This window comes from Galactobacter caseinivorans, from assembly GCF_003640665.1.
Taxonomy (GTDB): domain Bacteria; phylum Actinomycetota; class Actinomycetes; order Actinomycetales; family Micrococcaceae; genus Galactobacter; species Galactobacter caseinivorans.
Map to the genome: position 1 here is coordinate 739,202 of NZ_QQXL01000001.1, position 40,518 is coordinate 779,719.

General features: G+C 65.7%; 28 protein-coding genes and 6 tRNA genes (1 of these 34 running past the window's edge). 26 read left to right on the forward strand and 8 right to left on the reverse strand.

Translation table 11 applies throughout. The annotated features are described in order from the left end of the window. A protein-coding gene (locus tag DWQ67_RS03490) for an ExeM/NucH family extracellular endonuclease (protein WP_121484164.1) crosses the window boundary here: on the forward strand, positions 1–4,416 show its 3' portion. It extends 405 nt beyond the left edge of the window; 4,416 of the gene's 4,821 nt are visible here — the last part of the coding sequence; its start codon lies off the left edge, out of view; its stop codon occupies positions 4,414–4,416. A 138-nt stretch (positions 4,417–4,554) separates the two neighbouring features. On the opposite strand, the gene cls is transcribed toward DWQ67_RS03490, so the two are convergent. Both cls and DWQ67_RS03500 read right to left on the reverse strand, forming a co-directional pair. Continuing rightward, a complete protein-coding gene (gene cls / locus DWQ67_RS03495; protein ID WP_121484165.1) occupies positions 4,555–6,030 on the reverse strand; it encodes a cardiolipin synthase in 1,476 nt (491 codons plus the stop codon). A gap of 58 nt (positions 6,031–6,088) precedes the next feature. After that, positions 6,089–6,739 (reverse strand): response regulator transcription factor, encoded by a 651-nt coding sequence (locus DWQ67_RS03500; protein ID WP_121484166.1) that lies wholly within the window; start codon positions 6,737–6,739, stop codon positions 6,089–6,091. A gap of 189 nt (positions 6,740–6,928) precedes the next feature. On the opposite strand from DWQ67_RS03500, the gene DWQ67_RS03505 reads away from it, so the two are divergent. The 5 genes from DWQ67_RS03505 (at position 6,929) to DWQ67_RS03525 (ending at position 13,396) form a co-directional block, all read left to right on the forward strand. Then, complete coding sequence (locus DWQ67_RS03505; RefSeq protein WP_121484167.1) at positions 6,929–8,260, forward strand: sensor histidine kinase; 1,332 nt, start codon at positions 6,929–6,931, stop codon at positions 8,258–8,260. Between the two features lie 180 nt (positions 8,261–8,440). Continuing rightward, a complete protein-coding gene (locus DWQ67_RS03510; RefSeq protein ID WP_121484168.1) occupies positions 8,441–10,315 on the forward strand; it encodes an acetolactate synthase large subunit in 1,875 nt (624 codons plus the stop codon). Between the two features lie 2 nt (positions 10,316–10,317). Continuing rightward, positions 10,318–10,836: an acetolactate synthase small subunit gene (gene ilvN / locus DWQ67_RS03515; protein ID WP_121484169.1), complete on the forward strand. Its 519-nt coding sequence runs from the start codon at positions 10,318–10,320 to the stop codon at positions 10,834–10,836. A 79-nt stretch (positions 10,837–10,915) separates the two neighbouring features. Further along, positions 10,916–11,941 (forward strand): ketol-acid reductoisomerase, encoded by a 1,026-nt coding sequence (gene ilvC, locus DWQ67_RS03520; RefSeq protein ID WP_121484170.1) that lies wholly within the window; start codon positions 10,916–10,918, stop codon positions 11,939–11,941. A gap of 141 nt (positions 11,942–12,082) precedes the next feature. Then, positions 12,083–13,396: an MFS transporter gene (locus DWQ67_RS03525; RefSeq protein ID WP_121484171.1), complete on the forward strand. Its 1,314-nt coding sequence runs from the start codon at positions 12,083–12,085 to the stop codon at positions 13,394–13,396. Positions 13,397–13,408: 12 nt separating this feature from the next. On the opposite strand, the gene DWQ67_RS03530 is transcribed toward DWQ67_RS03525, so the two are convergent. Next, on the reverse strand, positions 13,409–14,596 hold the full coding sequence (locus DWQ67_RS03530) for an MFS transporter (RefSeq protein WP_158595352.1): 1,188 nt from the start codon (positions 14,594–14,596) through the stop codon (positions 13,409–13,411). 331 nt (positions 14,597–14,927) lie between these two features. Here DWQ67_RS03530 and serA point away from each other — a divergent pair, with 331 nt between their 5' ends. The 7 genes from serA to DWQ67_RS03565 all read left to right on the forward strand — a co-directional run bounded on the left by serA (position 14,928) and on the right by DWQ67_RS03565 (position 25,417). After that, positions 14,928–16,526, forward strand: a complete 1,599-nt coding sequence (gene serA / locus DWQ67_RS03535) for a phosphoglycerate dehydrogenase (RefSeq protein ID WP_121484173.1) — start codon at positions 14,928–14,930, stop codon at positions 16,524–16,526. Positions 16,527–16,645: 119 nt separating this feature from the next. Continuing rightward, the gene (gene metG / locus DWQ67_RS03540) at positions 16,646–18,208 is read left to right on the forward strand and encodes a methionine--tRNA ligase (protein ID WP_121484174.1); all 1,563 of its coding nucleotides are present in this window, start codon (positions 16,646–16,648) and stop codon (positions 18,206–18,208) included. Between the two features lie 214 nt (positions 18,209–18,422). Then, positions 18,423–19,952: a stealth family protein gene (locus DWQ67_RS03545; RefSeq protein WP_158595353.1), complete on the forward strand. Its 1,530-nt coding sequence runs from the start codon at positions 18,423–18,425 to the stop codon at positions 19,950–19,952. 72 nt (positions 19,953–20,024) lie between these two features. After that, positions 20,025–20,630 (forward strand): acyltransferase, encoded by a 606-nt coding sequence (locus DWQ67_RS03550; RefSeq protein WP_121484176.1) that lies wholly within the window; start codon positions 20,025–20,027, stop codon positions 20,628–20,630. Then, a complete protein-coding gene (locus tag DWQ67_RS03555; RefSeq protein ID WP_121484177.1) occupies positions 20,630–21,727 on the forward strand; it encodes a DegT/DnrJ/EryC1/StrS family aminotransferase in 1,098 nt (365 codons plus the stop codon). The genes DWQ67_RS03550 and DWQ67_RS03555 overlap by 1 nt, the downstream gene beginning before the upstream one ends. Beyond that, a complete protein-coding gene (locus DWQ67_RS03560; protein ID WP_121484178.1) occupies positions 21,727–22,701 on the forward strand; it encodes a Gfo/Idh/MocA family protein in 975 nt (324 codons plus the stop codon). Before DWQ67_RS03555 ends, DWQ67_RS03560 begins: the two co-directional genes overlap by 1 nt. A 7-nt stretch (positions 22,702–22,708) precedes the next feature. After that, positions 22,709–25,417, forward strand: a complete 2,709-nt coding sequence (locus DWQ67_RS03565; protein WP_121484179.1) for a bifunctional glycosyltransferase/CDP-glycerol:glycerophosphate glycerophosphotransferase — start codon at positions 22,709–22,711, stop codon at positions 25,415–25,417. Between the two features lie 105 nt (positions 25,418–25,522). Here the strand turns inward: DWQ67_RS03565 and DWQ67_RS03570 are convergent, their stop codons facing one another. The 4 genes from DWQ67_RS03570 to DWQ67_RS03585 form a co-directional block, all read right to left on the reverse strand. Further along, complete coding sequence (locus tag DWQ67_RS03570) at positions 25,523–28,132, reverse strand: ABC transporter permease (protein WP_121484180.1); 2,610 nt, start codon at positions 28,130–28,132, stop codon at positions 25,523–25,525. Further along, entirely contained in the window at positions 28,129–28,896 is a 768-nt protein-coding gene (locus DWQ67_RS03575) for an ABC transporter ATP-binding protein (RefSeq protein ID WP_121484181.1), read from the reverse strand. Before DWQ67_RS03575 ends, DWQ67_RS03570 begins: the two co-directional genes overlap by 4 nt. 96 nt (positions 28,897–28,992) lie before the next feature. After that, the gene (locus DWQ67_RS03580; protein WP_121484182.1) at positions 28,993–29,694 is read right to left on the reverse strand and encodes a response regulator; all 702 of its coding nucleotides are present in this window, start codon (positions 29,692–29,694) and stop codon (positions 28,993–28,995) included. Beyond that, positions 29,694–30,899, reverse strand: coding sequence for a DUF7134 domain-containing protein (locus DWQ67_RS03585; protein ID WP_233555882.1), 1,206 nt, complete (start codon positions 30,897–30,899; stop codon positions 29,694–29,696). Before DWQ67_RS03585 ends, DWQ67_RS03580 begins: the two co-directional genes overlap by 1 nt. Before the next feature lie 129 nt (positions 30,900–31,028). Between DWQ67_RS03585 and DWQ67_RS03590 the strand changes: the two genes are divergently transcribed. The 10 genes from DWQ67_RS03590 to DWQ67_RS03635 all read left to right on the forward strand — a co-directional run bounded on the left by DWQ67_RS03590 (position 31,029) and on the right by DWQ67_RS03635 (position 39,831). After that, complete coding sequence (locus tag DWQ67_RS03590) at positions 31,029–32,096, forward strand: 3-isopropylmalate dehydrogenase (RefSeq protein WP_121484183.1); 1,068 nt, start codon at positions 31,029–31,031, stop codon at positions 32,094–32,096. A gap of 121 nt (positions 32,097–32,217) precedes the next feature. Then, the gene (locus tag DWQ67_RS03595) at positions 32,218–33,306 is read left to right on the forward strand and encodes a branched-chain amino acid aminotransferase (protein WP_233555883.1); all 1,089 of its coding nucleotides are present in this window, start codon (positions 32,218–32,220) and stop codon (positions 33,304–33,306) included. A gap of 114 nt (positions 33,307–33,420) precedes the next feature. Continuing rightward, entirely contained in the window at positions 33,421–34,446 is a 1,026-nt protein-coding gene (gene galE / locus DWQ67_RS03600; RefSeq protein ID WP_121484184.1) for a UDP-glucose 4-epimerase GalE, read from the forward strand. A gap of 36 nt (positions 34,447–34,482) precedes the next feature. Beyond that, the gene (locus DWQ67_RS03605; RefSeq protein ID WP_121484185.1) at positions 34,483–35,247 is read left to right on the forward strand and encodes a fumarylacetoacetate hydrolase family protein; all 765 of its coding nucleotides are present in this window, start codon (positions 34,483–34,485) and stop codon (positions 35,245–35,247) included. A gap of 129 nt (positions 35,248–35,376) precedes the next feature. After that, complete coding sequence (locus tag DWQ67_RS03610) at positions 35,377–37,008, forward strand: stealth family protein (RefSeq protein ID WP_121484186.1); 1,632 nt, start codon at positions 35,377–35,379, stop codon at positions 37,006–37,008. A gap of 11 nt (positions 37,009–37,019) precedes the next feature. Next, complete coding sequence (gltX, locus tag DWQ67_RS03615) at positions 37,020–38,528, forward strand: glutamate--tRNA ligase (RefSeq protein ID WP_121484187.1); 1,509 nt, start codon at positions 37,020–37,022, stop codon at positions 38,526–38,528. Next, the gene (locus tag DWQ67_RS03620) at positions 38,521–39,258 is read left to right on the forward strand and encodes an HAD family hydrolase (RefSeq protein WP_121484188.1); all 738 of its coding nucleotides are present in this window, start codon (positions 38,521–38,523) and stop codon (positions 39,256–39,258) included. Before gltX ends, DWQ67_RS03620 begins: the two co-directional genes overlap by 8 nt. Before the next feature lie 174 nt (positions 39,259–39,432). Then, positions 39,433–39,504: transfer RNA gene (locus tag DWQ67_RS03625), tRNA-Gln, on the forward strand. Between the two features lie 57 nt (positions 39,505–39,561). Beyond that, a tRNA-Glu gene (locus tag DWQ67_RS03630) sits at positions 39,562–39,634 on the forward strand. 121 nt (positions 39,635–39,755) lie between these two features. Next, a tRNA-Glu gene (locus tag DWQ67_RS03635) sits at positions 39,756–39,831 on the forward strand. Here the strand turns inward: DWQ67_RS03635 and DWQ67_RS14200 are convergent. After that, entirely contained in the window at positions 39,810–39,944 is a 135-nt protein-coding gene (locus tag DWQ67_RS14200; protein WP_267899641.1) for a hypothetical protein, read from the reverse strand. The genes DWQ67_RS03635 and DWQ67_RS14200 overlap by 22 nt on opposite strands. Positions 39,945–40,098: 154 nt before the next feature. On the opposite strand from DWQ67_RS14200, the gene DWQ67_RS03640 reads away from it, so the two are divergent. The 3 genes from DWQ67_RS03640 (at position 40,099) to DWQ67_RS03650 (ending at position 40,494) form a co-directional block, all read left to right on the forward strand. Next, a tRNA-Gln gene (locus tag DWQ67_RS03640) sits at positions 40,099–40,170 on the forward strand. A 57-nt stretch (positions 40,171–40,227) separates the two neighbouring features. Continuing rightward, positions 40,228–40,300, forward strand: a tRNA-Glu gene (locus DWQ67_RS03645). A 118-nt stretch (positions 40,301–40,418) separates the two neighbouring features. Continuing rightward, a tRNA-Glu gene (locus DWQ67_RS03650) sits at positions 40,419–40,494 on the forward strand. Positions 40,495–40,518 lie beyond the last annotated feature (24 nt).

The window sequence follows — 40,518 nt, forward strand, 5'->3', positions numbered from 1 at the left end:
GGAGGCCAGGGCACCCTGTACCTGGCCAAGGGCACGGACAAGCGCACGCTTCCCGTCGGCTCCGTCACCGACAACCCGCAGGTCGCGGACCTGCTGGGCTACGGCGCTAGCAACACCTTCGAGACCGCCGGGGTGATGACCGATGGCAACAACGGGACGCCCAATTCCCTGCAGCGCACCGCGTACAAGGACACCGACAGCAATGACGCTGACTTCGCCGAGTCCGCCAAGGTGACCCCCACCAACTCCAAGGGTGAGACGGCAGGGGACGGCGGCGGCGACGGTGACGGCGAGGGCGAGCCCCCTGTCTCTGAGGGCACCAAGAGCATCGCTGAGATCCAGGGTGAGGGCAACGAGTCCCCCTTCCTGGATAAGACGCTGACCACCCGGGGCGTCGTGACGGCGGTCTACGCGGAGGGTGGCTTCAACGGCTACTACCTGCAAACCGAAGGCTCCGGCGCGGACGCGACCGACCGCAAGGCCTCTGATGGCATCTTCGTCTACTCCACTGGCACGGCCAAGGACGTCAAGGTCAATGACTTTGTTGAGGTCACCGGAAAGGTCAGCGAATACTACGGAATGACCCAGCTCACGGTGGCCGCCGGATCCCTGAAGCCGCTGACGGAGCAGGCCAAGCCCGTCACCCCGATCAAGACCGCTTTCCCGGGCACCGATGCGGCACGCGAGCCCTTTGAGGGCATGCTCGTGGAGCCCCAGGGCGACTTTGTCATCACGAATAACTACGACACCAACAGCTACGGCGAGATTGGCCTTGCCGCGGGCACCAAACCCCTGCTCAACCCCACGGTGGTGGGACTCCCGGATACCGAAGCCAATCTGAAGGAAACCGCACACAACAACGCGGCACGTGTGGGGCTGGATGACGGCGCCAGCGTGAACTTCAATAACACGGCCAACAAGAACCAGCCGGTGCCGTACCTGAGCACCAAGGACCCCGTGCGGATCGGCGCCAAGGTCACCTTCACGCGTCCAGTGGTGATGGACTACCGCAACAACGCCTGGAAGTTCCAGCCCACGCAGCGCCTCACCCCGGCCAACGCCGCACAGGTGCAGCCGGCCACGTTTGAGAACACCCGCACTGCGGCTCCGGTCGACGTGGGTGGGGATCTGCGCCTGGCCAGCTTCAATGTCCTGAACTACTTCACCACGCTGGGCAAGGATCTGCCCGGCTGCAAGGCGTACACGGATCGCGAGGGCAACAAGCTCACGGTGAACTCGGGCTGTAACGCCCGCGGTGCCTGGGACGAGACCTCCTTCAAGCGCCAGGAGTCAAAGATCGTTGACGCGATCAATGCCCTGGACGCCAACCTGGTGTCCCTCGAGGAAATCGAGAACACCCGCTCCGTCAATGGTGGCGATCGCGATACCGCGGTCAAGGCCCTCGTGACGGCACTCAACGCGGACGATTCGCTCAAGGGCGGTCAGTGGCAGTACGTGCCCTCGCCGAAGGGTGACGGCGCCCTCCCGGAGAAGGAGGACGTGATTCGCACGGCCTTCATCTACAAGAAGGACACCGTTGAGCCGCAGGGCGAGTCCACGATTCTCACGGACTCCGCAGACTTCGGCAATGCCCGCCAGCCGCTGGCACAGAGCTTCAAGGCCACGTCCAGCGGAACCACGTTCTTGGCGATCGTGAATCACTTCAAGTCCAAGGGCGACTCCGGCAACTCCGCCTCCGGTGACAATGTGGACAAGAAAGACGGCGTGGGCGCCTTCAACGGCGACCGCACCCGCCAGGCCAAGGCACTGGTGGCCTTCGCCGAGAAGACCTCCGAGCAGGCCAAGACGAAGAACGTCTTCATGCTGGGAGACTTCAACTCCTACGCCGCAGAGACACCCATCAGCACCATCGTGGACGCCGGCTACAAGGACCTTGGCTCCACCACGGGCAAGCAGACCTACGCCTTTGACGGCGCCACGGGTTCGTTGGATTACGTCTTTGCCTCCGCCGCGGCCCAGCAGCTGGTCACGAAGGTAGACAAGTGGAACATCAACTCCGTGGAGTCTGTGGCGCTGGAGTACAGCCGCTACAACAACAACGTGGTGGACCTCTTCGCGGCGGGCCCCTACCGTTCCTCGGATCACGATCCCATCGTGGTGGGCCTGAACACCAAGGCAACGCCTAGCACGGTCAAGGAACTCAACTTCCTGAACATCAACGATTTTCACGGTCGCATCGATACGAACACCGTGAACTTCGCCGGAACGGTGGAGCAGCTCAAGGCGCAGTACCCGGGCTCCACCGCCTTCCTGTCCGCCGGTGACAACATCGGCGCCTCCCTCTTCGCCTCCTCGGTGCAGAAGGATCAGCCCACGCTTGAGGTGCTCAACGCCCTTGGCCTGACCGCCTCAGCGACCGGCAACCACGAGTACGACCAAGGCGCCGCTGACCTCACCGGCCGCGTCAAGGATGCGGCCAAGTTCAGCTACCTGGCCGCGAACGTGACCAAGGACGGCAAGCCGCTTCTGGACGCGTACAAGATCGTGGACGTGGACGGCGTCAAGGTCGGCGTCATTGGTGCCATTACTCAGGAGACCCCCACGCTGGTGTCTCCGGGCGGGATCAAGGGCCTGAAGTTCGGTGACCCGGTGGATGCCGTGAACAAGGTCGCCGAGCAGCTCAGCGACGGCGACAAGGCCAACGGCGAGGCGGACGTGCTGGTGGCCGAGTACCACGAGGGCACCCCGGATGGCGTCTCCACCAAGTCCACGCTGGAGCAGGCGCTGGCCAAGGGCGGCGTCTTCAAGAAGATCACCGAGGGCACCAGTGCCAAGGTGGACCTGATCTTCAACGGTCACACCCACTCCGAGTACGCCTGGAACGCTCCCGTGCCCGGGAAGGCAGGGGCCACGCGTCCCGTGCTGCAGACCGGCTCTTACGGTGAGCGCATTGGGCAGGTCGTGTTGAACTTTGACGCGAAGACGGGCGAGACCACCACCAAGCTCAACCACAACGTGGCTCGCACCACGGACAAGCCTGAGGACCTGGTGGCCAAGTACCCGGCCGTGGCAGAGGTCAAGCGGATTGTGGATGCGGCCTTGGCCAATGCCGCTGAGGTGGGCAACAAGAAGGTGGCAGAGGCCACCGCGGACATCACCACGGCGTACCGCGAGGGCAAGCGAGATGACCGCTCCGCGGAGTCGACCCTGGGCAACCTGGTGGCGGACTCCCTGGTGGATAAGCTCTCCGCCCCGGAGAATGGCGGCGCCGAGATTGGTGTGGTCAACCCGGGCGGCCTGCGAGCTGACCTCATGAAGGGTGACATCACGGTGGCGCAGGCCAACGCGGTGCTCCCGTTCCTGAACAACCTGTGGACCACCACGCTCACGGGTGAGCAGTTCAAGACGGTGCTGGAGCAGCAGTGGCAGCGCGATGCTGCGGGGAACGTGCCCTCACGCTCCTACCTGCAGTTGGGCGTCTCCAAGAATGTTTCCTACACCTATGATCCCGAGCGTGCCGAGGGTGATCGCATCACCTCCATCACGGTCAACGGTGCCCCGATCGATCCCCAACGCGAGTACCGGATTGGTTCCTTCAGCTTCCTGCTGCAGGGCGGGGACAATTTCCGCGAGTTTGCCAAGGGAAAGAACACCAAGGACACGGGTCTGGTTGATTCGGATGCCTGGATCAATTACCTGAAGACGAACAGCCCGGTGTCCCCGGACTTCGCCAAGCGTTCGGTGCAGGTCAAGGGTCTGCCCACGGGCGAGGTCAAGGCCGGCGAGAGCTTCACGCTCTCCGTCAAGGGTCTTGACCTGACCTCCCTCGGCTCGCCAAAGAACACGGAGCTCTCCGCTGTGTTTGGGAAGGCCAAGGCCGCTGCTGCGGCCCGGTCCCTCAAGGCGGCTGCGGCCGGCCCCGAGGCCGGGAAGGCCCCAGTGGTCGACGGCGCGGCGGAGTTGGTCATCAAGGTCCCCGAGGCGGCTGCTGGCTCTACGTCGCTGACGCTCACCGCCCAGCCCAGCGGCACCACGGTGCTGTTGCCGGTGAAGGTGGCTGCGGCAGTGGTGGAACCGACCAAGCCGACGGAACCGACCAAGCCGACGGAACCGACCAAGCCGACGGAACCGACCAAGCCGACGGAACCGACGGAACCGACGGGCTCAACCGAGACGACGGCCCCGACGGATTCGACAGAGTCCTCGGGCACCGGGTCTGCGACTGACTCCGATAGCCCGGTGGATTCCACCGAGGCCGGCGGGGGCCAGCATGGCGAGAACAACGGTGATGCGGACGGCAACAACCCCGGAGCCGGCGGCTCCGGCAGTGACGACGGGCTGGCCAATACGGGAGCCTCCGTGGCGGGTTGGTCCCTGGTTGGACTGGCCGCACTGCTGGCCGGCGCGCTGGGAATGATCCTGACGCGTCGTCGGGCAGGAACGCACCGCGGCTAAGCGGTGAGGCCCGCCCCTGAGGCGGTGCCACGGCAGTAAAGATCAGGACCGAACGCCACCGGCGTTCGGTCCTGATCTCGTGTGGGGGTGTCTCCTCGGCACGGGCGCCCGTCCCGGGGCCGTGACCGAGGGCGGCCGTCAGAGAATTGGAGCCAGCATGGCCACGGCGTTCTGCACCAGCCGGGACCAGAGGGACCAACCCCGGACGGTCACGAGGGAGACGGGGGAGGAGGCGTCCAGGTAGCTCTGCTGCCGCTCGCGAATCGCGGCCGTGGCCGCCGGGTGCGCCAGCAGCAGGTTGTTCTCGTAGTTGAGCTCCAAGCTGCGCCGGTCCATGTTGGCGGAGCCCACCATGGCCAGGTGCCCGTCCACCGTCATGGTCTTTGAGTGCAACAGGCCAAGGGGGTACTCGTAGAGTTCCACGCCTGCCTCCAGCAGGCGGCGGTAGCTGCTGCGGGCGGCCTGGGCCACAAACCAGGAGTCGTTGTTTTGGGGGAGGACCAGGGTGGTGCGCACGCCGCGGCGTGGGGCGGCGCAGAGGGCGGCCAGGAGTGGTTCGTCCGGAACAAAGTAGGGCGTGCTGACGGTGAGCTCGCTGTGCGCTGCCGCGATGACAGTGGTGAAGGCCTCTGACATGGCGCCGGGCCTCGCGGTGGGCCCAGTGCCAAACATGGCGCCCACCACCGAATCGTGGGCGGGCATGCTCGCTGCACCCTCGGAAGGACCCCAGGCCCGCGGGGTGCCCACAGACACGGTGTCCTGGGGGAGCTCGGTGCGCCAGGTGGTCAGGAACAGCCACTGCTCCTGGGCCACGATGGGACCCTGGCAGCGGAAGAAGACATCCACCCACGGGGCAAATTTTGGCTTGACCCGGAAGGCGGGGTCGGCGCAGTTCTGGCTGCCGCAGTAGGCAATCGTGTCGTCAATCACCGTGATCTTGCGGTGGTTACGCAGATCAACCCTGCCCACGGCGAGCTTGCCCCAGCGCGGCAGGTCCTGCAGCGCCGCCACACAGGTGGCGCCGGCCTGCTTCATCTGCGCCCACAGGTGGCTGCGCAGAAAGGCCCTGGAGCCCACCGCGTCCACCAGGATGCGGCAGGTCACCCCGCGCCGGGCGGCCCGCGAGACGGCGTCCGCCACCTTGGTTCCGTTGGTATCAGCCAGCCAGATGTAGAAGCCGATGTGGACGGTGGACTGGGCCGCGTCGATGTCCGCCACCAGCTCATCGATGGCCGCATCTGAGTCCGCGGCCAGGCGCACCGAGTTGCCCTGCGTGGCGGCAAAACCGTTGATGGACTCCACCAGCGAGAAGGCGGATTCAGTGTCCGGGTCCAAGCCACTTGGCCGCTGAGTCTTCGGCAGGGAGATGCTCTTCTCCGCCGAGCCCATCCGCGCCCTGCGCACCCGGCCAATGCTGGTCTCGCCCAGCATGAGGTAGGCAAAGACACCCACAAAGGGGAGGAACAACAAGACCGCCACCCAGGCCACCCGCGCCGCCGCCTCGCGTCCAGGCCGCGTCAGTGCCCTGACGATGACCGCAAGGTGAAGGGCCACCAACAGGGCGCTCATCAGCATGCCCCACGGGCTGCTCACGCTCCACCACAGCAATTGCATGTCTATTCCTACCTTCTCCACGCGGAGTGCCCGGTGGGCGCCCATCCTCCCATGTGCTTCAGGACCCGGAACGCAGATACTCCAGCACTGCGGCCACCCTGCGATCCTCCGGCGCCCCCGCCGGTAAGCCCAGCTTGGTGAAGATGGCATTGATGTGCTTGGCCACGGCCTTGAGCGTGACCACCAGCTCCTCGGCCATCTGCTGATTGCCGCGCCCCTGGGCCATGAGCCCCAGGACCTCCAGCTCCCGCGGCGTGAGCGGAGCAAGGCGCGCGCTGGTGTCGCGGCGGGACATGAGGTTCGCGACCACCTCCGGGTCCATCACCGTTCCCCCTGCGGAAACCGAGCGCAGCTGGGAGGCAAAGCGAGCGTCGTCGAACACTCGGTCCTTGAGGAGGTAGCCCACGCCGCCGCCGGGGGAGTCAAGCAGTTCCTGAACGTAAAGGTGCTCCACGTATTGCGAGAGCAACATGACCGGGAACCCAGGCGTCGTGGCCCTCAACTCCAGCGCGGCGCGGAGCCCCTCGTCGCGGTGGGTGGGCGGCATGCGTATGTCCAGGAGCGCCAGGTCCGGCTGCAGCGCGGCGCAGGCACGAAGCGCGCGCTCGGCGTCCGGCTCCGCGGCCACCGTGGTGATACCCAAGGGTGCCAGCAAGGCGGTGAGCCCCTGCCGCAGGATGAGCTGGTCTTCAGCAATGACAATGCGCACACGCCCATCATGCCCGCGGCGCGGCCCTCAGCCGCCAGCGGCACGGTGCCGGGCGCCATCACGCCGCCAAGAGTGGTGCCTGCACCACCGACTTGGCCGCCTGCCAACGGGAAGAGTAAAGACATCATCATTCACCCACCACTGCACCGTGCCCATGCTCGGTAGCCTGGTACACGACGAGGAGCACCCATGCATCCGCCGCTGACGGACCCCCTGAGCCAGGAAGCCACCCCCATGACGCTGCCGATCCCAGGTGAGCAGGAGCCCGTTCGGCGCACCCGCAACCCCTTTGTCCAGATTTGGCGCGGCTTGATCCTTGCCCTGCTCGCCTTCTGGGAGATTGCCCTGCTGAGCTGGGCCATCATCGTCGCCGCACTGTGCCTCATCTGGATCGGCGTTCCCCTGGTCAAGCCCACTGCGGCCTTGGTGCATAGGACGGCGCACCTGCAACGCACGCTGGCGTATCGATGGAACGGCGTCGCCGTACCGGAGCGCTACGAGCCCGCCGCAGGCCCCGCTGGATGGTTTGGCAGCCTCCGGGTGCTGCGCTCCTTCTCCGACCCCACCGTGGTGCGGGACTGGGTCTGGATCCTCACGGACGCCATCCTGGGAATGGCGCTGGGGCTCTTCGCCATCGCGGCGTTTGCGCAGGGGCTCTGGCAGATCATCCTCTCCCTGGCGTATGACGCCTGGCGGGTGGAGGGCTGGGATTCCTGGATCTCCTGGATCTACGTGGGATGGCCCAACGCCTCCCTGCTGCTGGCGATCAGCGGTGCCGCCTATCTGGTGCTAGCGCTGCTATTGGCCGGGGCGCTCACCCTCCTCCACGCGCACTGGACCCGCTTCAGCCTGGCCACCAGGGACACCGAAAGACTCCACCGCCGCCTGCAGCAACTCTCCAGCACTCGCAGCGACGCGGCGGAGTTGCAACAAGAAGAAATCCGGCGGATCGAGCGCGATCTGCACGACGGCGCCCAGGCCCGTCTGGTGGGCCTTGGTATCACGCTCACGCGCGCAGAACGCCTCCTGGCTGAAGACCCCCAAGCCGCGACACTGCTGCTCTCGCAGGCCAAGCAGGAATCCGTCGGAGCACTGGACGAACTCCGCGGCCTGGTGCGCGGCATCCTGCCGCCGGTTCTTGCCGACCGGGGGCTGCTGGAGGCGCTGCGCGCGCTCGCCGTCACGCTGCCCGTACCAGTCTCTGTGGAGGCCAGCGCGCCGTTCTCGGCCGTGGTGATTCCCGCCCCCATCGAGTCGGCGGCGTACTTTGCCGGTGCCGAACTGCTCAGCAATGCCATGAAGCACGCGGACGCGCAGCGCGTTGACCTGCGCTTGGACGCGACGATGGGCTACCTGCGGTTGAGCGTGGAGGACGACGGAGTGGGTTGGGACGGGCGTGAAGGTGGCGGCATTTCCGGGCTCCGACGGCGATTGGCAGGCTTTGACGGGACGCTCACCTTTTCTCGCACTGGCGCGGGTGGAACGCGTGCCACGGTGGACGTGCCGTTGGCTGATTTTTAGGCTACGGAAAGGGTTACGCGGGATGCTTGGGTGTCCAACTATCGGACCGTGGTCCATATAATGAGATGGGGACGCGTCATATTTGCGCGGGGTGCGGCCTCCTGATTGAGTCGTCATCAGGAGCGCAGCACTCGCGGCGCACCGCACAGCATTCAACGCATCGATAGGAAGGTGGAAGCGATGGGACAGGCTCCTCCCGCCACCCCCTCAACGGTGGCCCGCGCCGTCTCTAAGGCGCAGCACCACACCCCGGCAGCGGCCAACGGCCTCCCGGTTCCGGGCCCCAATCGCACCGTCTCCACCGTGCCCGTGAAGGGCTCATTCTCCATCATTCGTTCCCTCGAGGAGCTTGGCGTCAAGGACGTCTTTGGCCTCCCGGGCGGCGCCATCCTGCCCACCTATGACCCGCTGCTTGCCTCAGAGGTCATCAACCACGTGTTGGTGCGTCACGAGCAGGGCGCGGGGCACGCCGCGCAGGGTTACGCCATGGTGACCGGGGAGGTGGGCGTCTGCATCGCCACCTCCGGCCCCGGCGCCACGAACCTGGTCACCGCCCTCGCGGATGCCCACATGGACTCGGTTCCCATGGTGGCCATCACCGGCCAGGTCAACTCCGCCTTCATCGGCACGGACGCCTTCCAAGAGGCGGACATCGTGGGCATCACCATGCCCATCACCAAGCACTCTTTTCTGGTGACGAAGGGTGAGGACATCCCGCGCGTCTTGGCGCAGGCCTTCTACCTGGCAGGCACGGGACGCCCCGGTCCCGTCCTGGTAGATATCACCAAGGACGCGCAAGAGAAGATGACGGAGTTCGCCTGGCCGCCGGTCATGGACCTGCCCGGCTACCGTCCCGTCACCAAGGGGCACTCCAAGCAGGTGAGGGAAGCCGCCAAGCTCATCGCCTCCTCCGTGCGCCCGGTCATCTACGCCGGCGGCGGCGTCCTGAAGGCGCACGCCTCGCGGGAACTCCTGGAGTTCGCGGAGGCCACAGGCGCCCCCGTCGTCACGACCCTGACCGCCCGCGGCGCCTTCCCGGATTCACACCGCCAGCACATGGGCATGCCCGGCATGCACGGCGCCGTCACCGCCGTTGCAGCGCTGCAGCAGGCGGATCTGCTGATCACCCTCGGCGCACGCTTTGATGATCGCGTCACCGGCGTGCTCAGCTCCTTTGCCCCCGGCGCCAAGGTGATCCACGCGGACATCGACCCAGCAGAGATCTCCAAGAACCGCACGGCGGATGTGCCGATCGTTGGTTCCCTTGATGAGGTGCTCCCGGAACTGACCGCCGAGTTCAACCGCCGCAAGGAGGAGGGCCTGGCCCCGGACCTGAGTATCTGGTGGGCCAACCTGGACCGGCTGCGTCGCGAGTACCCCATGGGCTTCACCCCCTCAACGGACGGCGCCCTGACCCCCCAGCACGTCATCCAGCGGATCGGTGAACTGACGGGTCCGGAGGCGGTGTACGTGGCAGGCGTGGGCCAGCACCAGATGTGGGCCAGCCAGTTTGTGCGCTACGAGCGCCCGCACCAATTCCTGAACTCCGCGGGCCTGGGCACCATGGGCTACTCGGTCCCGGCGGCCATGGGCGCCAAGGTGGGCAATCCCGACCGGGTGGTCTGGGCCATTGACGGCGATGGCTGCTTCCAGATGACCAATCAGGAACTGGCTACCTGTGTGATCAACAAGATCCCCATCAAGGTCGCGATCATCAACAACTCCTCGCTGGGCATGGTGCGCCAATGGCAGACCCTGTTCTATGAGGGCCGCTACTCCAACACCGAGCTGAACACGGGCAAGGACTCCATCCGGGTCCCGGACTTCGTGAAGCTCGCGGACGCCTACGGGTGTGCCGGGCTGCGGTGTGAGAAGGAAGAGGACATGGACGCGGTGATCCAGCAGGCGTTGGAGATCAACGACCGCCCGGTCATCGTGGACTTCATCGTGTCTAAGGACGCCATGGTCTGGCCCATGGTCCCCTCGGGCGTCAGCAATAGCGCTATCCAGATCGCCCGGGGAATGACCCCCGAGTGGAACGAAGAGGAGGACTGATTATGGCCCGCCATACCCTCTCGGTGCTCGTGGAGGACGTTCCCGGCACCCTGACCCGCGTCGCCGGACTTTTTGCCCGCCGCGCCTTCAACATCGACTCGCTGGCCGTAGGCCCCACCGAGGTCCCGGGGCTTTCCCGTATGACCGTGGTGGTGGACGCGGAGGGTGACCTGCTGGAGCAGGTGACCAAGCAGCTCAACAAGCTGGTCAACGTGATCAAGATTGTGGAGTTGGCCCCGGAGTCCTCGGTGCAGCGCGATCACGTGCTGATCAAGGTCCGGGCGGACGCAGCCACCCGGATCCAGGTCACCCAGGCCGCAGACTTCTTCCGCGCCCGCGTGGTGGATGTCTCCCCGGACGCCGTGGTCCTGGAGGCCACGGGCAGCAGCGACAAGATCGACGCGCTGCTGGCGGTGCTGGAGCCGTTTGGCATCCGCGAGATCGTCAAGGCCGGCGCCCTGGCCATTGGGCGCGGCCACAAGTCGATGTCAGAGCGTGCCCTGCGCGCCGTCTCCGCCTGAGCGCCGCCCCACACCACCGAACCACCCCCAACGAACCACCCCAAAATGTGTCGCACCATTCAAGGAAGAGGATTCCGCCGTGACCCAGATGTACTACGAGGACGACGCTGACCTGAGCTACCTGCAGGGCAAGAAGGTGGCCGTGATTGGCTACGGCTCCCAGGGCCACGCCCACGCGCTCAGCCTTCGCGATTCCGGCATCGACGTGCGCGTCGGCCTGGCGGAGGGCTCCAAGTCCGCACCCAAGGCAGAGGCGGAGGGCCTGCGGGTCCTCTCCGTGGCCCAGGCCGCGGAAGAGGCCGACGTCATCATGATCCTGACCCCGGACCAAATCCAGGCCAAGGTCTACGAGGAGTCCATCAAGGACCACCTGAAGGCCGGAGACACCCTGGCCTTTGGTCACGGCTTCAACATCCGCTTTGGCTACATCAAGCCGCCTGAGGACGTCAACGTCATCATGATTGCCCCCAAGGGCCCGGGTCACGTGGTGCGCCGCGAGTTCGAGGCCGGGCGCGGCGTGCCGGACCTGATCGCGGTGGAGCAGGACGCCACGGGGGATGCCAAGCAGATTGCCCTGGCCTGGGCCAAGGGCGTGGGCGGCACGCGAGCCGGCGTCATCGAGACCACGTTCACCGAGGAGACCGAGTCTGACCTCTTTGGTGAGCAGGCGGTGTTGTGCGGCGGCGCTTCTCAGCTGGTGCAGTACGGCTTTGAGGTCCTCACGGAGGCCGGTTACAAGCCGGAGATTGCCTACTTTGAGGTGCTGCATGAGCTCAAGCTGATTGTTGACCTGATGGTGGAGGGCGGCATTTCCAAGCAGCGCTGGTCCGTCTCAGACACCGCGGAGTTTGGCGACTACGTCTCCGGCCCGCGCGTCATCACGCCGGAGGTCAAGGAGAACATGAAGGCCGTTCTCGCGGACATCCAGAACGGCGAGTTTGCTCGCCGCTTCATGGAGGACCAGGCCAACGGCGGCGCGGAGTTCGCCGAGCTGCGGGCCAAGGGCGAGGCCCACCCGATCGAGGCCACGGGTCGCGAGCTGCGCAAGCTCTTCTCGTGGATCAAGACCTCGGATGATTACGCGGAGGGCACCGCGGCCCGCTGACCAGGCCACATCCCTCCCGCGAGGGCGTCACCCACCGGGGTGGCGCCCTCGCGGCGTGTGGTGCTGTTCTGCGGCGGTGCTCCTGTGCCCGACGGCGTGGCGGGACTCACAGCCTTGGCTCCGGCTGGGTAGCGTGGCCGGGTGAGCAAAGGACCCCGGCCCGCGGAGGCGAACCCCCTGAGGACCGCCGCGTTCCGTGGCCTGTGGCTCTCCAACGCGGCGGGCGACGCCGCGCTGATGGTCGCGATGTTCACCACCTCGCTTGTGCTGACGCTCTGGCTGCACGCCCCGGCGTTTGTGGTGGGACTGGTCCAGCCGCTCTCCAACGCCGGCGCCCTCATCTTTGGGCTGGTGGTGGGTGTCTTTGTGGATCGGTGGGGGCAACGGCGCACCATGTACGCGGCGGTCTGGGCGCGGCTGCTCGGATACTCTCTGCCCGTTTTCGCGTGGGCCCTGGGCTGGCTGCACCCCTGGCAGCTCTTGCTCGCCGTGTTCGTGGCGAGTGTGGCGGATACCTTCTTTAGAGCGGCGCAGTCCTCGTTGTTGCCCGTGCTGGTGGGGAGAAAAGGCGTTCCAGACGCCGCGGCAGCTCTGCAGGCCAGCGATCAGGTGGTGCAATTGGCGGCGCCCGTCGGGGCGGGGCTGCTGACCAAGCTGGTCCCGGCGCCGCTGGTACTGGCACTGAGCGCCGTCGGGCAGTTGTTTTCCTTGCTTGGCCTGCGGGCGCTGCCGGCGGATCAAGCGCACGCGCCGGATCATCAGCACCAGCGAATTCTGCCCGCCATCCGCGAGGGGCTGGGCTTTTTTGCGCGCACCCCGTTGCTGGCCGCGGTGATGCTGGCCGCCATGACCAACAACTTTGCCGCCGGGCTCTATGCCTCCGCCGAGACGGTCTTTGTGCTGCGCGTGCTTGGCATGGACCCGGTGGTCTTTGGGCTGCTGATGTCCGTGTCCGCGGTGGGTGGGATCCTTGGCGCGCTGCTTGCGCCGCGCCTTGGCCGGCGCTGGGGGCCGCTGCGCACGCTGTTCTGTGGTGCCACGCTCATGCCCATCAACTTTGCCCTGATACCGCTGGCCGCGCTGTGGCCGCAGGCCCAGGTGGCCATTGTCGGTATCTCGTTCGTTCTCTTTGGGCTGTCCTTGGGGTGCTTTGGCGTGAGCAGCGCCGGGTTGAGTGCGCAGCTCACGCCGTCGCGGCTGATGGCCAGGGTGTCCTCCACGCGGCGCACCTTCACGCAGGGCGCCGTGGTGCTGGGAGGATTGCTCAGCGCCGTCCTGTCCCAGGCCTTTGGCACGCTGGTCCCGCTCATCGCCGCGGCTGCGATCTCCGCGCTGCAGTTCATCCCGCTCCTGCGGGTGGGGGTTCCGCGCCGCGGTGCGCCAAGTCAGGCGGAGCTGGAGGCGGCGTTGGAGGAGTCGGAGGGGGAGGCCGGGGAAGCGGGGGAGGTCAGGTGAGGCCGCGCAGGCTCAGCGCACGGCCCTGAGGCGCTGGCGGAAGAGCAGTGTGAGCAGCAGCGTCGCCAGCAAGATCGCGGCGCCCACCCACGCCGCCGCTGAGTAGCCGGAGGTGACCACCACCCAGCCGCCCAGCGCGGATCCGGCGCCGATGCCCACGTTGGCGCTGACGTTGATCCATGCCCCGGCCATCTCAGGATTGCTTTTGCCCACGCGCACCAACACGTTTTGGTAGGTGGAGTTCACCGGGCCAAAGGCTGCAACCCACACCGTGGCGACGATCAGGACGGGCCAGAAGTGCGGGAAGGCCAGCCCGGTTGCGGCCAGGCCCAGGCCGATGGCCAGGGGGACCAGGAGCAGCCAGCGGAAGGGCTGCGCGTCCAGGAACGGTGCCGTGGCCCGGATGGCGATCAGGCCCGCCACGCCCAGCGCCACCAACGCCAGCCCCAGCCACTCCTGCGGCAATCCGGCGGCAAGCAGGAGCGGGGAGACGTAGGTGTACAGCGTGTAGTGGCCAAGGAAGGCCGAGCCGGCCAGTCCCACCACCAGCAACAGCGTGGGCCCGCCGGGGAGCAGTGCGCGGGCGGCGCTCTTGTCGTGGGAGATGGCGGGGAGCAGGAAGGCGGCCGCGGCAACGGCCAGGGCCGTGATCAGGCCGAGCGCGGCAAAGACGGGACGCCAACCGGTAAGCGCGCCAAGCGCGGTGCCCGCAGGAACCCCAAGGATCAACCCGGCAGAGGTGCCGGTGGCCAGCAGCGCCATGGCCCGCCCTATCTGTCCACGGGGCGCGATGCGCGCGGCGTAGCCAATGGCGATGGCAAAAAAGAGCGCATGCGCCACCCCGCCCACGGCACGCGCCGCCATGAGCCACCAGAAGTCCTGGGCCAGGGCGGCCAGGGTGTTGGACACGGTGAAGACCACCAGGGTGCTCAGCAGGACGGGCTTGCGGGGCAGGGAGCCGGTGGCGCGGGTGAGGGGGATGGCCGTGATGGCCACGAGCGCCGCGTACAGGGTGACCAGCAGCCCGCCGCGGGCCTCATCCACACCAAAGTCCTCCACGACTTGAGGCAGCAGGCCAATCGGCACCACCTCGGTGGTGATCACGGCAAAGACGGCGATGGCCAGGATGTAGAGCCCGGCCCACGGGTGCTGCGGGGCGGCCGGGTGCTGCTGAGAGGAAGCGGAACTGCTGGGGCACACGCGGGGACTCCTGACGCAAAGGACTCTGGGGAGGAAGCCGGGAACACAGCGCTGTGCCAAGGGGCAGGGTCCCAGCGTATCCGGGGCGCCCTCCTGGCGATGGGGTTATTGCCCGACGGCGCCGGGTCCGGCGGGTGCGCTCGGTCCAGGGGGTGTGCCTGGTCCAGCGGGTGCGCCTGGTCCAGGGGGTGTGCATCGCGCCGGGCGCGTGACATGCGTAACGCGACCGACACGCATGCGGGGAGCAGGTATCCCCGCCGGTAACGTCTTCATCACGGACGGCCACGGCCGTCCGGCATCCCACCCGAGCAACAGCAACGAAGGTTGACACGTGTCGCAGACCAAGCCCGTCGTCCTGATCGCCGAGGAACTCTCGCCCGCCACCGTCCAGGCGCTGGGCCCGGACTTTGAGATCCGCTCTGCCAACGGGGCAGACCGCTCCGAATTGCTCTCCGCCATTGCAGATGTGGACGCCATCCTGGTCCGCTCCGCCACGCAGGTGGATGCGGAGGCCATCGCCGCCGCCAAGAACCTCAAGGTCATCGCCCGCGCCGGTGTTGGCCTGGACAACGTGGAGATCAAGGCCGCCACGCAGGCCGGCGTCATGGTCGTGAACGCCCCGACCTCCAACGTCATCTCCGCCGCTGAACTCACGGTGGGTCACATCGTCTCCGCCGCCCGCAACATTCCGGCCGCCTCCGCGTCGCTCAAGGCCGGGCAGTGGAAGCGCTCGTCCTTCTCCGGCGTGGAGCTGTTTGAGAAGACCGCGGGCATCATTGGTCTGGGCCGCATCGGCGCCCTGGTCACCGCTCGCCTGCAGGGCTTTGGCATGAACATCGTGGCCTTTGACCCGTACGTGACTCCGTCCCGCGCGCAGCAGTTGGGCGTCAAGCTGGTTGACCTGGATGAGCTGCTCGGCACCGCTGACTTCATCACCATCCACATGCCCAAGACCCCGGAGACCACGGGCATGATCTCCACCGAGCAGTTCAACAAGATGAAGCCGAGCAGCTACGTGTTCAACGTGGCACGCGGTGGCCTCATCGATGAGGACGCGCTCTTTGAGGCACTCTCCAACAACGTCATTGCCGGGGCTGGCATTGACGTGTTTGTCACGGAGCCTCCCACGGAGTCCCGGTTCATTGGGCTGGATAACGTCAACGTCACCCCGCACCTTGGCGCCTCCACCGAAGAGGCTCAGGAGAAGGCCGGCGTGGCCGTGGCCAAGTCCGTGCGCCTGGCACTGGCTGGCGAGTTGGTGCCGGATGCAGTGAACGTGGCCGGCGGCATCATCGATGAGTCGGTGCGACCGGGCATCCCGCTGGCAGAGAAGCTGGGCCGGATCTTTTCCGCGCTGGCCTCCGGTGAGCGTCTGGAGTCCGTGGAGCTCAACGTGGCGGGGGAGATTGCGGGCAAGGACGTCACCTCGCTCAAGCTCGCCGCGCTCAAGGGTGTCTTCACCGACGTTGTCTCTGACCAGGTCTCCTACGTGAATGCTCCCGTCCTTGCGGAGCAGCGCGGCGTAGAGACCCGCCTGACTACCACCGAGGTGTCAGAGGATTACCGCAATCAGCTCACGGTCTCCGGCGCCCTTGCCAACGGTGAGCAGCTCTCCGTGGCTGGCACGCTCACGGGCCCCAAGCAGATTCAGAAGCTGGTGGGTGTCTTTGGCCAGGAGCTGGAGATCCCCCTCTCCGAGCACCTGCTGGTGTTGCGCTACACCGACCGCCCGGGCGTGGTAGGCACGTTGGGCCGCGCCTTGGGCGAGGCCCAGGTCAACATTGCCGGGATGCAGGTCTCCCGTGCGGGCCAGGGCGGCGAGGCCGTGGCCGTGGTGACCATCGACAACGCTCTGCCAGAGGGCGTCCTCGACGCAGTGGCGCAGGCCGTGCAGGCCACCACCGCCCGCGAGGTGGACCTGGAGGGCTGATAGCCCACAGCCCAATGGTGTCCCCGCCAGGGTGCGGGGGCACCCTCGTGTCGTCTAGAGCGAGTACCGCGGCGTCATCGGGAACAACCGAAACCGGGTGAACCGGTATTGTTGATGCGGTGAGCGCTACCCCGGAGCACCAGTCCTTTTACATCACGACGGCGATTTCTTACCCGAATGGCGTCCCCCATATTGGGCACGCCTACGAGTTCATCGCTACGGATGCCATGGCGCGTTTCCGCCGCCTGGACGGCGAGGAGGTCTTTTTCCTCACCGGCACGGACGAGCACGGGCAGAAGATGCTCCAGACGGCACAGAAGGAGGGCGTGACGCCCGCCGATCTGGCGCGTCGCAACTCGGATAACTTCCAGGCCACCCAGGACGGTCTTGGCATCAGCTACGACCGCTTCATCCGCACCACTGACGCCGATCACCACGCGGCCGCGCAGGCATTGTGGAAGCGCATGGAGGCCAACGGGGACATCTACCTAGATAAGTACGCCGGGTGGTACTCGGTGCGGGATGAGGCCTACTACTCGGAGGAGGAGACGGAACTGCGCGCGGACGGCGTGCGGTACTCCACCGGCACGGACACCGAGGTCACGTGGACGGAGGAGGAGTCTTACTTCTTCCGCCTGTCCCAGTACCAGGACCGGCTGCTTGCCCACTACGCCCAGCACCCCACCTTCGGCGCACCGCAGTCCCGCTTTAACGAGGTGATCCGCTTTGTGGAGGGTGGCCTGCAGGACCTGTCCATTTCCCGCACCACCTTTGATTGGGGTGTGCCCGTCCCTGGCGATCCCAAGCACGTCATGTATGTCTGGGTGGACGCGCTGACCAACTACCTCACCGGTGTTGGCTTCCCGGACACCGAGTCGGCGCAGTTCAAGCGTTTTTGGCCGGCGGATGTGCACGTGATCGGCAAGGACATCTCACGCTTCCACGCCATCTATTGGCCGGCGTTCCTGATGTCCGCGGGCCTGGAGCTGCCGCGCCGGGTCATGATCCACGGCTTCCTCAACAACAATGGCGTGAAGATGTCTAAGTCGCTGGGCAATGTGGTGTCCCCGGAGGACTTTGTTGATCAGTATGGCCTGGACCAGATGCGCTTCTTCTTCCTGCGGGAGGTGCCTTTTGGTGCGGATGGCTCCTACAGCCATGACGCCATTGTGGGCCGCATGAATGCGGATCTTGCCAACAACTTGGGCAATCTTGCCCAGCGCTCACTCTCCATGGTCGCCAAGAACCTGGACGGTCAGATGCCGCACCGGGGTGAGTTCACCGAGGCAGATCAGGCGCTGCTCACGGCGGCGGGCGCGCTGTTGGAGACCTCGCGGGATCACTATGCGCGGCAGGAGTTCTCCCTTGCGCTGGAGGCCACGTGGCAGGTGCTCCACGAGGCCAATGCCTACTTCGCCGAGCAGCAGCCGTGGGTCCTGCGCAAGAATGACCCGGCCCGCATGGCGGACGTGTTGTGGGTGACCCTGGACGTGGTGCGCCGGGTGGCGCTGCTGGTGCAGCCGGTCATGCCGGATGCGGCGGATCAGTTGCTGGATGTGCTCGGGGTTCCGGCGGGTGCCTCCCGCACCTTCGCGGCGTTCGACGACGCGTTGGCGGCGGGCACGCAGTTGCCCCAGCCCACGCCGATCTTCCCCAAGTATGAGGAGCCCACTCAGGGCTAACGCAGCTGGTGGTGGTTCTTCATTTACGGTGGCCCGGAACATGGTTCCGGGCCACCGTATTCTTTTGTCTTTTTGAGCCACTGGATCACCGTTTTCCCAGTCATCAGGTAATGTACGGTTCGTCTTTAGATACTTTTCACCTGCATGTGATGTGCGGCCGGTTTGTAGTGGCGTGCCAAAGGCGGTCGCCGCTCGAGGGGAGAGCGTGTGCAGCGTGCTGGCGCCGCTTTTGGTCGACTGCTTCAAGACCACGTCCACCGAGCAACGGATCGCTGCGGCGTCTGTAGCCCGCCGGATCTCCGGAGGTGGCGCACCGAGGAACTCCGTTGAGGTGGGTCCTGGGTGGAGCGTGGAGTCCTGGGCGCAGGCGAATGCCAGGGTCGTTTCCGCGGCGCTGAGTGCCGCCGGGGTGCCGCACTTCCTGATGCCTGCCATGAACTGGCTTGACCCGGTGTTGGTCATGGACCGCGCCTCGCACCGCGTGGCCCAGGGGGTCTTGAAGGAGCTGTCCGGTCAGCCGGGGTGGCGGCTCACGCAGCACGGGACGCGGATGCGTCGCGATGCCCACGCGGGCGCCATCGCCTTGGAAACGGGGCGGGCCACCGTCAGCTGCCAGTGGTGGCGTTGTGTGGAGGAACCTGCGCCGCGCTCCGATGGCGGGCTGTACGCGCCGCGGACGCTGGTGGCCCAGAAGGGTGAGGTGCCGGGCCTCTTTTCCTATGTGTCAGAGGCACAGTGGTTGGAGTTGACCAAGAATCCCTTGGATCAGGGCTGGGACCCGTTGGTGGAGCAGGTTGCCGAGCCCATCGACGCCGTTTACACCTGGGTGGACGGGTCAGACCCGGAGTGGATCCACCGCAAGAACCAGACGCTGGCTGGCTACGATCCCACGAGTGTGAACGCCACCGCCTTGTCTTTGGCGCGCTTTAGGAATCATGACGAGCTGCGGTATTCGCTCCGATCCCTGCAGATGAACGCTCCCTGGATCCGTCGGGTCTACATCGTGACGGATCGCCAGGTTCCCGAGTGGTTGGTGCGTGATCATCCGCAGGTGACGGTGGTGGACCACCGGGACATTTTCAGCGATGCCTCCGCACTGCCCGTGTTCAACTCGCACTCGATTGAGTCCCAGCTGCACCACATCAAGGGTCTCTCCGATCGCTATCTCTACCTGAATGACGATGTCTTTTTTGGCCGGCCCACCACGGCCGAGCAGTTCTTTGGGCCGGGCGGGGTGACCAAGTTCTTCCCGTCCACGTCCACGCTTGACCTGCAGCCGCCCTCGTCGCAGGACCTGCCCATCGTCTCTGCGGGCAAGAACAACCGCCGGATCATGCATCAGCTGTACGGGCGCCGCATCACGCGGCGGATGAAGCACACGCCTCACCCGCAAAACCGCGAGTTGCTGCAACGCTTTGAGGACAAGCACCCGGAGGTGTTTGCCTCCGTGGTGTCTTCCGCCTTCCGGCACCCAAGCGATGTCTCCATCCCCGCGGCCCTTCACCCGTATTTGGCGCTCATGGACGGGCGCGCTCACGAGGGCAAGCTGAGTTATGACTTTTTTGACCTGGGGGACTCTCAGGTGGAGGCCCGGTGGGCCAAGCTCCTGGTGCGCAGGGATCTGGACGTGTTCTGCATCAACGAGACGGAATCGTCGCTGCCGAGCACTGAGCGAGTTGACGCCGCGCTAGGCGCCATCCTTGAGCAGCTCTTTCCCGTTCCAAGTTCGGCGGAGCGAACGTGAAGCAGCATTTGCCCACTGCGGGAGTCCAGATCAGCAGGCTTTTGAGCAGGACCACACGAAAGGTGACGTCGAATGAGCGTTCGAATCGTTGAGAGTGCCGACGTGGCGCAGGACGCCATCGTCGGCGACGGCAGCAGCGTCTGGCACCTTGCCCAGGTCCGTGAAGGCGCCACGCTCGGGCTGAACTGTGTGGTTGGCCGTGGTGCGTACATCGGCACCGGCGTGAGCCTGGGGGACGGCTGCAAAGTGCAGAACTACGCGCTGGTGTACGAGCCGGCCGAGCTGGGCCCGGGTGTGTTCATCGGACCGGCAGTGGTGCTGACTAATGACCACTTCCCCCGCGCCGTGAATCCGGATCTGACACCCAAGTCGGCTCACGACTGGGAGCCGGTGGGCGTCACCATCCTCGAGGGCGCATCCATCGGCGCAAGAGCCGTCTGCGTGGCACCACTGACCATCGGAAAGTGGGCCACCGTCGCCGCTGGCGCCGTGGTTGTCAAGAACGTGCCTGACTTTGCCTTGGTCGTTGGTGTCCCCGCCCGGCGCATCGGCTGGGTTGGCCGAGCGGGTGAGCCGCTCGTCGCGGACGAGGAGAATCCGCACTTTTTTATCTGCCCGGTGACTGCCGCGCGCTACGAAGAACTTGATCAAGAAACACTCCGAGAGGTGACGGTCTAATGGCTGAATTCATTCCCCCCGCCAAGCCCATGATTGGCGAGGAAGAGATCGCCGCGGTCACCGCGGTGATGCGTTCGGGGATGGTGGCACAAGGGCCTGAGGTCGCGGCCTTTGAGGAAGAGTTCTCCCCGGTCGCTGGGGGAGCGGAATGCATCGCCGTAAATTCCGGCACGTCCGCGCTTCACCTTGGCCTGATCGCGGCAGGGATTGGGCGTGGGGATGAGGTCATTGTCCCGTCCTTCACGTTCGCCGCCACGGCGAATTCTGTGGTGATCGCCGGTGGCACCCCTGTCTTTGTCGATATCGATCCGGTGTCCTTCTGCATGGATCCGGTGGCCGCAGAGGCCGCCATCACGCCCCGGACCAAGGCCATCATGCCGGTGCACCTCTACGGTCACCCGGCCGACGTCGTCAGCCTGAAGAAGATCGCAGATCGGCACGGGATCCTCTTGTTGGAGGACGCGGCTCAGGCTCATGGGGCCAGCCTCGCCGGGCGGGCCGTCGGATCATTTGGTGCCTTTGGGGCCTTCTCCTTTTATCCCACCAAGAACATGACCTCGGGGGAGGGCGGCATCGTCAGCACCGGCGACCCTCAGCTTGCTCGGACGGTGCGCCTGCTGCGCAACCAGGGCATGGAGCAGCGCTATGCCAACGAACTGGCGGGGTTCAACGCGCGTATGACGGACATTCACGCAGCCATCGGGCGGGTCCAGCTGACCAAGTTGGAGGGGTGGACGCAGCAGAGGCGCCGGAATGCGGCGGCGCTGGATGAGGGGCTCCAGGGTGTGGTGGTGCCTGCCGTCGCGGACGGCGCCGTCCACGTCTACCACCAGTACACCGTCCGCGTTCCTGGGCTGGATCGAGACCGATTCATGCAGGCGCTGCGGGAGGAATGGAAGGTCGGAAGCGGCGTGTACTACCCGATCCCGAACCACCGGCTCCCCTCCCTCAAGCAGTTTGCTCCCGGCCTGGATCTGCCCCAAACGGAGGCGGCCGCCGCAGAGGTCTTCTCTCTCCCCGTGCACCCGTCGCTGTCGCAGGCAGATATTGAGCGCGTCATTGAGGCCGTCAACGCCGTGGCGAAGGCAGGTGCCTGATGACCACGCTGAAGATGGGCCTCATCGGTCTCGGCGCCATGGGCCGCCACCACGCTCGCCTGATTCGGCAGACGGAGGGCGTTGAGCTGGTCGCCGTCGCAGATCCCGGGGGAGACCCCTTTGGTGTGGCAGGCGAGCTCGCTGTCTTGCCCAACGTTCAGGCGCTGGTGGAGGCGGGGATCGACGCAGCCGTGGTGGCCGTTCCCACGATTTTTCACGAGGACGTTGCCCTTGCGCTCGCTGCTGCCGGCATCCATGCCATGGTGGAGAAGCCGATTGCCCACGATGTAGCGGCGGGTATTCGCATCGCCGATGCCTTTGAGGCCGCAGGTCTGGTGGGGACCGTTGGATACGTCGAGCGATGCAATGCCGCGATCGTCCAGATGCGCAGGCGCATGGCTGCAGGGCAGCTCGGGGAGATTTATCAGATCACCACCTCCCGCCAGAGCCCCTTCCCGGTTCGCATCGCGGATGTGGGCGTGGTGAAGGACTTGGCGACGCATGACATCGATCTGACGGCTTGGCTCGCTGACTCGACCTACGCCTCCATCCACGCTGAAGTCACTCACCGCGCCGGGCGCCAGCATGAGGACATGGTGGTAGCTAGCGGCAAGATGGCCAACGGCATCGTGGTTAATCACACGGTGAACTGGCTGGCCCCCTTCAAGGAGCGCCGCACCACAGTCATCGGAGAAAAGGGCGCGTTCATCGCGGACACTGCCACGGGGGACCTCACCTATTACGCCAACGCGTCGGTGGACACCGAGTGGGAAGAAATGGCTGCCTTCCGTGGCCCCAGCGAGGGGGATGTGACGCGCTATGCCTTCGCCAAGCCGGAGCCGTTGGCAGTGGAGCACCTGAACTTCGCCAGGGCCTTGCGTGGCGAACCCAACTCGGCAGTGTCAATGCGCGAGGGCGTGCGCACCCTGGAAACCATCGAACGTGTGCTGGCTGCCGCCGGCATCAGCAACTAAGGACAGCATGAATCCCGTCGACGTGATCAGCGTCATCATCCCGGTCTACAACCGCGAGGACTTCCTCGGCGCAGCGGTCGACTCTGTGCTGGCGCAGGACTGCGGTCTGGACCATGTTCAGCTTGTTCTCGTCAATGACGGGTCTACAGATGGCTCGGCCGCGCTCCTCGACGCCTACGCGCAGCAGTACCCTGAACAAGTTGTTGTGATGCACAAGGCGAACGGTGGTGTTTCCTCAGCGTTTAATGCTGGGTTGGAACTCGCGACCGGCGAAGTGGTCGGATTCTTGGGGTCGGATGACTATCTCTCCGATAACACGCTTTCGTCCGTCCTCAAGTTCTACGCCCGGCACTGGGACCAAGTAGACATTGCTGCGATACCGATCGAAATGATCGGTGCTCGGTCGGGGCCACACTGGAATAACCGCAGAAGGTTCGCGAAAACGCGCGTCATCGACGTGAGTGTCGACTGGAGCAGCATCCAGATGGCGGGGGGTGGAACCTTCATCAAGCGCTCCATCTTCGCCGACGAGGGACTGCGTTTTGATCCGGTCCTCTTCATGGCAGAGGATGCAACGCTCAATACGCAGGTCATCATGCGCCGCATGGCGTACGGAGTGATCTCCGAGGCGACATACTTCAACAGGAGATACGAAGCCGGCGGAGCGTCCTTGGTGGCGAGTAGCCATTTCAGGCCAGAGTATTACAACGAACTATTGGAGCATGCGGAACAACGCATATTGAATGATGCAATTGAAATGCACGGCCAAGTTCCGATGTATGTTCAGGCTGTTGTTCTCTACAATCTCATGTTCCGATTCCGTGGTGATGTCAGCATGCTCAACGCGGAGCAGCTGGACGCATATAAGTCCAGAATGCGTCGATTGCTGGAACAAGTTTCAGTTAAGACTATTGCTTTGCACCCGACGACTGTCGAGCAACGAATCAACATGCTCAACCTCAGATCGGGCAATGCCCTCACAAGCAAGTTGTCATACTACGACGGGGTGTACTCCTACGACGGGGTGCGAATTTACAGCCTCAATTATCGAAAACGGGTCGGCCACCGCGCAGCATCTGCCGAGGTGCAGGCGTTTGCGGTGCAGGGTGAGTCCCTTGAGATGCGCGGGACTATACGTTCCATTGACATCTCCTCGGATGTTTCCTATGAAGTGCTCATTGGCGATAGATCCTATCCTTTGGAACTGGGTGCAGCGATTCAGCCCGGCACGGAATTTCTGAGTAACGAGGTACGGCGCGGACTGAGCTTTAGTCTTAAGGCAGAATTCCGTCGAAATGAGAAGATGCGGTTCGTCGCTAACGTTGCGAACGGAGTTGACGTCGACTCATTCAGGCTTCCCTTAATCTTTGGCAAGCACGCGGGGTTCGCGGGTGATAAGAACTCACTTGCTTTCAGGCATTCTGGCAGCGATGTGTTCAGGCAGGAAAATGCCACGTTGCTGAGGCGAAGGAAACTGAGCGGAAAAGGGGCTGACCTTAAGGCCGAGATCGGTTTCTTGCGTCGCTTGGACGGTGGCACCAAGAACGCGCGGGTGTGGGCACGGCGCCTGTCTGCGGTCCGACTGCGAGCGAGCTCACCGGGAAACATTTGGCTGCTCGCGGATCATAAGTCCGAAGCCGGCGATAATGCCGAGGCGTTGTTCAGGCACATTTGTGCTCATCCGGAGCTTGGCATTCATGCCGTCATGAGCCTGTCCAAGTCAGCCCCGCAATATGCCGCACTCTCAGCCTTAGGTGAAGTTGTCGAACCAGGCTCAACCAAATATTTTCGTAGATATTTCCAGGCATCGACGGTGTTGAACTCGTCCGCGGATGACTTCATGGTTCAGCCCCTCGCTGGAGACTTGAAGTATTTTGCCGACCTGGTGCCCCCAGTCTCCGTGTTCCTTCAACACGGCGTTATCCTTCATGACCTGAGCGGCTGGCTAAATTGGGCCAAGAAGGGGTTTGACGTTTTCGTCACATCAGCTGAGGCAGAACGTACCTCTATTCTTAACGGCAGCTACGCGTATGGCGAGGACTCGCTGGCGTTGGTAGGGCTTTCCCGCTTCGACCGGCTGAATGACCGTCCGGAGCGACAGATTGTTGTGGCGCCGACATGGCGTAAAGCGCTGGTGGGCGACCTTGACCCGCAGGTTGGCCGGAATGGCGCGCGTGACGACTTCGAAGAGAGCGCATATTTTCGCATGTGGCAGTCCGTTCTCGCAGATCAGCGATTGCTCCGCGGCCTGAAGGAATTTAACTACCGCTTAACTTTCGCACTGCATCCGTCGCACAGTGCTGAGACGGACAAGTTCAAGGGAGGTGAGGCCGTCACCATTGCACCTCACCCGCTGGACTATCGTGAGCTGCTTGAAACAAGTGCAGTGTTGGTCACGGATTATTCCTCCGTGGCCTTTGACTTCGCCTACATGCGAAAGCCAGTGGCTTATCTTCAGAACGATCGCGACGATTTTTATGCCTCTCATGCTCATCAGCTTGGGTACTTTTCGTTCGAGCGAGATGGGTTTGGCCCAGTTGCTGAGACGACCTCTGAGTTGGTGGACCACCTGCTGAAGCTGATGGCTGATGGGGCTGACATGGCGCCGACGTACCGGGAGCGCGCCGACGGCTTCTTCACGTACTCAGGCGGGGGCAACAGTGCCCGGCTGATTGACTTTCTGAAGCGACGTGAGGCCGGGGAGCTGTCCAGCTAGCAAGGTCGGCCAGCGCTGCCGGGTGACGGATTCCCGGCGTAGATAGCGAGCGGGGGTGGGGAGAGCATGATGCTCTCCCCACCCCCGCTCGCGTTGGTCCCTGTCCTACTCGACCGCGAGCCCCTCCACGGGGGAGAGCTTCGCGGCGCGGCGTGCGGGCAGCACGCTGGCCAGGACTGCCGCGCCCACGGCGATCGCCAAGACCACCAGGATCCACAACCACGGCATGGAGATGACGAAGCCACCCATGGAGAGCGTGGCGGAGCGTGCCCCGACGAGGCCGTAGATGGAGCCGAGCACAATGCCGAGCACCGCGGCGGCGCCCGCGATGAGCGCGGCCTCCAGGGCTAGCATGCGTCGCAACTGACGCTTGGTCAGGCCAAGGGCCCGCAGGAGCGAGTTCTCCCTTGTCCGCTCGGTCACGGAGAGCGAGAGCGTATTGCTGACGCCGATCAGGGCAATCACCACGGCCACCGCGAGCAACGCGGAGACCACCATCAACAAGGTGTCGATGATCGTGGAGGCGGTCTGCCGGATGGGCAGCGCACCGGAGACGGAATTGGTGTCCGTGTTGGTCGCCGTCACGATGGACTGCACCAGCTCGCCAGCGCTCACGCTGTCATCAGCCTTGGCCCAGATGCCATCGCCGCCAGCCGCCGCGAGTGCCTTGGCCGGCAGCTCGGTAGTGCCAAGCTGAGCCAGCGTGTCTCCTGAGACCAGGAAGCTGCCCTCGGGAGCGGAGGCGTCCTTATCCACGGGAAGCACGTGCTTCTCGCCATCGCCACCCACCACGGTGATCTCCGTTTCGGAGCTGGAGGCGGCGTTTGCGCCCACGGCGATGCTGCCGGACTTGGGAAGCACCACGCTGTCAGTCATGACCGAATCGAGGATCTGCTGGTTGGCGCCATAAACCGGGAAGCATTGCGCGGCGGAGCCGCGTGCAGCCTTGGCGCTGGCGACGCAATCCGGGGTGGTGGCCACGACCTTGATCAGCGCAGCGTTGTCCACACCGTTGAGCCCGGCCACCTTCTGCGCGTCCTGCGCGTTGAGGGTCTTCTTCCCCGCGCCAGTGTCGGCACCGGGGGCGCCCTGGATGTCGCCGGAGCTCTGGCCCCGCACCAACAGGTCAACCGGGTACTGCTTGGCCAGCTGAGCGTTGAGGGTGGAGCGCGCGGTGGTGGCGCCAACCATCATCATGACCACCAGGGTCACGCCCAGCAGCAACGCGGTGCCGATGGCCGCGGTGCGCTGCGGGTGGCGCAGGGCGTTGAGCCCGGCCAAACGCCCGCCCACCTGGGCGCCGAAGGGGCGCGCCATCTGGCGCACGGTCCACGGGATCAGGAGCGTGCCGAGCATGAGCACGCCGATGAAGCTCAGCAGGCCGCCGATGAAGGCTGCGGCGAAGCTGGTCGCCATGGTGTCCTCGCCGCCGGTGACGCCGAAGTACATGGCCACGGCGCCACAGATCACCAGGAGCAACCCGATGACGATGCGGGTGGTGCCGCGCGAGCTGCGGGCCGTGACCGTCTCCTGCGGGCGCAGGGCGGCCAGGGGGGACACGCGGGTGGCGGCCATGGCCGGGCGGGCGGAGGCAAGCACCGTCACGAGCAGGCTCACGATCACACCCACCACCAGCGGCCACACGGCAAAGCCGAAGGTGATGTACGGCAGATCAAAGGCACTGGAGACAATGGCGACGCCGCCCCAGACCACGCCGAGCGCAAGCACCAGACCCACCAGGCCACCAATGAGGCCAACGATCAGGGCCTCACCGATCACCATGCGGCGAATCTGACCGCGGCGGGCGCCGAGCGTCCGCAACAAGGCCAGCTCACGGGTGCGCTGCGCCAGGATGACGGAGAACGTATTGGAGACCACAATCACCGTGACCACGAGCGCGATCCCGGCGAATGCGCCAAGCACCCAGGTCAGCATGTCGGTGCCGCCGGAGAGCTCCGCGACGGTCGCCGAGACGGCCTCTTGCGGGGAGCTCACGGTCGGGTCCAGCAGCCCAAGTGCCTTGTACTGCTCCTGCAACTCAGGGGCAAGATCCGCGGCACTGCCGCTGCTGATCTTGGCCAGCAGCATGTTCACGCCCAGGCCAAGCTTCAGGTCCTTGGCGGTCTGGCTTGTGAGCTGCAGGGCCGGATAGCCGGCCCCTGAGAGGTCCTGAGGATCCGCGCGCAGCCCACTGATGGTCAGGGACTTGAAGGTCTTTTCGGTGGAACCGAAGGAGGCAATCTTGACCTGATCGCCAACCTTCAGGCCTGCGCGCGTGGCGGCGTCCTTGTTCACCGTGATCTCGTTGAGCCCGGGGTCCTTGCCCTCGGTCAGCTCTTGACCAAACAGGGAGGCGTCTCCCTCAAGGCCGGTGACCAAGACGGTCTGAGTCCCCAGCTTGCCGAGCTCGGCGGACATCATGCCGCTGGACAGGGCCAGCGTTTGGCTCACGCTGGAGGAATCCTCGAGGGGCTTGCTCAGCTGCTTGGCGCTGAACGTTTTGCCTCCATCCCCCTCCTGCATGTTCACATTGGGCTGGACCACCACGTCTGACTTGGAGTAGGTCTGGCCCACGCTGGCGCCCAGAGTGGACTTGATGGAGGTGCCGACGTAGAGAGTGGCGGTCAGGAAGGCCACACCAATGGTGATGGCCGCAATGACAGCGACGTAGCGGCGTCGATACGCCACCACGTTGGCTTTGACGAGGGTATTCACTGAATGGCCCCCAGCTGTGCCAGCGCGTCGGAGACCTGCTGAACCTGCGGGTTCAGGATCTCACCGGCCAGGCGTCCGTCCTTCAGCAGCACCACACGGTCCGCTGCAGAGGCAGCCACCGGGTCGTGGGTCACCATGATGACGGTCTGGCCGTCCTCGTGGGCGCTGCGCTGCAACAGTCCAAGCACCTCGGCGCCGGAGGTGGAGTCAAGGTTGCCGGTGGGCTCATCGCCAAACACCACATCGGGGCGGGGGAGCAGGGCGCGGGCCACGGCCACGCGCTGCTGCTGACCGCCGGAGAGCTCGTGCGGCTTGTGCCCCAGGCGGTCGCCCAGCCCAAGCCTGCGCACCAGCTCATCCAGCCAGGCGTTGTCCGGCTTGGCACCGGCCAACTCCAACGGGAGCAGGATGTTCTGGAGGGCGGTCAGGGTGGGGACCAAGTTAAAGGCCTGGAACACAAAGCCCACGCGGTCGCGCCGCAGGGTCGTCAGAGCGTCGTCGTTCAGTCCATCTACGCGCGTGCCGCCCAGCGACAGCGCACCGGAGGTGGGCGTATCCAGCGTGGCGAGGCAGTGCATCAGCGTGGACTTGCCGGAGCCGGAGGGGCCCATGATGGCGGTGAAGCGGCCGCGTTCAAACGCGACGGAGACATCATCCAACGCGGTGACGGCCATGGGGCCGGTGCCGTACGTCTTGGTGAGATTCTGGGCCGCCACAGCAGAGGGCGTGGCGGCAGGAGCCTGGGGGTGAGCATCAAGGGACATAGAACCAACGTACTGACCTCCCCGTCGCTAGGGCGTCAGGCGTCGGCATGAACCGGCGGCTCCGGCGTCAGACCGCGGTATGACCCGCGGGTGCGCTCACGCGCTGACAACACCCGTTTCGTAGGCAATCAGCACGGCCTGAACCCGGTCGCGGGCGCTGAGCTTGGACAGGATGCGACCCACGTGGGTCTTGACCGTGGCCTCTGAGAGGAACAGGTCAGAGGCAATCTCGGTATTGGAGCGTCCGTTGGCGATCAGCTCAAACACCTCGCGTTCGCGCGCCGTCAGGGACGCCACCCCGGCCTCAGACTGGGGGGACGCGCTGGAGGTGCGCCGCAGCAGCGGGACCATGTGGTTGAGCAGGCGCCGGGTGGTGGTGGGGGCCACCACGCTGCCGCCGTCGTGGACCGTGCGGATCGCGGAGAGCAGTTCCTCCGGCGGAGCATCCTTGAGCAGGAAGCCGCTGGCGCCGGCCTTGACCGCGTCCAGCGCATACTCGTCCAGATCAAAGGTGGTCAGGATCAGCACGCGCGGGCCGCCCTCGCGGGCCGTGATCTCACCCTCATCTGTGCCGAGCAGGATCTGCGTGGCCTGGATGCCGTCCATCTCTGGCATGCGGATGTCCATGAGGACCACATCGGCGTGGGCCACCGCCGAGCTGGCGACCGCCTCACGACCGGAGGCCACCTCCGCCACCACCTCAAGGTCAGGCTGGGAGTCAATGAGCATCTTGAAGCCACTGCGCACCAGGGTCTGGTCATCCACAAGTGCCACTCGGATGGGGGAATCGGGGGACATCAGATCTCCTGGTATGGAAGGAACACGGTGACGGAATAGCCCCCGCCGCCGCGCGGGCCAAAGTTTGCGGTGCCGCCGTAGAGCTGCGCGCGCTCGCGCATGCCCTGTTGGCCCCGTCCCAGGCCGTCCGTGGGGGTGGGGCCACGCCCATCATCCACCACGCTGAGCGTGAGGCCGCGTTGGGTCCAGGTCAGGTCAAGGCTTGAGGTGGCGCCGCGTCCGGCGTGCTTGAGCACATTGGTGAGCGCCTCCTGGGCGGCACGGTAGGCGGTCAGCTCCGCGCCGGAGGGTAGCCCGCGCGCCGGGGTGCCGCGCACGGTGTAGGCCACGGCGAGGCCTGCCGCGCGGGTGCTGTCCACCAGCTCTCCCAGGCGTTCAAGGCTGGGGGCCGGCGCCTTGGGGGCCGCGTCGTCATCATCCGCGCGGAGCACGCCCAGGAGGGAGCGCATCTCCCGCAGGGCGGAACGGCCGGTCTCCGAGATGGTTCCGAGGGTCTTGGGGGCCACCTCGGGATCCGCTGCGGCCGCGTACCGTGCGCCGTCTGCCTGGGCGATGATCACGGAAAGCGAGTGCGCCACTACGTCGTGCATCTCCCGCGCAATGCGGCGGCGTTCGTCCGCGGCTGCCAGGGCGCGCTCCTGTTCCTGTTCCTGTTCCAACCGCCGGGCCCGGTCCTCGATGGCCTCCACCGCGAGCCTGCGCGTGCGGTGCAGATCGCCGCTGACCCAGGCAATGACGCAGATGAGCAGGTGGAAAAGGACCAGGGCGCCAAAGGTCGCGGCGTCCTCCACGCGGAAGGGACGCACCCACAGGGCGGCGCCCAGGAAGGAACCGATGGCGGAACAGACCACGGCCCATCGGGAGTCGGTGCGCGTGCCGTACGCGGTGACGGAGTAGGCAATCACGGGGATCACCAGGTCCATGAAGATGAACTCACGCACCGTGATGACCTGGAGCAGGCCGGCTCCAGTGGTGACCCAGAGCGCCCGGCGTGGGTGCGTGCGGCGCTCCGAGAAGGCCCAAGCGATCCCGGCGCCGCTGATCAACATCCCAAAGACGAGGACCAGGGTGGCTGTCTGGTCCATGCCATAGCCCGTGCCAGCGACGGCGGGGGCGGAGACCAGGAACAGCAAGACGGCGATGGTGGCGTCCACCCGACCGGGATGCGAACGCACCCACGCGTCGAGTCTGCGGTGCCACTTCATGCCTTAAGCCTAAAGGCGCCGGCTCACCCGCAGCGTCCCTCCACGGGATGACGCGCCGCACACCCCTCCCGTTGTCCATCATGTGAGATGTGTTGACCAGTATGCGGACGCCGTCTTTAGGGTGGTGACATGACGAGGAACATCGACCTGGCAGTGATTCCCGGAGACGGCATTGGTCCGGAGGTGGTGGAGCAGGCCGTGCGCGTGGTGGAGGCCGTCCTCGCGGACACGGACACCGGCGTGAGCCTGACCGAATACGAGCTGGGCGCTCACCACTGGCTCGCCACGGGGGAGACGCTCTCGGATGCCACGCTGGAATCCCTGCGCGGTCACGAGGCCATCCTGTTTGGTGCGGTCGGCGCGGCGCCGGGGGACACGCGCGTGCCCTCCGGTCTCATTGAACGCGAGCTGCTGCTCAAGCTGCGCTTCAGCCTTGATCACTGCGTGAACCTGCGCCCCTCCCGCCTGTATCCGGGCACCGGATCGCCGCTAAGGAATCCGGGGCAGATCGATTTTGTGGTGGTCCGCGAGGGCACCGAGGGCCCCTATGTGGGCAACGGCGGCGTGATCCGTCAGGGCACGGAGTTTGAGATCGCCACGGAGGTCTCGCTCAACACCGCCCACGGCGTGCGGCGGGTGGTCAGGGACGCGTTTGAGCGGGCGGCCGCGCGCCCACGCCACAAGCTCACGCTGGTGCACAAGCACAACGTGCTGGTGCACGCCGGTCACCTGTGGCGCCGCACGGTGGAGGAAATAGCGCCGGACTTCCCCGAGGTCGCCGTAGATTACCTCCATGTGGATGCCGCCACCATCTTCTTGGTCACGGACCCCGCGCGCTTTGACGTGATCGTGACGGACAACCTCTTTGGCGACATCCTCACGGACCTGGCCGGTGCGGTCACCGGCGGGATTGGCCTGGCCGCCTCCGGGAATATCAACCTGGACGGAACGGCGCCGTCCATGTTTGAGCCGGTGCACGGCTCCGCGCCGGACATTGCGGGTCAGGGGATCGCGGATCCCACCGCGGCGATCCTGTCCGCGGCACTGATGCTGCACCACCTAGGGCTCGACGACGCGGCGGTGCGGATCGAGCAGGCCGTCGCCAACGACGTCGAGCAGCGTTCCGGGACGAAACCCCGCGGCACCGCCGCTGTGGGCGACTCCATCGTGGCCGCGCTGCGCGGCGTCACTGTGTGAGCCGCATCGCATAGTCTGTTCGTGTCAGCTCGTCGCGCGGCACGCATCACCCCGCGGCCGTCCAGCGTCGCCATCCCTGTCCCAGCCCGCCGGCCGGGGGCCTCACACAAAGGAAGCATCCGTGAGCACTGTGGAGTTTGCCCAGCACCTCTCCGATCACCGCGTCTCCGAGCAGGAGCGCACCAAGATCCTGCAGAACCCGGGTTTTGGCAACTTCTTCACCGACCACACTGCCGTGATCGATTGGAGCGCTGACGCAGGCTGGCATAACGCCCGCGTGGAGCCCTATGGGCCCATCAGCCTTGACCCTGCGGCCTCCGTGCTCCATTACGGGCAGGAGGTCTTTGAGGGACTCAAGGCCTACCGCCACGAGGACGGCTCCGTGCGCACCTTCCGCCCGGGGAAGAACGGTGAGCGCATCAACGCCTCCGCCCGCAGGCTTGCGTTGCCGGAGCTGCCCGTGGAGCACTTTGTGGAGGCCGTGCGCCAGCTGGTCGCGGTGGACCAGGACTGGGTTCCCTCCGGAGACGGCGAGGCCCTGTACCTGCGCCCCTTCATGATCGCCACCGAGGCGTTCCTTGGGGTGCGCCCCGCCCGCGAGGTGAGCTTCCGCGTGATTGCCTCACCCGCAGGCAACTACTTTGGCGGCGAGCTGCACGCCGTGCCGATCTGGCTCTCCCAGAACTTTGCCCGCGCCGGCCACGGCGGCACCGGAGAGGCCAAGTGCGGCGGCAACTACGCCGCATCGCTTGCCGCGCAGATGGAGGCGGAGGCCCACGGCTGCCCGCAGGTGCTCTTCCTTGACCCCACGGATGACTTCTCTGTGGAGGAACTGGGCGGGATGAACGTGTTCTTTGTCCTGGAGGGCGGCACGCTGGTGACCCCGCGCCTCAACGGCAATATCCTGCACGGGATCACCCGAGACTCCGTGTTGCAGCTGGCCCGGGAAATGGACCTGACGGTGGAGGAGCGCAAGTTCACCCTCGACGAGTGGCGCGAGGCCGTGGCCAACGGCACCCTCAAGGAGGCCTTTGCCTGCGGCACCGCCGCCGTGATCACCCCCATCGCGGAACTGCGCAGTGCCGAGGGCACCATGGTGCTCCCCGAAACCACCTCTGACTCCGTGTGGGGAAGCATCCGCGCCAAGCTCCTCGGCGTGCAGCGCGGAACCGTGGAGGACACTCACGGCTGGCTGACGCGCCTGGTCTGAGCCCGGTGCTCTGAGCCCGGTGCTCTGGTTCTAGCCGGCCAGATTTTTGTCTCCCACGCCGTCTTCAGCCGCGCTTGCGGCGCACGCATGGCCCCGGTCGCTAAGATCGGGGCCATGCGCGTTCTTACCACCGGCGGCGCCGGGTACATCGGCTCCCACACCGTCCTCAGCCTGATCCAGGCCGGCCACGAGCCGGTGATCCTGGATAACTTCGCCAACTCCTCGCCGGAGGCCATCCGCCGCGTCTCCGAGCTGGTTGGTCGCGAGATTGAGTACGTCGAGGCGGACCTGTTGGATGCCGAGCGCACCCGGGAGATCATGCTGGCGGGCAACTTTGACGCCGTGATTCACTTCGCTGGCCTCAAGGCCGTGGGGGAGTCCGTGGCGCAGCCGCTGCGCTACTACCGCACCAACATCGTGAGCACCCTGAACCTGCTGGATGCCATGGATGAGGCGGGAGTGCGCACCTTCGTCTTCAGCTCCTCCGCCACCGTGTACGGCGCGGCCGGCGTGGCGCGCTGCGTTGAGGACCTGCCCCTTGGCACCACCAACCCCTACGGCGCCACCAAGTTGCACATCGAGCAGATCCTGGATGATCTGGCCGCCTCTGATCCCAGCTGGCACATCGCCAAGTTGCGCTACTTCAACCCGGTCGGTGCGCACGAATCCGGACGCATTGGTGAGGACCCCAGGGACATCCCCAACAACCTGATGCCCTTTGTGGCGCAGGTGGCGGTGGGACGGCGTGAGCAACTCAGCGTGTTCGGTGGGGACTACCCCACACCTGACGGAACCGGCGTGCGGGACTTTATCCACGTCGTCGACCTGGCTGCGGGGCACGTGGCAGCGCTGGAGGCGCTGCCGGCACACGCCGGAAGCCGCGCATGGAACCTGGGCACCGGGGAAGGCTCCAGCGTGCTGGAGGTGGTCCGCTCCTTTGCGCGGTCCTCTGGCAGGGACATCCCCTTCACCATCGTGGACCGCCGCCCCGGTGACGTCGCGGAACTGGTCGCGGAGCCCAGCCGCGCACGCGCAGAGCTGAACTGGAAGGCGGAGCGCGGCCTGGAGGAAATGACGCGGGACTCCTGGAAGTGGCAGAGCCAGAACCCCATGGGTTACGTGGAGGAAGAGACGGCCTAAGCACGCGTCCCCGCGGCGGGGCACTAGGCTGGGCCCATGCGTATTGCCCGTTGTGTCCTTGATTCAGAGCCCTTCTACGCGCTGGTGGAAGGGGATGAGGTTGCCGTGCTCAATGGCGACCCGTTCTTCCACGGTGTGCAGACCACCGGAACGCGCCACGCGCTGGAGGACGTGCGCCTGGTGGCGCCCATCATCCCGCGCTCCAAGGTGGTGGCCTTTGGCCGTAACTACGCCGAGCACGCCAAGGAGATGGGCAACGAGGTCCCCGCGACCCCGCTCATGTTCCTGAAGCCCAACACCTCCGTGGTGGGTCCGGGGGAGCCGGTGCAGTTGCCGTCCTTCTCCGATGAGATCTCCTATGAGGCGGAGCTGGCCGTGGTGATTGGCCGCATCTGCAAGGACGTGCCTGCTGCGGATGCGGATGCCGTGATCTTTGGTTACACCTGCGCCAATGACCTCACCGCTCGCGATGCGCAGCGCACCGACGGCCAGTGGGCTCGCGCCAAGGGCTGGGACGGCTCCTGCCCCCTTGGCCCCTGGATCGAGACGGAGCTTGACCCGGAATCCCTGGGCATCAAGGCCCGCCTGGACGGGGACACCGTGCAGGATGGGACCACCGCGGACATGATTCACGGCGTGGGTGAGCTGGTGGCTTTGGCCTCCGCCGCCTTCACGCTGCTGCCCGGGGATGTGCTGCTGACGGGCACCCCGGCCGGAGTGGGCCTGGTGCGCGAGGGACAGCGCGTTGAGGTAGAGATTGAGGGCATCGGGACGCTCTCCAACTTCTTTGTGCGCGCGTAAGTCTGTGCGCGCCTAGTTCCGTGCGCGCCTCGTTCCGAGCGCGCGTCGTACCGAGCGCGTCACCCGCGCAACCACTCACACCCGTCCTGCTTGTCTCACGTCGCCGTACTCTTCCTGGGAGCCCCGTTCATGCCGATCTCTGCCGCTGTGAAGGCCCTAGGCAAAACCGCGCTGCGCGAGGCTGCCTCCAGGGCCTCGGAAATGCGATTCGCCGTGACCAGGCACCGGGCTGGCGAGGCGCAGCGAACGTGGGGGCTGCCTGGCCAAAAGGTGATTGCGCTGGACTTCAACCCCGCGCTCTCACTCCCGGAGGCCAGGTCCGCTTCGGCGCAGCTGGCACGCGGCGTGCTGGAGCGGGCCGGCGTGGACTTCTTCCTGTGCCCCTCGCCCAGCCACCGCGCCACCATCCTGGGCGTCACGCAGGAGAATGCCGCCGCCGCACTGTCCGCGTTGGCCGCCGCCCCGGAGCTTGACGGCTGGCGTGCCTGCGCCGCAGGGGACGCACTGGGGAACCCCGTGATCACCCCGCTGGGGGCCTCCCGGCTGCGCGCCGTCGGCGGCGTGCGCCTGTGGCGGGTCCAGGCCGCTACGGCCACCAGCCGCTTCCGGTCAGGCCCCACGGAGGGTGTGGAGGTGCTGTTCTTCGGGGCCAACGAGGACCGCCCGCACGTGCTTGAGCCCCTGGTGCGGCGGGAGGGGCTGGCGGGATTGACGCTGGAGCAGACCCAGGATCGGGACGCCCACGGCGTGCCGCAGGTCTGGGCGCGTGGCCGCGACGTGCAAGAGGTGGGCTTCCCCATCGATGTGGTTTACACGTGGGTGGATGGCGCGGACGCCGAGTGGGCCAAGAGCAAGGCCCAGGCCAAGGCCGCGGTGGAGGGCGTGGTCTTCACCGAGCGCTCGGATGACGAGTCTCGCTTTGCCGACCACGACGAGCTGCGTTATTCACTGCGCTCGCTTGAACAATTTGCGCCGTGGGTGCGCCACGTGTGGATCGTCGCCGCGGGCCAGCGCCCGGCGTGGCTGCGGGACAGCGACCGGGTCACGGTGGTGGATCACCGCGAAATCTGGCCGGACCCAGCCCAGTTGCCCAACTTCAATTCGCACGCCATCGAGGCTAATCTGCACCGGATTCAGGGGCTGGCGGAGCATTTCTTGTACCTGAATGACGACAACTTCTTTGGGCGTCCCGTGAGCCCCGAGCAGTTCTTCCGCGGGAGTGGCCTGGCCAATGCCTTCCTGTCACGGGCCACGGTGGACTTCGCGGAGCCGGTGGAGGGCGAGATCGCCTCTACTACCGCGGCCAAGAAGGCGCGCGGTCTGGTGCTGGAGCAGTGCGGCGCCTACCCCACCCGCAAGTACTTTCATGCGCCCGCAGCGCTCACTCGCAGCAGGCAGGAGGAACTGGAACGCATCTTCCCCGCGGAGTTCGCTGCCACCCGTGCCGCGCAGTTCCGCACCACGGAGGACATCGCGGCCGCCGGCTCCCTCTCCATGGCGTACGGCCTGGCTACGGGCTCCGTGGTGACGGGCCGCATTCGCTATGACTACATTGATCCGGCCGTTCCGGACGGTGCCGCGCGGATGCGGCGCTACCTCAAGGCCAGGAACATGGACACCTTCTGCATCAACGACGGCTCCACCGAGGAGAGCCCGGAGGAGCGCAGCGCCACCCATGACCGGATCGCCGGCTGGTTGGAGGAGTTCCTCCCCGTGCGCTCCTCCTTTGAGCGGGAAGAAGACACCGTCACTTCCGCGTAGAATCTGGGACTATGAGCTTCACCTCCTCCCTCCCGACCGTCTCTGACTCCACCCCCGTGCGCGTGCGCTTTTGCCCGTCACCGACCGGTACCCCGCACGTGGGCATGGTCCGCACGGCCCTCTTCAACTGGGCCTATGCGCGCCACACCGGCGGCAAGCTGGTGTTCCGGGTGGAGGATACGGACGCCGTTCGCGACTCCGAGGAGTCCTTCAACCAGCTGATCGAGGCGCTGCAGTGGTTGGGCATGGATTGGGACGAGGGCGTGCTGGTGGGCGGCCCGCACGAGCCCTACCGCCAGTCTTTGCGTAGCGATATCTACACGGATGTCATCGAGAAGCTGGTGGCCGGCGGGCATGTGTATGAGGATTTCTCCACCCCGGATGAGGTGGAGGCACGTCACCGCGCCAAGGGCGAGGACCCCAAGCTGGGCTATGACAACTTTGACCGCGAGCTGACCCAGGAGCAGAAGGACGCCTTCCGCGCTGAAGGCCGCGCCCCCGTGCTGCGGCTGCGCATGCCGGATGAGGACATCACCTTCACCGACCTGGTCCGCGGCGAGATCACCTTCCCCGCGGGTTCGGTGCCTGACTTTGTGGTGGTGCGCGCCAACGGCAAGCCCCTCTACACGCTGGTGAACCCGGTGGATGACGCGCTGATGGGGATCACCCACGTGCTGCGCGGCGAGGACATCCTCTCTTCCACTCCCCGCCAGATCGCCCTCTACAAGGCGCTGATCCAGATTGGCGTGGCGGAATTTGTGCCGCTCTTTGGCCACCTTCCCTACGTCATGGGAGAGGGAAACAAGAAGCTCTCCAAGCGCGATCCGGAGTCCAGCCTGTTTAATTTGCGGGACATGGGCTTCATCAAGGAGGGGCTGGATAACTACCTGGCGCTCCTGGGCTGGTCCCTCTCCGCTGATGAGGACATTTTCTCGCTGGATCAGCTCGTGGAGCACTTTGACATCCACGATGTGCTGGGCAACCCGGCCAAGTTTGACCTCAAGAAGGCGGAGGCCATCAACGGCAATCACATCCGCATGCTCCCTGCGGACGTGTTCCGCGACCGCTTGATTCCCTACCTGGTGGCCGGGGGAGTGGTGTCGGAGCCGCTCACGGATCGCGAGGCCCAGATCCTGACCGCCGCCGCGCCGCTGATCCAGGAGCGCGTGCAGCTCCTGGGCGAGGCCCCTGCCCTGCTCGGCTTCCTCTTCACCCCGGATGCGGATCTGGTGGTGGCACCGGACGCGCTGAAGAAGCTCCCGGAGAATCTGGCTGAAGTGGTAGACGCCGCGATCGCCGCGTTGGAGGCGGTGCCGGAGTTCACCACGGAGCACATCGAGGCCGCGCTGCGCACCGCGCTCATTGACGGCCTTGGCCTCAAGCCGCGCCTGGCCTTTGGTCCCGTGCGTTCCGCCGTGACCGGCAACCGCATCTCACCGCCGCTGTTTGAGTCGCTGGAGATCCTGGGCAAGGAGTCCACGCTGGCTCGCCTGGGCTCCTTCCGTCAGCAGCATGCCTGAGTTGTTCCCCTCAACGGCGCCGGTTCCCACCGGCGCCGTTGGCGTCCTCTTTGACGTGGATGACACGCTGGTGGACCTGCGCAGCGCCATGCGGGTGGCCCTGCTCGGCGCGGCCGAGCGCGAGCTGCAGGGCCTGGATGAGGCGGCGCGCACGGAGTTTGCCGAGCACTTCTCCAGGGACACTGACGGCTTCTATGACGCGTATGTGCGCGGCGAGCTGGGGTTTGCCCAGCAGCGTCACCGGCGTCTGCAGGCCGCCCTTGCGGCGTGGGGTCTGCGCACGGAGCAGGACGTGGACGGCTTCTCCACGCGGTTCGAGTCGCTGGTGCGGGATTCCTGGCGCGTCTTTGCCGATGTGCACGGCGTGCTGGATGCGTTGGACGGCCTCGGCGTCCCCTACGGCGCGGTGACCAACAACGTGGAGAGCTATCAGCGCGGCAAGCTGCGGGCGGTGGGCCTGGAGCGCATCGGTGTGGTGATCGGCTCGGACACGGCCGGCGCACCCAAGCCGGATCCCCGCTCCTACCTGGCCGGCGTTGCCGCGCTGGGTACCGCAGCCGCCAGCACGCTGATGGTCGGGGACAACCCAGGGCACGACGTCGAGGGGGCGCGTCAGGCGGGTCTGCCGGCACTGCTGGTGGATCGCTTTGGCCGCTTCGCGGACCTGGGTGGGGTGAGCGGACTCACGCCGGTGGTGGGGTGGGCCGCGGGGGCCTTGCGCGCGCGGTGACCCGGCGGCGTGCCCCGTTTCTGATCCAGAAACGGCGAAACGGTGGCACTTTTTGAGGGGTTCGAACTGAGCCGGGGCCTCGGCGCAACGCCCTGGTACCGATTTGGTGCGGAGGGCAATCTCCGCTAAAGTTTGATCTGGCCTAGTGCTCCGTAGGAGTTCTGGGAATGCCATTGGGATATGGTGTAATTGGCAACACATCGGTTTCTGGTACCGACATTCTAGGTTCGAGTCCTGGTATCCCAGCGAGATTCATTGCGAATCTTGTGAGTGCGGGCCTTGTGCCCATAGCACTTCACGCACGGCCCCATCGTATAGCGGCCTAGTACACCGCCCTCTCACGGCGGCAGCACGGGTTCAAATCCCGTTGGGGTCACGGTCGCGACAACCCAGCTTTGCTTGGGTTCTTCGCGTCAGTGGTGAGAAGGTGCCTCAGCTTTTTTGGTCTGACCAGGAAGGTGAAAGCGCCAGGTTTTTTTGCAGTATCAGCAGTGCTTGGCCCCATCGTATAGCGGCCTAGTACACCGCCCTCTCACGGCGGCAGCACGGGTTCAAATCCCGTTGGGGTCACCAAGGTCAAGGGACCGGTTCTTCGGAGCCGGTCCCTTGCGCGTTTCCAGGCTCACTCGCCCGCGCTCACTTGCCAGTTCCTGCGCGCCCATGCGCTGGCCAATGCGCGGACCCATGCACCGGTCCGTGCGGCGGTCTGGGCGGCGGCAACGCAGTGGTTGTGTGGTGCTCCCGCGGCAAGCATGCGCGGCCTCGCCGGTTCGCATGGGTACACAAATTCGGGTAGGCTGTCATAGCGCCTGGTGCTCCGTGGAGTCCTGGGAATGCCATTGGGATATGGTGTAATTGGCAACACATCGGTTTCTGGTACCGACATTCTAGGTTCGAGTCCTGGTATCCCAGCGAGATTCATTGCGAATCTTGTGAGTGCGGGCTTTGTGCCCACAGCACTTCACGCACGGCCCCATCGTATAGCGGCCTAGTACACCGCCCTCTCACGGCGGCAGCACGGGTTCAAATCCCGTTGGGGTCACGGTCGCGACAGCCCAGCTTTGCTTGGGTTCTTCGCGTCAGTGGTGAGAAGGTGCCTCAGCTTTTTTGGTTTGACCAGGAAGGCGAAAGCGCCAGTTTTTGCAGTATCAGCAGTGCTTGGCCCCATCGTATAGCGGCCTAGTACACCGCCCTCTCACGGCGGCAGCACGGGTTCAAATCCCGTTGGGGTCACCAAGGTCAAGGGACCGGTTCTTCGGA

Excerpts from the sequence above, each read along its gene's own strand:
- cls (WP_121484165.1), bottom strand. The coding sequence starts at position 6,030 with ATGCAATTGCTGTGGTGGAGCGTGAGCAGCCCGTGGGGCATGCTGATG.
- DWQ67_RS03505 (WP_121484167.1), top strand. The coding sequence starts at position 6,929 with ATGCATCCGCCGCTGACGGACCCCCTGAGCCAGGAAGCCACCCCCATG.
- DWQ67_RS03510 (WP_121484168.1), top strand. The coding sequence starts at position 8,441 with ATGGGACAGGCTCCTCCCGCCACCCCCTCAACGGTGGCCCGCGCCGTC.
- ilvN (WP_121484169.1), top strand. The coding sequence starts at position 10,318 with ATGGCCCGCCATACCCTCTCGGTGCTCGTGGAGGACGTTCCCGGCACC.
- DWQ67_RS03550 (WP_121484176.1), top strand. The coding sequence starts at position 20,025 with ATGAGCGTTCGAATCGTTGAGAGTGCCGACGTGGCGCAGGACGCCATC.
- DWQ67_RS03555 (WP_121484177.1), top strand. The coding sequence starts at position 20,630 with ATGGCTGAATTCATTCCCCCCGCCAAGCCCATGATTGGCGAGGAAGAG.
- DWQ67_RS03560 (WP_121484178.1), top strand. The coding sequence starts at position 21,727 with ATGACCACGCTGAAGATGGGCCTCATCGGTCTCGGCGCCATGGGCCGC.
- DWQ67_RS03565 (WP_121484179.1), top strand. The coding sequence starts at position 22,709 with ATGAATCCCGTCGACGTGATCAGCGTCATCATCCCGGTCTACAACCGC.
- DWQ67_RS03575 (WP_121484181.1), bottom strand. The coding sequence starts at position 28,896 with ATGTCCCTTGATGCTCACCCCCAGGCTCCTGCCGCCACGCCCTCTGCT.
- DWQ67_RS03580 (WP_121484182.1), bottom strand. The coding sequence starts at position 29,694 with ATGTCCCCCGATTCCCCCATCCGAGTGGCACTTGTGGATGACCAGACC.
- DWQ67_RS03585 (WP_233555882.1), bottom strand. The coding sequence starts at position 30,899 with ATGAAGTGGCACCGCAGACTCGACGCGTGGGTGCGTTCGCATCCCGGT.
- DWQ67_RS03590 (WP_121484183.1), top strand. The coding sequence starts at position 31,029 with ATGACGAGGAACATCGACCTGGCAGTGATTCCCGGAGACGGCATTGGT.
- galE (WP_121484184.1), top strand. The coding sequence starts at position 33,421 with ATGCGCGTTCTTACCACCGGCGGCGCCGGGTACATCGGCTCCCACACC.
- DWQ67_RS03605 (WP_121484185.1), top strand. The coding sequence starts at position 34,483 with ATGCGTATTGCCCGTTGTGTCCTTGATTCAGAGCCCTTCTACGCGCTG.
- DWQ67_RS03610 (WP_121484186.1), top strand. The coding sequence starts at position 35,377 with ATGCCGATCTCTGCCGCTGTGAAGGCCCTAGGCAAAACCGCGCTGCGC.
- gltX (WP_121484187.1), top strand. The coding sequence starts at position 37,020 with ATGAGCTTCACCTCCTCCCTCCCGACCGTCTCTGACTCCACCCCCGTG.
- DWQ67_RS03620 (WP_121484188.1), top strand. The coding sequence starts at position 38,521 with ATGCCTGAGTTGTTCCCCTCAACGGCGCCGGTTCCCACCGGCGCCGTT.
- DWQ67_RS14200 (WP_267899641.1), bottom strand. The coding sequence starts at position 39,944 with ATGGGTCCGCGCATTGGCCAGCGCATGGGCGCGCAGGAACTGGCAAGT.